The 57,671-nt window shown below is 73.5% G+C and carries 43 protein-coding genes and 3 tRNA genes (1 of these 46 only partly in view); 17 read left to right on the forward strand and 29 right to left on the reverse strand.

All coding sequences use genetic code 11. The annotated features are described in order from the left end of the window. The first annotated feature begins 7 nt into the window (after nucleotides 1-7). Together FZ988_RS06190 and FZ988_RS06195 are read left to right on the forward strand one after the other, a co-directional pair. Nucleotides 8-1,327: a TFIIB-type zinc ribbon-containing protein gene (locus FZ988_RS06190; RefSeq protein WP_246169272.1), complete on the forward strand. Its 1,320-nt coding sequence runs from the start codon at nucleotides 8-10 to the stop codon at nucleotides 1,325-1,327. A gap of 2 nt (nucleotides 1,328-1,329) precedes the next feature. Further along, the gene (locus FZ988_RS06195) at nucleotides 1,330-1,626 is read left to right on the forward strand and encodes a growth/differentiation factor (RefSeq protein WP_149203159.1); all 297 of its coding nucleotides are present in this window, start codon (nucleotides 1,330-1,332) and stop codon (nucleotides 1,624-1,626) included. Nucleotides 1,627-1,679: 53 nt separating this feature from the next. On the opposite strand, the gene FZ988_RS06200 is transcribed toward FZ988_RS06195, so the two are convergent. Further along, nucleotides 1,680-2,099, reverse strand: a complete 420-nt coding sequence (locus FZ988_RS06200) for a hypothetical protein (protein ID WP_149203160.1) — start codon at nucleotides 2,097-2,099, stop codon at nucleotides 1,680-1,682. Between the two features lie 41 nt (nucleotides 2,100-2,140). Between FZ988_RS06200 and FZ988_RS06205 the strand changes: the two genes are divergently transcribed. Further along, complete coding sequence (locus tag FZ988_RS06205; RefSeq protein WP_246169274.1) at nucleotides 2,141-2,419, forward strand: helix-turn-helix transcriptional regulator; 279 nt, start codon at nucleotides 2,141-2,143, stop codon at nucleotides 2,417-2,419. 265 nt (nucleotides 2,420-2,684) lie between these two features. Here the strand turns inward: FZ988_RS06205 and FZ988_RS06210 are convergent. The 5 genes from FZ988_RS06210 to FZ988_RS06230 form a co-directional block, all read right to left on the reverse strand. Next, nucleotides 2,685-2,757 (reverse strand) — tRNA-Arg (locus FZ988_RS06210). A gap of 86 nt (nucleotides 2,758-2,843) precedes the next feature. Next, nucleotides 2,844-3,404: a DUF4304 domain-containing protein gene (locus FZ988_RS06215; protein ID WP_149203162.1), complete on the reverse strand. Its 561-nt coding sequence runs from the start codon at nucleotides 3,402-3,404 to the stop codon at nucleotides 2,844-2,846. Nucleotides 3,405-3,515: 111 nt separating this feature from the next. Next, nucleotides 3,516-3,604, reverse strand: a tRNA-Ser gene (locus tag FZ988_RS06220). Nucleotides 3,605-3,696: 92 nt separating this feature from the next. Then, nucleotides 3,697-4,968 (reverse strand): threonine/serine exporter family protein, encoded by a 1,272-nt coding sequence (locus FZ988_RS06225; protein WP_149203163.1) that lies wholly within the window; start codon nucleotides 4,966-4,968, stop codon nucleotides 3,697-3,699. A 153-nt stretch (nucleotides 4,969-5,121) separates the two neighbouring features. Beyond that, entirely contained in the window at nucleotides 5,122-11,283 is a 6,162-nt protein-coding gene (locus tag FZ988_RS06230) for a GH92 family glycosyl hydrolase (protein ID WP_149203164.1), read from the reverse strand. 388 nt (nucleotides 11,284-11,671) lie between these two features. On the opposite strand from FZ988_RS06230, the gene FZ988_RS06235 reads away from it, so the two are divergent. Then, the gene (locus FZ988_RS06235; RefSeq protein WP_149203165.1) at nucleotides 11,672-12,715 is read left to right on the forward strand and encodes a LacI family DNA-binding transcriptional regulator; all 1,044 of its coding nucleotides are present in this window, start codon (nucleotides 11,672-11,674) and stop codon (nucleotides 12,713-12,715) included. An 88-nt stretch (nucleotides 12,716-12,803) separates the two neighbouring features. On the opposite strand, the gene FZ988_RS06240 is transcribed toward FZ988_RS06235, so the two are convergent. Beyond that, nucleotides 12,804-14,276 (reverse strand): glutamate synthase subunit beta, encoded by a 1,473-nt coding sequence (locus tag FZ988_RS06240; protein ID WP_149203166.1) that lies wholly within the window; start codon nucleotides 14,274-14,276, stop codon nucleotides 12,804-12,806. Nucleotides 14,277-14,490: 214 nt separating this feature from the next. On the opposite strand from FZ988_RS06240, the gene FZ988_RS18460 reads away from it, so the two are divergent. Further along, nucleotides 14,491-14,661 carry a hypothetical protein gene (locus FZ988_RS18460; RefSeq protein ID WP_188078999.1) on the forward strand — a complete coding sequence of 57 codons (171 nt, stop codon included), beginning with the start codon at nucleotides 14,491-14,493 and terminating at the stop codon, nucleotides 14,659-14,661. 160 nt (nucleotides 14,662-14,821) lie between these two features. Here FZ988_RS18460 and FZ988_RS06245 read toward each other — a convergent pair whose 3' ends face one another. Beyond that, nucleotides 14,822-16,471, reverse strand: a complete 1,650-nt coding sequence (locus tag FZ988_RS06245) for a glycosyl hydrolase family 18 protein (RefSeq protein WP_149203167.1) — start codon at nucleotides 16,469-16,471, stop codon at nucleotides 14,822-14,824. A gap of 394 nt (nucleotides 16,472-16,865) precedes the next feature. Between FZ988_RS06245 and FZ988_RS06250 the strand changes: the two genes are divergently transcribed. Further along, nucleotides 16,866-18,407: a molybdopterin-dependent oxidoreductase gene (locus FZ988_RS06250; protein WP_188079000.1), complete on the forward strand. Its 1,542-nt coding sequence runs from the start codon at nucleotides 16,866-16,868 to the stop codon at nucleotides 18,405-18,407. A gap of 42 nt (nucleotides 18,408-18,449) precedes the next feature. On the opposite strand, the gene FZ988_RS18935 is transcribed toward FZ988_RS06250, so the two are convergent. Then, nucleotides 18,450-20,825, reverse strand: coding sequence for a helix-turn-helix transcriptional regulator (locus tag FZ988_RS18935; protein WP_149203168.1), 2,376 nt, complete (start codon nucleotides 20,823-20,825; stop codon nucleotides 18,450-18,452). A 241-nt stretch (nucleotides 20,826-21,066) separates the two neighbouring features. Between FZ988_RS18935 and FZ988_RS06260 the strand changes: the two genes are divergently transcribed. From FZ988_RS06260 to FZ988_RS06275, 4 genes are all read left to right on the forward strand, one after another. Further along, nucleotides 21,067-21,531 (forward strand): hypothetical protein, encoded by a 465-nt coding sequence (locus FZ988_RS06260; RefSeq protein ID WP_149203169.1) that lies wholly within the window; start codon nucleotides 21,067-21,069, stop codon nucleotides 21,529-21,531. Between the two features lie 55 nt (nucleotides 21,532-21,586). Then, nucleotides 21,587-21,994: a hypothetical protein gene (locus FZ988_RS06265; protein WP_149203170.1), complete on the forward strand. Its 408-nt coding sequence runs from the start codon at nucleotides 21,587-21,589 to the stop codon at nucleotides 21,992-21,994. A gap of 97 nt (nucleotides 21,995-22,091) precedes the next feature. Beyond that, a complete protein-coding gene (locus tag FZ988_RS06270) occupies nucleotides 22,092-23,375 on the forward strand; it encodes a sensor domain-containing phosphodiesterase (protein WP_149203171.1) in 1,284 nt (427 codons plus the stop codon). 215 nt (nucleotides 23,376-23,590) lie between these two features. Then, the gene (locus tag FZ988_RS06275; protein ID WP_149203172.1) at nucleotides 23,591-23,806 is read left to right on the forward strand and encodes a hypothetical protein; all 216 of its coding nucleotides are present in this window, start codon (nucleotides 23,591-23,593) and stop codon (nucleotides 23,804-23,806) included. Between the two features lie 96 nt (nucleotides 23,807-23,902). On the opposite strand, the gene FZ988_RS06280 is transcribed toward FZ988_RS06275, so the two are convergent. The 6 genes from FZ988_RS06280 to FZ988_RS06305 all read right to left on the reverse strand — a co-directional run bounded on the left by FZ988_RS06280 (nucleotide 23,903) and on the right by FZ988_RS06305 (nucleotide 30,916). Beyond that, nucleotides 23,903-23,992: transfer RNA gene (locus tag FZ988_RS06280), tRNA-Ser, on the reverse strand. A 66-nt stretch (nucleotides 23,993-24,058) separates the two neighbouring features. Further along, nucleotides 24,059-24,469, reverse strand: a complete 411-nt coding sequence (locus FZ988_RS06285; RefSeq protein WP_149203173.1) for a PIN domain-containing protein — start codon at nucleotides 24,467-24,469, stop codon at nucleotides 24,059-24,061. 113 nt (nucleotides 24,470-24,582) lie between these two features. Further along, nucleotides 24,583-25,197 (reverse strand): GTP-binding protein, encoded by a 615-nt coding sequence (locus FZ988_RS06290; protein ID WP_149203174.1) that lies wholly within the window; start codon nucleotides 25,195-25,197, stop codon nucleotides 24,583-24,585. After that, nucleotides 25,178-25,588: a DUF742 domain-containing protein gene (locus FZ988_RS06295; RefSeq protein WP_149203598.1), complete on the reverse strand. Its 411-nt coding sequence runs from the start codon at nucleotides 25,586-25,588 to the stop codon at nucleotides 25,178-25,180. Before FZ988_RS06295 ends, FZ988_RS06290 begins: the two co-directional genes overlap by 20 nt. 26 nt (nucleotides 25,589-25,614) lie before the next feature. Then, entirely contained in the window at nucleotides 25,615-26,064 is a 450-nt protein-coding gene (locus tag FZ988_RS06300) for a roadblock/LC7 domain-containing protein (protein ID WP_149203175.1), read from the reverse strand. Between the two features lie 49 nt (nucleotides 26,065-26,113). Continuing rightward, the gene (locus FZ988_RS06305; protein ID WP_188079001.1) at nucleotides 26,114-30,916 is read right to left on the reverse strand and encodes a sensor histidine kinase; all 4,803 of its coding nucleotides are present in this window, start codon (nucleotides 30,914-30,916) and stop codon (nucleotides 26,114-26,116) included. 189 nt (nucleotides 30,917-31,105) lie between these two features. Here FZ988_RS06305 and FZ988_RS06310 point away from each other — a divergent pair, with 189 nt between their 5' ends. Beyond that, nucleotides 31,106-32,080, forward strand: coding sequence for an NAD(P)H-quinone oxidoreductase (locus tag FZ988_RS06310; protein WP_149203177.1), 975 nt, complete (start codon nucleotides 31,106-31,108; stop codon nucleotides 32,078-32,080). A gap of 131 nt (nucleotides 32,081-32,211) precedes the next feature. Here the strand turns inward: FZ988_RS06310 and FZ988_RS06315 are convergent, their stop codons facing one another. After that, nucleotides 32,212-33,453, reverse strand: coding sequence for an AGE family epimerase/isomerase (locus FZ988_RS06315; protein ID WP_149203178.1), 1,242 nt, complete (start codon nucleotides 33,451-33,453; stop codon nucleotides 32,212-32,214). Nucleotides 33,454-33,588: 135 nt separating this feature from the next. Between FZ988_RS06315 and FZ988_RS06320 the strand changes: the two genes are divergently transcribed. After that, entirely contained in the window at nucleotides 33,589-34,158 is a 570-nt protein-coding gene (locus FZ988_RS06320; RefSeq protein WP_149203179.1) for a bacterial proteasome activator family protein, read from the forward strand. A gap of 55 nt (nucleotides 34,159-34,213) precedes the next feature. Here FZ988_RS06320 and FZ988_RS06325 read toward each other — a convergent pair whose 3' ends face one another. The 7 genes from FZ988_RS06325 to serS all read right to left on the reverse strand — a co-directional run bounded on the left by FZ988_RS06325 (nucleotide 34,214) and on the right by serS (nucleotide 42,251). Beyond that, nucleotides 34,214-35,125 (reverse strand): EamA family transporter, encoded by a 912-nt coding sequence (locus FZ988_RS06325; protein WP_425457955.1) that lies wholly within the window; start codon nucleotides 35,123-35,125, stop codon nucleotides 34,214-34,216. A gap of 158 nt (nucleotides 35,126-35,283) precedes the next feature. Continuing rightward, nucleotides 35,284-36,237, reverse strand: a complete 954-nt coding sequence (locus FZ988_RS06330) for a carbohydrate ABC transporter permease (RefSeq protein WP_149203180.1) — start codon at nucleotides 36,235-36,237, stop codon at nucleotides 35,284-35,286. After that, nucleotides 36,234-37,172, reverse strand: coding sequence for a carbohydrate ABC transporter permease (locus FZ988_RS06335; protein ID WP_149203600.1), 939 nt, complete (start codon nucleotides 37,170-37,172; stop codon nucleotides 36,234-36,236). Before FZ988_RS06335 ends, FZ988_RS06330 begins: the two co-directional genes overlap by 4 nt. Nucleotides 37,173-37,470: 298 nt before the next feature. Continuing rightward, entirely contained in the window at nucleotides 37,471-38,841 is a 1,371-nt protein-coding gene (locus FZ988_RS06340; RefSeq protein ID WP_188079002.1) for an ABC transporter substrate-binding protein, read from the reverse strand. Nucleotides 38,842-38,991: 150 nt separating this feature from the next. Further along, nucleotides 38,992-40,032: a LacI family DNA-binding transcriptional regulator gene (locus FZ988_RS06345; protein WP_149203182.1), complete on the reverse strand. Its 1,041-nt coding sequence runs from the start codon at nucleotides 40,030-40,032 to the stop codon at nucleotides 38,992-38,994. 138 nt (nucleotides 40,033-40,170) lie between these two features. Continuing rightward, the gene (locus FZ988_RS06350; protein WP_149203183.1) at nucleotides 40,171-40,968 is read right to left on the reverse strand and encodes an HAD family hydrolase; all 798 of its coding nucleotides are present in this window, start codon (nucleotides 40,966-40,968) and stop codon (nucleotides 40,171-40,173) included. Next, nucleotides 40,965-42,251, reverse strand: a complete 1,287-nt coding sequence (gene serS / locus FZ988_RS06355) for a serine--tRNA ligase (RefSeq protein ID WP_149203184.1) — start codon at nucleotides 42,249-42,251, stop codon at nucleotides 40,965-40,967. Before serS ends, FZ988_RS06350 begins: the two co-directional genes overlap by 4 nt. A 60-nt stretch (nucleotides 42,252-42,311) precedes the next feature. On the opposite strand from serS, the gene FZ988_RS06360 reads away from it, so the two are divergent. Beyond that, complete coding sequence (locus tag FZ988_RS06360; RefSeq protein WP_149203185.1) at nucleotides 42,312-43,493, forward strand: diacylglycerol/lipid kinase family protein; 1,182 nt, start codon at nucleotides 42,312-42,314, stop codon at nucleotides 43,491-43,493. Between the two features lie 18 nt (nucleotides 43,494-43,511). Here the strand turns inward: FZ988_RS06360 and pheA are convergent, their stop codons facing one another. After that, nucleotides 43,512-44,498, reverse strand: a complete 987-nt coding sequence (gene pheA / locus FZ988_RS06365; protein WP_149203186.1) for a prephenate dehydratase — start codon at nucleotides 44,496-44,498, stop codon at nucleotides 43,512-43,514. A 100-nt stretch (nucleotides 44,499-44,598) separates the two neighbouring features. Between pheA and FZ988_RS06370 the strand changes: the two genes are divergently transcribed. Further along, on the forward strand, nucleotides 44,599-47,079 hold the full coding sequence (locus tag FZ988_RS06370; protein WP_149203187.1) for a hypothetical protein: 2,481 nt from the start codon (nucleotides 44,599-44,601) through the stop codon (nucleotides 47,077-47,079). A 1-nt stretch (nucleotide 47,080) separates the two neighbouring features. Here FZ988_RS06370 and FZ988_RS06375 read toward each other — a convergent pair whose 3' ends face one another. From FZ988_RS06375 to FZ988_RS06385, 3 genes are all read right to left on the reverse strand, one after another. Continuing rightward, complete coding sequence (locus FZ988_RS06375; RefSeq protein WP_149203188.1) at nucleotides 47,081-48,325, reverse strand: ATP-binding protein; 1,245 nt, start codon at nucleotides 48,323-48,325, stop codon at nucleotides 47,081-47,083. A gap of 102 nt (nucleotides 48,326-48,427) precedes the next feature. Beyond that, nucleotides 48,428-49,234 (reverse strand): glycosyltransferase family 2 protein, encoded by an 807-nt coding sequence (locus tag FZ988_RS06380; protein WP_149203189.1) that lies wholly within the window; start codon nucleotides 49,232-49,234, stop codon nucleotides 48,428-48,430. Between the two features lie 147 nt (nucleotides 49,235-49,381). Further along, nucleotides 49,382-50,221: a DUF5926 family protein gene (locus FZ988_RS06385; protein ID WP_149203190.1), complete on the reverse strand. Its 840-nt coding sequence runs from the start codon at nucleotides 50,219-50,221 to the stop codon at nucleotides 49,382-49,384. A 73-nt stretch (nucleotides 50,222-50,294) separates the two neighbouring features. On the opposite strand from FZ988_RS06385, the gene pgm reads away from it, so the two are divergent. Further along, nucleotides 50,295-51,998, forward strand: coding sequence for a phosphoglucomutase (alpha-D-glucose-1,6-bisphosphate-dependent) (gene pgm, locus FZ988_RS06390; RefSeq protein ID WP_149203191.1), 1,704 nt, complete (start codon nucleotides 50,295-50,297; stop codon nucleotides 51,996-51,998). Nucleotides 51,999-52,088: 90 nt separating this feature from the next. On the opposite strand, the gene FZ988_RS06395 is transcribed toward pgm, so the two are convergent. Next, nucleotides 52,089-54,842: a bifunctional diguanylate cyclase/phosphodiesterase gene (locus FZ988_RS06395; protein WP_149203192.1), complete on the reverse strand. Its 2,754-nt coding sequence runs from the start codon at nucleotides 54,840-54,842 to the stop codon at nucleotides 52,089-52,091. Nucleotides 54,843-55,070: 228 nt separating this feature from the next. Between FZ988_RS06395 and FZ988_RS06400 the strand changes: the two genes are divergently transcribed. Further along, nucleotides 55,071-56,318, forward strand: coding sequence for an MFS transporter (locus FZ988_RS06400; protein ID WP_149203193.1), 1,248 nt, complete (start codon nucleotides 55,071-55,073; stop codon nucleotides 56,316-56,318). After that, a complete protein-coding gene (locus FZ988_RS06405) occupies nucleotides 56,315-57,358 on the forward strand; it encodes a phosphotransferase family protein (protein WP_149203194.1) in 1,044 nt (347 codons plus the stop codon). The genes FZ988_RS06400 and FZ988_RS06405 overlap by 4 nt, the downstream gene beginning before the upstream one ends. Before the next feature lie 38 nt (nucleotides 57,359-57,396). On the opposite strand, the gene FZ988_RS06410 is transcribed toward FZ988_RS06405, so the two are convergent. Beyond that, nucleotides 57,397-57,671, reverse strand: the 3' end of a protein-coding gene (locus FZ988_RS06410) for an EAL domain-containing protein (RefSeq protein WP_149203195.1). 2,002 nt of this gene lie beyond the right edge of the window; only the last 275 of its 2,277 coding nucleotides appear in the window; its start codon lies beyond the right edge, outside the window — the gene reads right to left on this strand; its stop codon occupies nucleotides 57,397-57,399.

Here is a 57,671-nt window from a genome sequence, read left to right on the forward strand (position 1 = left end):
CGCGACGATGAGCACCCCGTACCCGCCTGGTCCCAGCACGCCTCCACCGCCTCCGCCACCGCCCGTCGCCCCGGCGGTGCCCGCGGCATCCGCGACGGCGCCGCCCCCTCCACCACCGTCGGCGCCGCCCGCGCCCCCGGCTGCTCCGGCATCCGGAGCTGAGCCGCTGATCGTCCGGACCGACGCCGACGCCAAGGACGGGCTGGTCAAGTGCCTGCGGTGCGGGGCGACGGAGATCTCCCTGAACCCGGCGAACGGGCACCTGACCTGCCACTTCTGCCGGTTCGAGTGGCAGGGCCAGGCCGGCCTGGCGAGCCTCGGGCTCGACGGGGACATCGGCCAGCTGACGGGCATCGTCATGGGCTCCGGCTCGGTCGACATCGTGCCGTCCACGGACGAGGTCCTGACGTTCAAGTGCACGGCCTGTGGGGCTGAGGTGGTCATCGACACCGCGCACGGCACCCAGGCGCGCTGCCACTGGTGCCGCAACAAGCTGTCGATGAACCAGCAGGTGCCCAACGGTGCGGTGCCCGACGTCGTGCTGCCGTTCTCGCTCCCCAAGGCGGCGGCAGTCGCGAAGATCAGCGAGTTCGTCAACAAGCGGCAGTTCTTCGCGCACCCCACGTTCAAGGCCGAGTTCAACCCCGAGAACGTCATGGGCGTGTACCTGCCGTACATGGTGGTCGACGTCAACGCCCACGTGACGCTCACGGGGCAGGGTGAGCACGAGACCCGCTCCTACACCGTCAAGGACGGCGACAAGGAGCGGACCGTCTTCGACGTCGACGTGTACGACGTCGCACGGGACTTCGACCTCCACGTCGACGACCTCACCGTGGAGTCCTCGAGCGAGCGCCTCAGCCGCACGTCGGACAGTTCGAACAACATCATCAACGCGATCATGCCGTTCGACGTCGAGAACGCCGTCCGGTACGACTCCAACTACCTGGCCGGCTTCGCGTCGGAGCGCCGGGACAGCAACATCGACCAGCTCACGCCGCTCGCCCTCACGCAGGCCGGGGACATCGCCCGGCACAAGGCGAACGCGACGCTGAAGTTCTACGACCGCGGCGTGCGGTGGGACGACGAGCAGGTGCAGGTCGTCGGGCAGCGGTGGGTCGCGGCGTACCTGCCGGTCTGGCTGTACAGCTACCACCAGACGACGTCGGACGGGAAGAGCTTCCTGCACTACGTGGCGGTCAACGCCAGGACCGGCGAGACGATGGGCAGCGTGCCGATCCACAAGCGCAAGCTGTTCGCCGTGTCCGCGGTCGTCGAGGTGATCGGCGCGATCGTCGGTGCCGTCGTGATGTTCGTAGGAGGCTGATCATGGACCTGAGCATGCTGATCACGGCGGGCCCCGTGATTCTCGCCTCGAGCAGCTCCGACAGCGGGGACTCGGGCTACGTCGGGCTCCTGTTCCTCCTCTCCGGGTTCCTCTTCTACGGCGTCATGTACGCCCGATACCGGAACTCCGGCGAGCGCCACAAGCACGAGCGGGAGACGCGGGCCGAGATCCGCAACCTCAAGACCCGCGACGACTACAACCGCTCCCTCAAGGGCGTGGAGAACGCTTCGATGAGCTCGTCGAACAACCGCCGGGTCAAGGGCGTCAACCACGGCTGACACGGGGCGTCGGGCCGACAGGTGAGCGTCGGCCCGACGTCAGCGTCAGTGCGTCACGGGATGTCCGTATACCTGTCGGCGATGGGCGCCAGGATGTACTCGGCGCGGTCCAGCACCCGTCCGTCGACCGAGTACGGGCCCGCGAGCGCCGCCTCCCGGCTGGGGAGGTAGACGCCCCGCTCGTAGCCCGAGCTGTCGAGCTCTCGGAACGAACCGTGGCGGCTGAGCCCGAAGACCTTCCAGGTCCAGCCGACGACGTGACCGCCCTCAGTCCTTCCGGCGTTGTCCGAGTACCCGGGGAACAGCGAGACCACGTACTTGTCTGCCTGCTCGGCGTAGCCCTCCCAGCCCTCAGCAGCGACGAACCCCGCCTCGGCTGCCGGCACCTGGCCCGGGGTGTCGGTCCCGATCCGCACGGGGGCGTTCTCGGTCCCTTGGTACAGCACGCCGTTCACGACATGCTGCGATGTCACAGCATTGCGACATCGCAGCATGTCGCAATACCGTGACACGCGTGACACGCCCCGCTCAGAACGCCCTGGAGATCGGGGCAGCCCTCCGTGACGCTCGCGCCGCCAAGGGCTGGACCCAGGCCCACCTGGCCGAGGCGGCCGGTGTCTCACGCCAGCTGGTCGTCGGCGTCGAGCGCGGCAAGCGCCCTGGGACCGAGCTCTCCCGCGTCCTGTCCATCGCCCGCGCCCTGGGCCTCGGCGTCGCCCTCACACCCCTGCCCGCCGGCGACCGAACGCCCATGGACGCCGCACTCGACGCCATCATCGGCGGCGACGAGTGACTCCCGCCCCCAGCGACACGCTCGTCGTCCTTGACGCCACGGGCGGCCAGTGGCCGGCGGGGCGGCGCGACGAGCCGGAGGCCTTCCTCACCGGAGAGGACTGACTGCGAGCGTTGTCAGCCCCGGCAAGGTCCCTGTGCAGGTCTGTCAGCCCCGCGCGAAGAGCGCGGGGCCGGACGGTTGCCGCGCAGTGCAGGTCAAGTCAGCCGCATCAATGAGGAAGGCCCCTCACCTGCGTCTCCGCTGGTGAGGGGCCTTCGATCTGTGCGCCCGGAGGGATTCGAACCCCCAACCTTCTGATCCGTAGTCAGATGCTCTATCCGTTGAGCTACGGGCGCGTGACCACGTTGGGCCGCGCACGAGAATACATGGTCGACGGCCTCGATTCCCAATCGGTACTCCCGGGGCCGTCTGGAGCGGGCCGCTACCAGCCGTGGCGGGCCGCGTAGACGTTGAGGGTGCAGTACGCGGAGGGGCAGGCCACGCGCGGCCGCTCGGCCCCGTCAGGCCCGGGATCACGCGGGAGGACGGGCACAGGGGGCGGCACCTCTCCCCGCACACGCGCGGTCAGCTGCGGCAGCGCGACGTCGCGCACGAGGGTGATCAGCTCGTCGGCCACCGGGTCCGCGTCGTCGGGCCCCTGGACCAGGAACCAGTGGTCGTGCGGGGGCTCTGCGAGGAAGCCCAGTCGCTCGTGCCACGCGCTCGGCACGACGAGCCGGCTCGCGGTCGGGCGTTCGGGGAGCCACGCCGCCGCCGCCCGGGCCGCCTGCCACGCCTGCCCGCCCTCGTGGAAGGCGACCTCGACGGTGAACACCGACTCGCCGGGCACCATGGCCTGGGAGCGGACCACGGACAGTAGCGCGTGGTGCCCGCCGTCGTCGACGAGCCGGAAGTGCTGGCCCGACCCGCGGAGTCCCAGCTCGCGCAGGGCCGGTGCGACGCGCGTCCGGAGCAGTTGCGTGGTGACGTCACTCGCGCTCACGGGCGGAGTCTGGCACGGCACGGCCCCGAGCAGCACGAGACCCCGCCCAGGGCGTGCCCGGTGCGGGGTTCGGATCACTCGTTCGGAGGCGCCTTGCGACCCTCTGACCAGCGGAGACGGTGGGATTTGAACCCACGGAAGGGTTACCCCTTCACGACCTTAGCAGGGTCGCGCACTAGACCTGGCTATGCGACGTCTCCAGTGCACCGCAGAGCGATGCAGTGCGGGCCAGGTTACCTGGCGGGCCTACCGACGAGCAAAAGGCCGGGCGCGCCGTAGGCCGTGACCCGCGTCAGCGCTCGTACGCCCAGGTGCGGTCGGTGAGCATCCGGGCCACCGCTAGGCCGATCGCGATCGAGATCACGACGAAGATCGCCTGGATCCCCGAGGTGACTGCGACCTCGGCGTCGCCGTTGTTGAGCCCGACGACGGCCCGGTAGACAGCCGCCCCAGGGACCATGATCACCACGGCGGGTACCGACACGGTGATGCGTGGCACGGACAGGCGCGGCGCGACCCACGCGGCCATGAGCCCGACGACGAGCGTCGCGATCATCGTCGCCGCCTGCATCGCGACGCCGAGGCCCGCGAGCTCGAGGCGCAGCACGTTCGCGACCATGCCGATCGCCGCGGCCCCCAGGGCCATGCGGAACGGCGAGTTGAACATCAGGGCGAACCCGAGGACGCCGAGGGCGCTCGCCACGAGGCGCAGGGTGACCAGCAGCGCGTGCGGGATGTCTGCCGCGGGCGCAGGGTCCGCGCTCAGGCCCGTCACCCAGGAGACGGCCCACACGGCGATCGCCGCCGAGATGAGGATGATCATCGCGTAGACGGTCCGGGCGACGCCCGCGGAGAAGTCGAGCTTGGCGAGGTCCAGGGCACCCGTGACGAGCGCGAACCCGGGCACCAGGAACAGGACGGCCGAGATGTACCCGGCCTCGTGGCTCGCCCCCGCACCACCCGCGAGCGCGTCGAGCGCGAGGACGAAACCCAGGTAGGCGAGGCACGCGACGGCGGCAGCGATCATCGTCACGCCGAACTGGTTGAACTTGCGGTGCAGGAAGAAGCGCCTGACGTACTGGCCCAGGCCCGCGGCGATGAACACGCCCACGACCTCGATCACGCCGCCGTTGTTGAGGAATGCGAACGCGCCGCACGCGACGGCCGCGAAGAGCGCGTTGGCCAGCGCCGGGTAGAGCGGCGGCAGGGCCTCGATGCGGTCGAGCTCGCGGTTGACCTCGTCGACCGTTGCGCCAGGCTGGAGACCGTTCGCGACGGCGGTGAGCTCGCCCAGGCGGTGCGCGTTGACCCCGATGGACCGCACCTCGGCGACCTCGGTCCGGAAGATCGCGCCGCGGTGGGACGTTGCGGTGATCTCCGTGAGCGTCACGTGCGCCTCGTGCCGGTCCAGGCCGAACGCGCGCGCCACCTGCTGCATCGCCGTCTTGACGCGGTAGCTGCCGGTGCCGGACGAGAGCATCGCCTTGCCCATGCGGAGCACCGCGCCGGACTGGCGGATGAGCTCGACGGGCTCGAGCGCGTCCTCCTCGTGCGTGGTCGACATGGGAACCATGATGGCGGGCCCGGCCCGCCGGGACGTGGGACGTTCCACGGTTCGGCGCGCACGACGACGCAGGCCGCGGGTCGCGTGGGGGACGCGACCCGCGGCCTGCGGGTCTTCACCGGGTGACTGACACCCGGCCGGGTGGTGAGGCGGTCAGTCCTGCGGACCGAGGTCGTCGAGCGTGACCGACCCGTCCGAGCCGCCCATCTGACCGATCGGTCGGCGCCGGATCCGCACGCCGATCATCACGCCGCCGGCTGCGAGCAGCGCGAGCATCGTGACCAGGACGGTCGCGATGTCCGCCGACCCCGTCCACGGCAGCCGCGCGGCCAGGCCTGCGCCCGACCCGCCTCCCGCCGTCGCGGGCCCGCCGGCCGCCGCACCCACGGTCACCGAGACACCCATCGAGATGCCCGACCGGTCGCCGGTGACGACCACCGTGTGCTCCCCCGCCGGGGTGTCGGCCGGGATGGTGACGTCGAGGACGAACGCCCCCGAGGCGTCGACCCGGGCGCTCCCGAGGGTCACGGGCTCCGAGTGGAGCACCGCGGTGACGGTCTCGCCCGGCATGAACCCGCTGCCCGTGAGGTGCAGCGCCCCGCCGGCCGTGACCTTGGCCGAGGACACCCGGACCACGGGGTCGGAGCCCTGCGCGGCACGGACCACCACGACGACCGGTGCCGACGTCGACGGCTGGTGCGCCGTGAGGTCGGACGGGCTGAACTCCGCCGTGTAGCTGTGCTCACCGGCCGGCCCGCCGGGGAACGAGGCTGTGAAGGACCCCGAGCCACCCGTCGCCGGCGCGGTCGCGACGACCCGGCCACCGTCGAGGAACCGCACCTCGCCGGTCGCTGCCGCGGGCGAGAGCCGTGCGGTCAGCGTGACCATCTGCCCGACGACGACGCTGCCCGAGCTCGCGGTGAGCGTGAGCGTGGTCGCCGCGGGGCCGGTCACCGGGGCCTGGACGCGCACCGTGGTGCTCGCCGGGGTCGCGGACACCGCGCCGAGCGCCGACAGCGGGTACGTCCCGCTCGCCGAACCCGCGGGCACGGTGACCTGGGCGGACACCTCACCCTGCGCGGACGCCACGGCGCTGACCTGGACCTGCGGGGTCGACGCGAGCGTGAAGACCACGGTCTCCCCGGCCGCGAAGCCCTGCCCGGTCACCGTGACGTCAGCCCCGGGTGCGACGGCGTCGCCGCTGACCGCGATGGTGGGCGTGTAGACCGCGGGCGGCGTCTGGACCACGATCTGGAGCTGCGTCGTCGCGGACGTCGCTCCGTCGTCCACGGTCACGGTCACGGTGTACGTGCCGACGGCCGTGTACGTGTGGTGCCCGCGAACAGCGCCGGAGGTCAGGGTGACCTCGTCGACGACCGTCCCGTCGCCCCAGCTCACGACGGCTGTCGCGGAGTCGAGCCCGATGCCGCCCGTCGCGACCGCGAGCTCGGCGTCGAACGCCGTGCCCACGACCTGGGTGCCCACCGCGGACGCGGTGACGGCGAGCGGGCTGCTGCCCGTCCGGGTGCCGTCCGACGCGATCGCGAACAGGTGCATGCGCCCGTCACGCAGCGCCCCGGCCTCGACCGGGAGCGTCAGGCTCACGGCCTGCTTGGTGACGCCGTCGCCGTCCTTGGGCAGGTCGAACGGCGCCGTCGCGTAGACGGCGGTGTTCTTGATGCTGCCCTCCGCGCCAACTCCCGAGAGGCGGCCGGCCGAGAGGCCGACGACCACGTTGCCGTACGAGGGGTTCCCGGACGCACCGACCCAGTCGCCGAACTGCAGCGGGACCGTCCCGGTGGAGCCGTCGGCGTAGGTGAGCGTGCCGGTCAGGTCCTTGCCCGACTCGGTGCCCGTGCCGATGAACGCGATCTGCTCGGCACCCGTGCCGAGGTCGAGCCGGATCACCTGACCGGCACCCGTGGCGTTGTCCGGGTCGCCGGGGGCGACGTCGGGCAGCGTGTAGGTGAGGTCCGTACCGGGGATGGTGGCCGTGGCGCCCTGGACGAACCCGGTGGCCGCGAGCTTGGCCCGGTCGTAGCCGTACCCCTGACCGTCGCAGCTCGCCGGGGTCGTGCCCAGGTCGCCGATGCAGGTGTTGTCGAACGCGCCCACGAGGGTCGCGTCACGGGTCACCCGGATGGTGATCGTCGCCGTGCGGACGGCCGGCTGGCCGACCTCGGACGCCGTCACGAGCGCGTCGTACGTGCCGGGCCGCGTGAAGACGTGCGGTGCGGTGACCGCCCACCCGCCGAGCCCGTTGGGCGCAAGCGTCGCCGGCTGCGGGCCGTCGCCGTCCCGGAAGTCGACGGTCACGGCGTAGTCGGTCGCGGCCGCCCCGCCCCCGACGACTGTCGCGAGCGTCGTGTCGAGCTCGACGTCGACCTTGGTGTCGATCGGACCCGTGGCCGCGGTGAGCGACAGGTCGCTCGCCGCCGCAGCCGTCGCGAAGAGCTCGACCTCCGCGAGGTCGAGTGCGGCCCCCTGCGCGGCCGAGAGGCTCAGCCGGTAGCTGGTGTACGCCTTCGGCTGGGCCGAGATCGCGAACGGACGCGTCTGGGTGCTCCACCGGAACGCCTCGGACGTGCGGGTGTCGACCGGCGCCCACGCCTGCCCGTCGAGGGATCCCTCGAGCGTCCAGGCCGCGGGCGCCGTGCCGGTGCCACCGGCGTTGGTCAGCGTGTACTGGTCGACGACCACGGGTCCGCTCGCAGACGTCCACACGAGCTCGGTGGTGCCGTCGGCCACGTGGACCGTCGAGCGCGAGTTGTCGTCGCTCAGCGCGCCGACGGCGGTGCCGTCGGTCGCCGTGAGCGTGCCGTAGCCGGCCTTGGTCGCGTCGACGAGGGTCTGCGGGACGTCGAGCTGCTCGCCCAGGTCCTTGTCGCCCCACGTCGAGGGCGTGTCGCTCATCGAGAAGGCGAGCGTGCCGCCGTCGCGCAGCAGGTCGCCGTCGACGAGGGTGTCCGTCACGGGCGTCCCGTCGATGCTCACGCCGTCGACGTACACCTTGCCGGACGAGGCCCCCGGGGCGGTGACGAGCAGGTCGCCGCTGGGCAGGTGGACCGTCGCCTTGTCGAAGACGGGCGAGCCGATCGTGTAGTCGCCGGAGCCGACCTCGAGCGGGTACAGGCCCAGGGCCGAGAACACGTACCAGGACGACATCTCGCCGTTGTCCTCGTCGCCGAGGTACCCCTGGCCGATGTCGCTGCCCGCGAAGAGGCGCTGGGTGATCTCACGGACCAGCTCCTGCGTCTTCGAGGCGTCGCCCGCCGCCGCGTACACGTACGGGATGTGGTGGGCGACCTGGTTGCTCATGCCGAGCATCCCGAGCCGGACGTCACGAGCCTCGTACGCCTCGTGGATGCCCGAGTGGCTCGCCGTCTCCGGCGTCGCGAAGAACTTGTCGAGGTCGGCGAGCAGCCCCGAGCGTCCGCCGTAGAGCGCGGCCAGCCCGTCGACGTCGTAGGGGGCGTGGAAGCCGAAGGTCCAGCCGCTCGCCTCCGTGTACGCGCCGCCCCACGCGGTCTTGTCGAAGCTCGCGTCACCGTTGAAGGTGCCGTCCGCGTTGCGGGACGTGAAGATCTGCGCCTCGGAGTTGAACATGTTGACGTAGTTCTTAGACCGGGCCTGGAAGTACCTGGCCTCCTCCTCGAGCTGCGCCACGCGGTCCGCGGGCGTCGCCGGGTCGACCGCGAGCGCGGCCGCCATCTCGCCGATGCCGAAGTCGTTGATGAACCCCTCGAGGCCCCACGAGGCGCTCTGGTGGGTGCTCTCCTGCGTGTAGCCGAGGAAGATCGACGTGTCGAGGCCCTTGCGCCCGACGGCCTCGGACGTGGGCAGCACCGTCGCGTTCTTCAGGGCTGCGTCGTACGCGTCGAGCGCGACGTCGGTGCTCAGCGCACCCGCGAGGTAGGCCTCGGCGAACGACGCGTCCGAGCTGGTCCCGGTCATGAGGTCCGCGTAGCCCGGGGAGGACCAGCGCGCGACCCAGCCGCCGTCGCGGTACTGCTGCACGAACCCGTCGACGAGCTCCTGCGCGACGTCCGGGTACAGCAGCGAGTAGAGCGGCCACACGGTGCGGTACGTGTCCCAGAACCCGTTGTTGACGTAGACCTTGCCGGCCACGACCTTCGCGTTCGTCGTCGTCGCGGTCGCCGCACCCGTCTTGGGCGCGACGGGGCTCGCGTACCGGTAGTCCGGGTCCGCGGCCGTGCCCGTGTTCTCGAACTGCGAGTTCGGGTAGAGGTTCAGGCGGTACAGGTTCGAGTACAGCGTGGTGCGCTCGACGTCGGTCGCACCCTCGACCTCGATGACGCCCAGGCGGTCGTTCCACGCGTCCTGCGCGGCCTGCTGCACGTCGTCGAACGTCCGGCCGGTCGCCTCGAGGTCGAGGTTCGCCTTCGCCTGGTCCAGCGAGATGAACGACGTCGCGATGCGCAGCTCGACGTCCTTGTCGCTCGACACGTCGAACGCGGCGAACCGCGCCGAGGCGGCCCGGTCGCCCGTGGCCGCGCCGGTCGTCGTCGGACGGGCGTCGAACACGCCGTAGACGAACATGCGGCTGCGGCCCGCGGACAGCCCGCTGCCGTTGTCGACCCAGCCCGTCAGGACGCCCTCGGCGTCGACGGCCAGGCCGGAGTCCCCGGCGACCTCGTCGACGAGCACGGACCCGACGGTCGCGGCCGTCGGGAACTCGAACCGGTAGACGCCCGCGTGGTCCGTCGGCGTGACCGCGGTGGTGATCCCGTTCTCGAACGCGACCTCGTACAGGTCCGGCCGCGCCGTCTCGTTCGCGTGCGTGAACGCCAGCTCACGGTCCGTCAGCGTGGACGTGGGGGTCGCCGAGAGGGACGGCAGCACGGCCAGCTGGTTGCGGTCGCCCATCCACGGGCTCGGCTCGTGCGAGATGCCGATGCCCTCGAGCTCGGGGAGGTTCTGGCTGCTGTTCTGCCGGCTGTACTCGTACAGCGTCCCCTCGGACCCACCGTTGGTCATGGGGACGAAGAAGTTGAAGCCGTTCGGCACGGCCGTCGCGGGGATGTTGTTGCCCCGGGAGTAGGAGGTCGAGGAGTTGGTCCCGCGCCGCGTGTCGACGTGGCTCACCAGGCCGGCGGCCGTGTCACGGACCGGCGCGGCGTCGATGCGCACGTCGTCGACCCACCCGGAGAACGCGGTGGACCCGCTGCCGTCGGGGTTGGAGTAGGACAGGAGCACCTGGTCCACGGTCCGGTCCGCGAGGCCCGGGAGGCCGCCGACGTCGACCGTCACGGAGTTCCACTGGTTCGGGACGAGGACGTCCGACTCGCCCTGCGCCCGCGCCGTGGCGCCGTAGCCGTAGGCGTCGGTCGGGTCGTGCGCGGACAGCAGGCTCCCGTCGTCGAGCAGCAGGTCGACCGCGACGTACGTCGCCGGGTAGCTGAGGTCGCTGTCGAGGACGGGGAAGACCGTGTAGGAGAGCTGGGTGTCCGCCGCGACGTCCACGTCGACGTCGAACAGCGCGTTGGTCGCCGTCGCCTCACCGGCCGCGAGGTGCGCGCCCGCGTACTGCAGCGCCTTGCTCCCTGTGAAGCCCATGCCGGTCTTCGCGGTGGGCGAGCTGATGGGGCCGTTGCCGACGGCAGTCACGATCGGCGCCAGCGGGACCTGCCCGTCCGACTCCCCGAGGAGCTCCCAGTCGGCGAGCTGGATGATGTTGCCGCTGCCGTTGTTGGCGCTGATGTTGAGCCGGTAGTGGGCGTACGCGGCGGGCGTGCCGGGCACGGTGTACGTCTTGGTGACGCCACGGTTCTCGACGGTGCCGGCCTTCCACGCCTGGTCCGTCCGGGTGTCCAGCACGGTCCAGGTCAGGCCGTCGTCGGAGCCCTCGAGCGTGAAGTTCTTGGGGTCCCGCGACGGGTCGTCGTTCGCGGACGTCAGCGTGTACGTCTGCACGGCGACGGGTGCGTCGAGCGAGTACTGCGCCCAGCCTGTCGTCGCGAACACGAGCCACTTGGTGGACTTGTTGCCGTCGGTGAGGAACGTGACGACCTCACCGGGCGCGTTCTGGCCCGACGCCGTGACGCCGGTGAGCTGCGGCAGCAGGCTCCCCGGGGTGTACCGCTTGCCGACCACGTTGACCGGGGCGGTGAACGAGGTGCTGGCCGCGGGCTGGTCCTGGCCGCTCTCGAACGAGGACGTGAACGAGGCGACGGGCGCGGCCGAGGCCGGCGTCGCGGTGAGCATCGTGGCGACGGTCGCGGCGGCCGCGAGGGCCGCGGTCGCCCCGCGACGCGCATGACGTGCGCGCCGCGGTGGCTGGGACAGAGCTGACATCGGGGTCCTCTCGTGGGGTGCTGCCGGGGGCGTGGTGCGCAGGCGCCGACGCTGACGGGCCTGGTCGTGCTGCGGTGCAGGGGGTCGAGCGGTCCGGTGCGCCCAGCGGGGCGGGGCTCAGCGGGTCGGGTTCAGCAGGTGGGGCTCAGCGGGTCGGGCTCAGCGGGCGGGCTCAGCCGTGGGGGTGCGGGGGCGTGCGGTGGCCCGCTCGGGGGTACTGCCGTCCGCGTCCTCGCAGACTCACGTGGTCATCTCCTCGTCGAGACCCATAACGGCACGGATGCCGCATGACAGCGTTGTCATCGCGTGACTCTAGCAGGTCCTGACGGGGCGTAAAGGGCATACGCCCCAAGGCCCGGACGGCCCCGCCATCGGCCACAATCGGTCCATGAACCCGCGCGCGGACGGCCCCGCACCCGCTCCTCGCAGGACCACGCTCGTGCAGGTCGCGCAGCTCGCCGGGGTGAGCCTCAAGACGGCGTCGCGCGCGCTCGGCGGTGAGCCGCACATCCGCCCAGCGACGCGCGACCAGGTCCTCGCGGCCGCACGCGAGCTCGGCTACCGGCGCAACACCGCGGCGAGCCTCCTCGCCCGCGGGCACCACTCCGACTCCTTCGGGCTCATCACGGGCGACCTGACCAACCCGTTCTACAGCGCCCTCGCGCAGGGCCTCGAGGACGAGATCCGCACCGAGGGGCTGCACCTGACGGTCGCCAACTCACGCGAGTCGCCCGAGCTCGAGCGCTCCGTCGCGCAGAGCCTCGCCGACTGGCAGACCAAGGCCGTCGTCGTCGCCTCCGCCATGCCGGACCACAGCAGCTACGCCGCGCTCCAGGAGCACGGCATCCCCGTGGTCTTCGTCGACCGCGCCGCCCAGCAGATCGAGGCCGACTCCGTCGTGTTCGACAACGCGGGCGGCGGCGAGACCGCGGCCCGGCACCTGCTCGCCGGCGGGCACCGGCGGATCGCCTTCATCGGCGACTACACGTGGCTGCCCACCTACCAGGAGCGGCTCGCCGGGATGGCGGGCGCCATGGACGCCGCAGGGATCGAGGGCTGGCGACGCTGGGTGCGCGCCGGCGCCCACGACGTGCCGTCCGCGCGCGCCGCGACCGCCGAGCTGCTCGACGGTGACGACCCGCCGACCGCGTTCTTCGCGGGCAACAACCGGGCCGCGCTCGGGGTCATCGAGGAGCTCGTCGGCCGGTCGGTGGACGGCGGGGCGCCGGCCGTCGTCGGGTTCGACGACTTCGAGGGCGCGCGCGCGCTCGGCGTCACCGTCATCGCGAACGACCCCCAGGAGATGGGCCGACGCGCGGGACGCCTCGCCCTCGACCGGCTCGCCGACCGGGACCTGCCCGTCCAGACGGTCACCCTGCCGACGACGCTCGTGACCCGGGGCTCGGGCGAACGCCCGCCACCGCGCGACTGATCGCCGGGCGGCGCCGCGACCGGCGCCGGACGGCGTCGGACTGCCTCCGCACGCCGGTCCGGCCTGCGACCGCGGGGCTTGGACGCTCCTACGCGCGCAGCGCCACCGATGTCGCGGTCACCGGCACCGGGAGCTCGCTGCCACCGGTGAGGTACGCGTCGACGGCCGCCGCGGCCGCGCGCCCCTCGGCGATGGCCCAGACGATGAGCGACTGCCCGCGGCCCGCGTCGCCGGCGACGAAGACGCCCGGCACGCCCGTGGCGAACTCCTCGTCGCGCACCACCGTGCCGCGACCCGTGAGCGACACCCCGAGCTGGTCGAGGAGCTGCCCCTGCTCCGGGCCCGTGAAGCCCATCGCGAGCAGCACGAGCTGGGCGGGCAGCTCCCGCTCGGTCCCCGGGATCGGCGTCGGGCGGCCGTCGACGAGCTCGATGTCGACGAGGCTGAGCGCCCGGACGGCGCCGTCGTCGTCGCCCTTGAGCTCCTGGGTGCTGACCGCGTAGACGCGCTCGCCGCCCTCCTCGTGGGCGCTCGCGACGCGGTACAGGATCGGGTACGTCGGCCACGGCTGGTCGTCCGGGCGCTCCTGCGGGGGACGCGGGAGGATCTCGAGCTGCGTGATCGAGCGGGCACCCTGGCGCACGGCCGTGCCCACGCAGTCCGCGCCCGTGTCACCGCCGCCGATGACGACGACGTCCTTGCCCGTCGCGAGCACCTGGCCCTCGACGGTGTCGCCCACCGCGACCCGGTTCGCGGGCGGCAGGTACTCCATGGCCTGCAGGATCCCGGTGAGCTCACGCCCGGGCACGGGGAGGTCGCGCGGCGTCGTCGAGCCCACGGCCAGCAGGATCGCGTCGTAGCGCTCGCGCAGCTCCTGGCCCGTCACGTCGCGGCCCACGTCGACGCCCGCGCGGAACCGGGTGCCCTCGGCCTCCATCTGCTCCAGCCGACGGTCGATGAACTGCTTCTCCATCTTGAACTCGGGGATCCCGTACCGCAGCAGGCCGCCCACCCGGTCGGCACGCTCGTACACCGCGACCGTGTGCCCCGCGCGCGTGAGCTGCTGCGCCGCCGCGAGGCCCGCAGGCCCGGAGCCGACGACGGCGACCGTCTTGCCCGTGAGCCACTCGGGCACCTGCGGGACGACGAGGCCGCGGTCGAACGCCTCCTCGACGATCGACACCTCGATGTTCTTGATCGTGATCGGCGGCTGGTTGATGCCCAGCACGCACGACGTCTCGCAGGGCGCCGGGCACAGCCGGCCCGTGAACTCGGGGAAGTTGTTCGTCGCGTGGAGCCGGTCCGACGCCTCGGCCCACTGCTCGCGCCAGACGAGCGTGTTCCAGTCCGGCACCAGGTTGCCGAGCGGGCAGCCCTGGTGGCAGAAGGGGATGCCGCAGTCCATGCAACGGCTGGCCTGACGGCCCAGGACCGCGAGGTCCTCGGGGTTGCCGGCGCGGTGCTCGTGCACCTCACGCCAGTCCAGGATGCGCACCGGCACGGGACGGTTGCTCGGGAGCTCGCGCTCGCGCGTCTTCAGGAATCCTCGCGGGTCGGCCACGGGGGCACCTCCAGGGGCGGGCCCGGCAGCGGGCGCGTCGGAACGGGGTCCACCCCGGCCGGCACCGGTTCGCGGCGGGCAGGGCACGGACGACGCCGTGGCGGACCGCGCCGGGGTCAGCGCCGGGCACGCACACGTACCGTCGGAGCGTACGTGGCGCCGAGGGGTGCCCGTGGCCCGAACGTCCCTTCGTGGACAGGCTGGAGGCGGTGGCGTGGCGATCCACGAGGGGGACCTGGTCACCGTGCGCGGACACCCCGGCGTCTGGCGCGTGCTCCGGGTGCGCCGGGGGACGGCACGCCTGGGGGCCGTCGCCGGCACGGACGGCGTCACGGGGACGACCGTCGCGGTCGGGCTGCTCGAGCCGTGGGACCAGGAGGACTGAGGGGCGGACGCGCGCACTGGCCGTGCGGTGCGCGGGCCGGGCGGTGCGTGGGCCGGGCAGGCCAAGGGGGCCGGGCAGGCCGAGGGGGCCGGGCAGGCCGAGGGGGCCGGACGTCGCCGTCCGACCCCCTCGGGCAGTGCTGCGCCTCACTCGGCGCCCGTCACTCCAGGCCGCGCCCGATCGCGCGGATCAGCTCGCCGTCGGGGGTGTCACCGGACAGCTCCCAGAAGAACGCGCCGGCCAGCCCCTGGTCCTGGGCGTAGGACATCTTGCCCGCGATCGTCTGCGGGGTGTCGTAGCTCCACCACTGCCCACCGCAGTAGGCGTAGGCCGTGCCGCCGACCGTGCCGGTCGCCGGGCAGCGGGCCTTGAGGACCTCGTAGTCCTCGATGCCCTGCTCGTACGTGCCCGGTGCCGGTCCCGACGCCGTGCCGCCCGGCGCCGCCTGCGTGACACCGTTCCAGCCGCGGCCATAGAAGCCGATGCCGAGGAGCAGCTTGCTCGACGGGACGCCCAGGCTGCGGAGCTTCGCGATCGCCGTCGACGAGTCGAAGCCCTGCGTCGGGATGCCCGGGTAGGACGTCAGCGCCGAGTGGGGCGCCGTCGGGCCGTTGGGCGCAAAGGCACCGAAGAAGTCGTACGTCATCGGCATGTAGAAGTCGACGTACTGCGCCGCACCGGCGTAGTTGGCCGCCTCGATCTTGCCGCCGCTGGTGCCGTCGGCCGTGATGGCCGCCGTGACGAGCGCGTCCTGGCCGAACTCGCTGCGCAGCGCGCTCATCAGGTTCGGGAACGCCTCGCGACCGCTCGCGTCGCACGACAGGCCGCACGCGTTCGGGTACTCCCAGTCGATGTCGATGCCGTCGAAGACGTCGGCCCAGCGCGGGTCCTCGACCAGGTCGTGGCACGACTTGGCGAAGGCCGCCGGGTTCTGCGCGGCCTGCGTGAAGCCACCCGACCAGGTCCAGCCGCCGAACGACCAGATCACCTTGAGGTCGGGGTGCAGCGCCTTGAGCTCGCGCAGCTGGTTGAAGTTGCCGCGCAGCGGCTGGTCCCACGTGTCGGCGACGCCGTCGACGCTCTGTGCCGCGGTGAACGCCTTGTCGTAGTCCGCGTACGAGTCGCCGATGGCGCACTGGCCGTTCCGGACGTCGCCGAACGCGTACATGATGTGCGTCAGCTCGTCTGCCGAGCCCGAGGTCTCGATGTCCTTGACCTGGTAGTTGCGGGCGTAGGTGCCCCACTGGGCGAAGTAGCCGATCACGTACTCACCGGGCTCCGACGGGTCCGGGTCGGGATCCGGGTCAGGGTCGGGGTCCGGATCCGGGTCCGGGTCGGGGTCCGGGTCGACGGCGCACGCACCGACGTCGGCCCACACGCCCGAGCCGCCCGCGCTGGGCGCCTCGCCCTGCGTCCACCAGCGCGCCTGCCACTCGCGCCCCTGGTAGGAGACGCGGGCCCCACCGGTGTAGACGGCCGACGCCGCCCACGCGACCGCGGTGCACTCGCCCGGCTGCGGGTCCGGGTCGGGACTGGTCGAGCACGAGCCGAGGTCGGCCCAGACGCCCGAGCCGCCCGTGCTCGGCTCCTCGCCCTGGGTCCACCACCGCGCGTTCCACAGGTGGTCACCGTGGGTCACCTGGGTGCCGCCCGTGTACACCGCGCCCGCGGACCACGCGGGCGCCGAGCACGTGACGGCGGCGGCGACGGGTGGCCCTGCCGGGGCTGGGGCGCCGGTGGCGCTGGTGGCCGAGACGACCATCAACGCTCCGAGCGCTGCGGCCGCGACGGCCGCACGCAATCGCTTCATCTGGGTTTCTCCTCCTCGTCGGACGGAACGCCGTGCGGCTCGCACCCACGCCTCGCCCCCTGGGGCGGACCGGCACCGTCACCGCGCGACGCGCGTCACGATAGGGAGCGCGGGGTGCCCCTGTACCTGAGGGATCCCTCGTAGCGCCGGCCCCGGAGGGCGCCTCGCGTGCGGCGGCACGGCATCGACCTACGGGGAACCTCCTAGGTCCGCTGGTCCTCCCGCCGTGCCCCATACCCGGCGCGCGACCTCGGCCGCCGAAGGGTGAGGAGCGTCGACATGGCGCCACCGCGGCTCGCAAGATCCCCGCCCGTGCCCGTGTCGTGGTCCAGGATGGTCGTGATCCCCGGCGACGACCGGGTAAAACTCGGTGGACGAGACAGGGGAGCATGTCGTGCTCGGTGTGGTGAACGACGCCGGTCAGGGCGCCGTGGTGCTGGGGTTTCCGTGGTGGCTCCAGGTCACCCACTTCGTGAACTTCCTGTTCCTCGGCCTGCTGATCCGGTCAGGGTGGGAGGTGCTCGCGTCGCACCCGCGCCTGTACTGGCGTAACGACTGCGGCCCGGGCACGGAGTGGCTCAAGTTCACCAGGGACGAGGTGCCCAGCGAGATCGGGGCCTTCACGGCTCGCGACGACCAACGCAGCCTGCACCCGATGGTCTCCCTGCCGGGTCGCGGGAAGATCGGCATCGGGCGGGCGTGGCACGGGCTCGTCACTGGCCTGTGGATCCTCAACGGCCTGGTCTACGTCGTGCTGCTCTTCGCCACCGGCCAGTGGCGGCGCATCGTGCCGACGTCGTGGGATGTCTTCGGGCAGGCGTGGGAGTCGGCGAAGATCTACGCGACGTTCGCCGTGCCCTCCCTCGAGCACTTCAACCCATACGACGGGCTGCAGAAGCTCGGCTACTTCGCCGTGATCTTCATCCTCGCGCCGCTCATGATCGCCACGGGCGCGGCCATGTCACCCGCGATCGCGGGCCGGTTCCCCTGGTACCCGCGGCTCTTCGGCGGACGGCAGGCCGCCCGGTCGATCCACTTCCTCGGCATGGCCGCGTTCCTCGGGTTCACGCTCATGCACGTGACGCTCGTCCTCCTCGTGCATCCCGAGCACAACCTCGTGCACATGATGATGGGTGAGACGGAGTTCCGCCGGGCCCTGGTCGCCCAGGCGATCATCCGCGTGATCCTCGGGGTGACGGTCGTCGTCATGCTGTGGATCCTCGCGTCCTACTGGTCCCTCGCTGACCTGCGCCGGTCCCAGCGGCTGCTCTACCGTCTCCAGCGGCCGTTCAAGCGGCTGCTCCCGCGGGCGACCCGGCAGCGGACCGCCTACACCGAGGCGGACATCTCGCCCTTCCACTGGGTCAACACCCGCCCGCCGGACGCGAACCAGTCCCCGGACTGGCTCGCTCTGCGCGAGCGCGGGTTCGCCGACTATCGCCTGGAGGTGGGTGGCCTCGTCGCCGCTCCCGCGACGTTCTCGGTCGAGGAGCTCAAGGCTCTCGCCGAGCAGGACCAGATCACCCTGCACACGTGCATGCAGGGGTGGACGGGCATCGCGAAGTGGTCCGGCATCCCCCTCCGGGCACTCCTCGCTCAGGTGGAGCCGTTGGCGGGCGCCGAGTTCGTGATGATCGAGTCCTTCGGCACGGCGCAGCACATGGCGGACGGGCGGCCCGTCGAGCCCTACTACACGGTCCTGCCCAAGGCGGTCGCGATGGAGGACGAGACCATCCTGGCGTGGGGCATGAACGGCGCGCCCCTGCCCGAGATGTACGGGGCGCCCCTGCGCCTGCGCGTCGAGTCCATGCACGGCTACAAGATGGTCAAGTGGGTCCGGTCGGTCTCGTGGATCCGCGACTACGCCGACGTCGGCGACGGCATGGGCGGGACGCGCGAGGACTCGGGGTACCAGGACATCGACGCCCGGATCTGACTGCGGGTGACCGCTGTCGGAGGCGATGTGGGTCTCCTCTTGTCAGACGACGCGCTCTGACCTCAGCACCAGGAGCGCGAGCTCGGTGCGGGACGCGACACCGAGCTTGCGGAAGATGCTCGTGAGGTGGACCTCCACCGTGCGCTCCGAGAGACCGAGGTGACGCGCCGCGAGCCGGTTCGACGTGCCGTCGGCGACGACGAGCGCGACCTCCGCCTCCCGCTCGGTCAGCGCATCGGCCCAGGTCGACTCGGCCTCGGCCGGAGCACGTCGGGCGCGCGCCGACACCGGCGCTCCTGCCACGCGCAGCGCACCCGGATGGGGCTGTGCACGCTCCCGGAGCCGCCGGGCGAGCCGTGCGACCGCACCGGCACCGGCCCCGTCGAGGAGGCCCTCGGCGGCGCGCAGGTGCTCGATCCCCTCCTCGTCGCGCCCTGCGCGCGCGAACGCCCGCCCGACGACGAGCCGCGTGAGTCCCTGCTCGATCGGGCTGCCGGAAGGCTCGGCGGCGACCCGTTCCTCGGTGACGGCGGCGAGGTTGCCCTTGGCGACGGCGAGCCTGCCAGCGGCGCCCGGCGCGAGTGCCGCAGCGAGGTCCTCGGCGCACGGGACCTGCATGCCGGCGGTGGCCACGGGTGCCACGTGCGGCGCCGGAGTGCCCGCGGACGAGGCACCGCGCGTCGGCGACGTCGTCGGCGCCACCGGACGGCGAGCGGAGCGGTGGAGCGGTGAGCCGGCAAGAAGCCGGACCTCCGCAGGGCGGAGCGTCGGGAGCGGAAGGGCACCCGGGCACGTCCGCTGCGCGCACAGGTCGAGCAGGGCTGCCGCTGCTGGCGCCTCGCCCTCGAGCAGCAGCGCGAGTGCCCGGTCCGTCAGGATGCCGGTGCGCACGGCCGGGCTCTGGGGCAGCGGGACGAGGCGTTCGAGTGCCTCGGCGAGGACGCCGCGCTCACCACGTGCAAGCACCGAGGCGCGACCGGCGACGACGCCTGCCGCCCCGTGGAGGCACAGACCGACCGGGAGTCGCAGCGACGCCCGGGTGATCGCCCCGAGCGCGCCGTCGAGGTTCCCGGCCCACATCTCGACGAACGCCTCGACCAGGCGGACGTGCGCCTCGACGAGAGGCGTCATCGCGCGCTCGCGGTCTCCTTGGGCGTCCGGCGCGCACTCGTGCGGCGCCCATGCCCGGTCGCCGGGGAGCGGTGCGAGCTCGGCGAGGACGGAGACGACGGCGCAGCGGGCCGCGTCGAGGTGGCCGTCGGCCGCGAGCGCGACGGCCCGAAGCACCCCGACCATGGCGCCGTGCACCGGGTCGCCGTCGTCCGGGGTCGCCGGCAGGATCGCCGGCAGGCGTCCCTCGAGGACCGCGACCGTGGCATTGGCAAGGGCCCGCGTCCCCGGTGCCACGAGGTCGTGATCCGCGTGGCCCGCCTCGCTGAGCGCCTCGCTGCCCACCGCTCGGCCGTCGGGCGTGCCTGGTGCCATGCCCTCACCCGCCCGGTCCACCTCGCCGCGCGCCGCGTGCAGCACCCGGACGACGAGGCGAGACCAGGGCGACCCGTCCCGGTCGACGATCTCCTGCGCCACCTGGCCGGTCAGGTGGCTCATGGCCACCAGCAGGGCGACGCGCAGGCCGTCCGCCTCGCCGGGCTCGCACGTGCGCAGCGCCTCACGGAGCAGGTCCGCGGCGTCCGACACGTGGCCCGCGTGCAGGGCGGCCCGGCCCGCCACGGCGACCGCGCGCGCCCGGTCGTCGCCCTCGGCGTGGCTCATGGCCTCGTGCGCCACACGCTGCGCCCACACGGCGTCGCCTCTGGCCAGCATCCGCTCGGCGAGTGCGACGAGCGGAGGCGCGACGTCGGGCGCTCCCGCGAGGCAGGCGAGGGCGCGGTGCCACGTGGCGACGTCGCCGTTCCCGTCGTGCGCGTGGACCGCCGCGAGGCTGCGGTGGGCCGCGGTGCGCTCGGCGACGCTGGCGTCGTCGTGCACGACCGAACGGATCCGGGGGTCACGGATGCGGGCGTGCCCCGCGACAAGGTCGAGGTGGTCGACGGCGGGACCCGCCAGGAGCTCGTCGAGGGTCGTCGCCGCCCCGCGCAGCAGCACGTCCGTCCGGTCCACGACGGACACCGCCGCCACGAGGAGAACACGGCGCGCGTCGTCGGGCATCGAGGCGAGGACCGGCGCGACGCGTCGGCGAAGGGCGGGGACGGCCGGCAACGGGTCCGGCAGCAACGCCAGCCCGGCCAGCTGCTCCTCGCTCAGGAGCCGGGCGGTCTCCGTGACGGCGGCGGGGTCGCCGCCGAGCGAGGTGACGAGGAGCTCGGCGACGTGCGGGGCAAGAGGTGGGAGCTGGTGGTCCGCGAGGAGCGACAGCGCCCCGAGGGCGTCCAGGCTCGCGCCTGCACCGTCGTGCATGACCACAGCCCAGACCCCCTCGTCGGCCGTGCCGTACCGGCGGGCGGGCGACCGCGCCCCACCCTTGCACGGTCGACAGTAGCGAGGCCGGAAGGTCCGGTGAAGGGACCCAGTGACACGAGTCAATGATCAGACGACTGCCCTGGGGCACTGACGAGCGCTGGTCGGAACGAGCCCGTTGCGGCGACCATGGCCGCTAGGGTGCGGTGGTCGAGGTCGGGGTCGGCGACGAGGGGGGCTCGTGGCGAGGGTGTCGTCGAGCGCGACCGATCCGATCGCGCTCGGCGCGAGCATCCTCTACGCGACCGGCGCGGGGGTCGCCGTCGCGTGCGTGACAGCGGGCCTGACCACCCGGACCTGGCTGCTCGCGGCAGGTGCGTTCGTGATGCTCGTCGTCTTTGCCGCGCAGGTGCACGGGTGGACGCAGGCTGCGCGGTGCCGCATCACCGTCGACGAAGGTGCCGTGCTGCGGGCGGGTCCGCTCGGGTGGCGCGTCGCGCGCACCGACGTCGAGCACTGGGAGACGGTCGAGGCGCTGGGCCGGACGTACCTGGCGGTGGTGCCGCGTGCACACCCCCCGCGGACCGCGATGTCTCGTGCCCTGCTCGGGTCGTCGATGCCGAAGGGGTCGGTGGTGGGGCCGCTCGCCGCGCGCTCCGTCGAGGCGGTCCGCGAGGCTCTCGTCGTCCCCGGTCGGTGCAGCTAGCCCGCGCCGAGCGCCGGCTCGGCGCTGGTGCACATGTGGAGGGGGTGGTGGCACCGTGAAGCTCCTCGTGATGTCGCCGATCGGGGCGACGCTCGTCGACGGACCGACGCTCGTGGCCGCGGCGGTGGAGCAGTTTGGGGCGAAGGCGCGCGCGCAGCCCTCGCCACCGGGCTGGGAGACCGACGTCAGCATCCATGTGACGCTCGAACGCGACAGCCTCGGGTTGTTCCACTTCGCCGACAACAGACTGGGCAGCTTCGAGTCCGGCAGCCTGCCCCTGCGAGAAGCAGTCGCCTGGTACCGCTCGCTGCTCCCGGCCGACTTCCCCAGACTCATCGCCTGCGACCAGGGGTGGAACGGGCACGTCGACCTCCACCACGGGATCACCGCTCAGGAGATCGCCGACCGCTGGGTCGACCACGCCGTCGAGGGGTGGGACGCGGGCGACCCAGACCTCGGATGACCTCGACCATGCCGACCGGCACGAGTGCTCGCGGCCGGGCCGCGCCTCCGCGCACCGCATCGCTCACGAGCGGAGGGGGCCGGCCGATGAGCACGCCGTGCGCACCCCCGATGTCGTGCCCGCATCGCACGAGGACGTCGACGCCGACGTCGACCCCGACGCCCCGCTCGGCGCGCTCCTGCGGGGCGGCGGGCTCCACTGCGTGTACCAGGCGGTCGTCGACCTCGACACCGGGGCGACCCTCGCCCACGAGGCGTTGCTCCGCGGGCCGGCAGGCACCGCGTGGGCGTCACCGTTGGTCCTGCTCGAGGCCGCGCGGGCGAGCGGCCGGCTGGTCGACGTCGAGCGGGCATCCCTGCGCGGCTCGGTCGCCGACGCGTCGAGGGGTGCGCGGGAACGGCCTACGACCCTGTTCGTCAACGTCGAACCCTCCACGCTGACCGCGCATGTCGACGTGATCCTCGAGGAGGTCGGCCGGCGGGCGCCGAACGTGCAGGTGGTCGTCGAGATCACCGAGCGCGCGCTGGCCAACGACCTCGCGGGCGTCCTCGCCGCGACGGAGCGCCTACGCATGGCCGGGTGCGCGATCGCCCTGGACGACGTCGGCGTCGCGCCCGAGTCCCTCGCTCTGATCCCCCTGCTCAGGCCCGAGGTCGTCAAGCTCGACCTCGGCCTGCTCCGCACGGTCAGCGACGTCGCGACCCTGACCGTCGCCGGCGCGGTGGGCGCCTACGCCGAGGAGTCCGGCGCCGAGGTGGTCGCCGAGGGCGTCGAGACCGCCGCCGACCTGGGGCGGGCGCGGGTGCTCGGTGCCACGCTCGGCCAGGGCTGGTTCTGGGGCCGGGGCGAGCGCGACATCCGACCCACGACGTCCCGTCCCGAGCGGTTCGCGGCGAAGCCTCTCGACACGTCGCCGCACACGAGTCCGTACCTGCTGTGCGAGGCAGCCCGAGGCGTGCGACGTGCGCCGAAGCGTCTGCTCCTGCCGTTGTCCCTGACCCTCGAGACCATGGCGCTGCAGCAGAGGGTCCCGCCCGTCCTGCTCGCCGGGTTCGAGCATGCGCGGTTCTTCACCCCCGCCACCACCCGCCGGTTCACGGAGTACGCCGCCCGGCTACCGTTCGTCGGCGCGCTCGGGGTGGACATGCCGGCGGAGCCGGCGCCCGGGGTGCGGGGCGCGGCGCTGTCGCCACAGGACCCGCTCGCGACGGAGTGGACGGTGGTCGTGCTCGGCGCGCACACCGCGGCCGCCCTCGTCGCGCGCGAGCTCGCCGGGAGCAACCCCGACGGCGACCGCGAGTTCGACTTCGTCGTCACCTACGACCGGGCCCTCGTCGGCGCGGCCGCGCACGCGCTCGTCGCACGCCTCGCCCTGTCGTAGCGGCTTCCCGGCGTCGAACGCTCACGCACCGCCGCCGGGCGTGCGACGGCATGGGCAGCTCGCCGCAGAACGCTGCCGCAGCACGGACCTGCGCAACCCGGAGCACCAGCGCGTCACGTGGAGCGCGCGCCGCCGCGCTCGGTCTCCTGGGTACCGTAGGCGACACCACCTTCATGCTCGGTCTCGAGACACGTCCTACTCGATGGAGTGAGCCGATGAGCAACGACGGCCTCAGGATCCTCGTCGTCCTCGACGCACTGGTGATCGTCGGCTATGCGATCGTCGCCTGGGGCGCGGAGGTGTCGCCGCTCGCGCTCACGATCGCAGTCGTGGCGGCCATGGTCACCCAGATCGCGGTCGTCATCCGACCTGGACGGGCTGCGCCCGCGCCGCCACCACCTCCGGCGGGAGGCACCACCGACGTGGCGTGATGCGCTGAGCGCCGGGTCGACCGCGAGCCACAGCGCGGGGAACGCCATCGCTGAGGTCGGATCGGCCGAGGACGTGCGGGTCGCGCCGTGAACGGGCGGAGGGCAAGGGATTCGAACCCTTGAGTACGGGGTTACCGCACTAACGGTTTTCAAGACCGTCGCTTTCGGCCGCTCAGCCAGCCCTCCCCGCGCCGTCGGGCCTCACGGCCGGCGGCGCGCACCCATTGTGCCAGCGACGCGAGGTCGCCAGGATCAGGCCTCCCACCAGCCGTCCGGCCGGCCCGGCGAGATCACGGCCAGGCCGTAGATGATCGCGACGCGGGCGAGCAGGGGGTCGTACGTGGCGACGCGGCCGACGTCGGGGTGCGCCTCGGCGATGCCCAGGTGGATCGCCGCGAACGGGGACAGGACGGTCGAGGCCATCGCCGCGGACTTCAGGGACTGGTCGAAGAAGCGGACCACCGTGATCTGCTCGGCGATCGCATGCGCCTTCTCGCGGGCCAGGGCGTCCAGCCCGTCCGCCGCACGGCGCAGCTCGGTCAGGCCCAGGGGCGAGGTCACCAGCTCGGCCGAGTGCTCGCTCGACCAGCGCAACCAGGACGCCGACTCGACGCCCGTCATCAACGACCGGCTCAGCGCCGAGCCGTCGGCGTAGGTCAGCATTGCGGTCCGTCCTGCTCTGGCGCCCGTCGGTGTGCTCCGAGCCTAGCCACGAGCCGATCGGGGACCGACCACGACGACGGCGCGGGGCCTGGCCCACGCGCCGTCGTCGGGCGTCATCCGCGCAGCCGCTCCATGGCGAGCTGCACCAGAGCGATGAGCGTCTGCTTCGTGGCGGCACGCGAGCGCGCGTCCGTGTACATGAGCGGGACGTGCGGCGGGACCGACAGCGCCTCACGGACGTCGTCGAGCTGGTGCCGCGCGACGCCGTCGAAGCAGTTGACCGCGACGACGAACGGGATGCCCCGGCTCTCGAAGTAGTCGACCGCCGGGAAGCACTGGTCGAGCCGCTCGGTGTCGACCAGCACGACGGCGCCGATGGCACCGCGGACCAGGTCGTCCCACATGAACAGGAAGCGGTCCTGCCCGGGAGTGCCGAACAGGTACAGCCACAGGGAGCCCGGCAGCGCGATGCGGCCGAAGTCCATGGCGACCGTGGTCGTCGTCTTGCGGTCGGTCACGCCACCGGCGTCGTCGACGCCGACGGAGTGCTCGGTCATCGCCGCTTCGGTGTTGAGCGGCTCGATGTCGGAGATCGAGCCGATGAAGGTCGTCTTGCCGACGGCGAAGCCACCGGCCACGACGATCTTGACGACAGTGGGCGCAACACCCCCGCCGACGGCAGGAGTGCTGCGGTCGGTCACAGCGGTATCAGAGGGCTGAAATGCCATTGAGAACACTCTCCAGCACGCTCAGGGACAGGGCGGGGGACTGGCCGGTGTGGACACTGACCGGCGTTGACGTGTGGACGCGGATGAACCCGGACTCGGACAGGTCCGTGACCAGGACGCGCACCACGCCGAGCGGGAGCCGCAGCAGCGCGGACAGCTCGGCGACGGACACGAACGTGTGGGCGGCGTGCTGCAGGATCGCACGCTTCTCGGGCGGCAGGCCGTGGCTGCTGACCGCACCAGGAAGGACCTCGACGAGGGCCTCGAGGGGCAGGTCCGAGTTCGCCGCACGGACGCGACCACCGGTGACCGCGTACGGGCGCACGGTACGTGCCTCGTACTCGCCGTGGTCGTCAGCCGGGTCGGAGTGCCGACCCGGCGTCCCGAACATCTCCTCGATGTTGGACATGGGTGCAGTCACCCGACCGTCGCGCGAACCGCACCGTCGACCGGCAGGTGCCCGCGCATCTCGGTCACGAGCTGCGGGGTGAGAGTGGTCTCCGTGCGGGAGACCAGCATCGCCATCTCGTAGCCGATGAGGCCGACGTCGCACGTCGCCTCGGCCACGACCGCGAGGACCGAGCCGTTGGAGACGCTCATGAGGAAGACGAACAGCTCGTCCATCTCGATGATGGCCTGACGGACGTCGCCCGCGTGGAGCTGACGCGCAGCACCCCGGGTGAGGCTCGACATGCCCGCGACGATCGCCGCCATCTGGTCGCCGCTGGTGCGGTCCAGGTTGTCGGACATCGCCATCAGCAGACCGTCTGCCGACACGACGAGCGTGTGCTTGGTGCCGGGCACCGTCTTGACGAAGTTGTCCAGAAGCCAGCCGAAGTTGGCTGCCTCTGAGCTGAGTGCTGTCACTTGTCCTCCTCGAGGTTGCCGGCCTGGCGGCGGCTGGGTGTGCACGCGGTCACCATGAGGTGCTCCGCTGGGTCAGGTCGGTGTCCGGCGTCGTCACGGGTTCCCCGTGCACGACGTCCGAACCGTCCTCGTCACCGACGCGGTAGGCCGCGTCGGTCGCCTGGTGGTTCTCCCGGCCGGTCGCGTCCGAGGCCTGGCGGCCCCGGCTCGTGCCGGACTGGAAGCTGGAGAGCAGCGAACGCACCTGGTTGGCGTCGCGCTCGGTGCGCTGGCCCGTCGCCGGGGCCTTGATCTCCGGCGCCGCCGGGACGCTGGCCGGGGTGCGGCGGGTGAGCGAGGCCCCTCCGCCGGACACCGCCTTGGGCCGGTACGACGACAGCTGGCTCAGCTCGGCGAGCGCCTGCTGGGCGATGTCCGCCCGCTGCGCCAGCATGTTCGTGACCTCGTCGTCGAACGCCCCGGACATCGGCTGGGGGCTGAACGTCGTCTGCGGCGAGAACGGCTGGTGCGGCGACGGCACGGCGGGTGCCGGGGCGGCCGGTCGCTGCGGTGCGGCGGCCGGCGCTGCCGGTGCCCACCCCGCGGGCGGACCCTGGTGTGCTGCGGGCTCCGGCACGGCCGGGGCGGCGGGTCGCTGGGGCGCACCGTCGTTGCCCGGCCAGAACGGCGCGGGTGCCGCCGCAGCAGGGGGCGCGGCAGGTGCCGGGTCCGACGCCCAGCCGTTGCCGGGCTGCCACGTCGGGACGGCTGCGGGGGCTGCCGCGGCGGGTGCCTCGGGTGCCGGCGCGAACACCGCCGGTCCGGCTGCGGGAGCGGCCGGCGGGTTCGACAGCGCGTGCGCGCCGACGTCCGTGGTCCCCCAGGCCGACTGACGGACCGGAGCGACCGACGGCTGCTCCGCGACGGGCGCGAACACGGCGGGCGCGGCGACCGGCGGGCGCGAGGGTGCCGCCAGGCCGGGTGCCGACGACGGGGCGGGCGCCGGGGCCGGCGCCTCCTTGTCGCGGCGGCGACCGAAGAGACCGCGGCGCTTGGGCTCACGCACCTCGCGGCGCGTCGGTCCGCGGACGAGGTCGGTGAAGCCCGCGCTCTCCGCTTCGTCGCTCACGGCGAGGCCTGCGAGAGGTGCGGGTGCGGCCGCGGGCGGCGCGGCAGGCACCGCGGGGGCCGTCGGCTGGACCTGCGACCACGGGTGGCCGTCGGTCGCCTGCGGCTCGACGGGCGCCGCGACGGGCTGCGCAGCCCAGGCACCTGCGGCCTCGGGCGCCTGCGCCACGGGTGCGGACCAGGTCGCGGCAGGCGCGGCCGGGGCCGACGTCGGCGCCCACGCGGGGGGTGCGGACGGGGCGACGGGTGCGGCCTGCTGGACCGGCTCGGGCGTGGCCCAGGGCTGCGGCTCGGGCGTGGCCCAGGCCTGCGGCTCGGCCGGCGCGACGGGGTGACCGTTGGGGCTCTGCTGCCCGACGGGCGCCCACGGCTGCGCCGGCTCGGTCCACGCGGCGGGCTCGGGTGCGGCAGCGGGCTGGACCGGGGCCCAGGGCTCCTGCACCGGCTGGGCCTGCGCGGCCCACGGCTGGGCCTCGACGGGCTGCTGCGGCGCCCACGGCTGCGGCTCGACCGGCTGCGCCTGCGCCCACGGCTGAGGCTCAGCAGGCTGCTGCGCGGCCCACTGCTCCTGCGCGTACTGCTGCTCCTGCGCGTACTGCTGCTCCTGGGCGTACTGCTGCTCCTGGGCGTACTGCTGCTCGCCGTGCTGCGGGCCCGGCCACGCCTGTGCGGCGGCGTCCGGCGCGACAGGCGTCTCGACGGGCCACGCCTGCTGGGCGGCGGGGAACGGCACGCCCGGCGCGAACGCGGGGTCGCCGTACTCGTCGTCGTCCTCCACGAGGCCGGGGATCACCATGACCTCGGGCTCGGCGGCGACCTCGGCGGGCGCCTGCTCGGCCCACTCGGGAGCGGCCTCGGCGTCGGGCGCCGCGACCTCCTGCTCGGCGGGCGCCGCCGGCGCGTCGGCGGCGTGCGCACCGTGGCTCGGGGCGCTGCGGCCGAAGAACGCGGCGGCACCGGCGGCCGCCGCGGCGAGGCGCTCGGCGGCGTCGAACGGCTCGGGTGTCCCCTCGGGCGCCGCGGCCTCGTGCGCGGGACCGTGGCCGGTGTCGACGTGCACGGACGCCGCGGCGAGCTCGGCGCGCCGCGAGCGGAAGCCCGTGAAGACGGCGGAACGGGCCTGCGGGTCGACCGGGCCGGCGTCCGCGAGCGGTGCGGCGGACGGTGCGGGCGCTGCGGGCTGACGGGCCGGGAGGCCCGCGGCCGGCGCTGCCGCCTGACGCGTCGGCAGAGCCGGTGCGTCCTCGGCGGGCCGGAGCGTCGGGGGTGCGGGTGCCTCGGCGGCGGGTCGGCGCGTCGGCAGGTCGTCCGTCGCGGGCTGGCGTGTCGGCAGGGCCGGTGCGTCGCCGGCCGGCTGGCGGGTCGGGAGGGCGAGCCCTCCGGTCGCGGGCTGACGCGTCGGCAGGGCCGGCGCGGCGGCTGCGGGCGCCTCGGGGGCGCGGCGCGAGACGAGGGGGGCGGACGCCCGGACGACGGGTGGCGTCCAGACCTCGCTGTCGTCGAGGGTCACGCCGGCGAACGCCTCGGCGCGGGGTGCGAGCGGGATCGACGGCGCAGCGGCGGCGTCGTCCTCCTCACGGTGGCTGCGGGGCGCGGGCGCCTCGGCCTCGCCGCCACGGGACCGGCGACGCGGCAGGCCGAGCCCGGTCGTGCCGTCCGTCAGTGCGGTGAGGTCGACGGCCTCGGCCGGGTTCTCGGCGGAGCCGTACGCGCCTGCGGCGACGTCCTGGACGTTCGCGGGCGCCGGAGCGTACGCGGCGTCGTGGACGACCTCGGCGGCCTCCTCCGGGAGCACGAACGTCTCGACGACCGCGGCCGGGCGGGTCGGTGCCGTGAGCGGCAGCGAGCCCGGGTCGACGAAGAGCACGAGGGGCATGCGGATCGTGGCGAGCGTGCCCTTGCCGTCGGGGCCGAGCGAGAGGTGGACGCTCGCGCCGAGGCGCGCGGCGATGCGGCCGACGACGAACATGCCGAGGCGCTGGGCACCGAGCACGTCGGACGCGGACGTCGCACGGATCTTCTCGTTCGCCTCGGCGAGCTCCTCCGGGGTCATCCCGAGGCCCTGGTCGAGGATCGTGATGAGGACGCTCTCCTGGTCGACACCCGTCGAGACCTGCACGGGGGTGCCCGGCTCGGAGAACACCGTCGCGTTCTCGAGCAGCTCGGCCATGAGGTGGGCGGCGGGCAGCGCGGTGTGGCCGAGCATCATCGGGTCGACGGGCAGGTCGAGCTGCACGCGCTCGTAGTGCTCGATCTCGGAGGAGGCGGTGCGGATGACGTCCGAGAGCGGCAGCGTCTCGCGCAGGCGCCGGCCCGTGTCGATGCCCGCGAGCACGAGGAGCGACTCGGCGTTGCGGCGCATCCGGGTCGCGAGGTGGTCGAGGCGGAAGAGGTCGGCCAGGGTCTTCGGGTCTTCCTCGGAGCGCTCGAGCGCGTCGATGAAGGAGAGCTGGCGGTTGAGGAGCACCTGGTCGCGGCGCGCGACGTTGACGAACATCTCCGCGATGGACCCACGCAGGGCGGCCTGCTCCTGGGCGACCTGGATGGTCGTCGCGTTGACCTCGTTGAACGCCGTCGCGAGCTGGCCGATCTCGTCGCGGCTGTCCACGGGGATGTGCGCGAGCGTGAGGTCGGGTCCCTGGCCGGGGATCGCCACCTGGTCGACGAGGCGGGGCAGCTCGTCGCGGACGGTTCCGGCGGCCTCCGTGAGGCGGCGCAGCGGGTTGACGATCTGACGGGCGATGGCGAGGGCCGCGGCGATCGAGAGGGCGACGGCCGCGAGCGCGCCACCGATCGTCACGATGGCGGTGCGCAGCGCGGCGGACGCGACCTGGGAGGCCCGCGCGTTGGCGGCCTGGCGCAGCTCGCCCTGCAGGGGGTCGAAGGCCACGATCTCGGCGTCGGCGGCGATGTTCCAGTCCTCGGCCGCGATGAAGTCGTAGAACTCGGCCTCGCCGGTCTCGATGAGGGTCCGGTAGGAGTCGTAGGACTGCGAGCCGTTGAACGAGGCGCCGAGCGGCGGGACGAGGATGCCCTCGCCGAGGTCGAGCTGGCGGACCGCGGTCGCGGTCTGCTCGTGGACGGTGTCCGAGATCGGGAAGAGACCGGCCAGGTAGAGCACGTCGCTCTCGCTCGGGTCGGTTCCCGAGAGGATCGCGCCACCGAGCGCCTGCTCCTCGCGGTAGTCCTCGATCAGGTTCGTCAGGTCGCTCTGCGCGGAGACGATGGCCGCGAGCCGTCGGTCGTCGAGCGCGTCGGCGACCTTTCCCGGGAAGTCCGCGGCGTCCTCGACGACCCGCGTGTAGTTGTTGATGATCGACTTCACGGGGATGTTCTGGGCGTCGACGCGGGTGCGCACACCCTCGATGCTCGAGACGCTCGCGCGGACCTCGGTGAACGCCTTCGCGACCTGCGGGTCGAGCGCGTCGAGGTTGACCTCGTCCAGGCTGCGGTTGAACGCCGCCGCCGCGTCGTCGACGCCGCGACGGGTCTTCTCGAGCTCGGCGCGCACGTCGAGCGAGCCGTCGTTGCCCGAGTACGGGAGGGCGGCGACGCGCTCCTCCTCGACAGCCGCCGCGAGCTCGCGGGACTCCTGCAGCGCGGTGAGCAGCGTGATGACCGTGCGGCTCGTCTGCACCTCGCGCAGCGCCTCGAGCGAGATGAGCCCGGCGAGCACGAAGAGGACGAGCACAGGCACGGAGAGGGCCGCGAGGACCTTCCCGCGGATGCCCAACCTGCGAAGCATGGATGTCTCCTTCACTGTGCGGCGGTGCACCACCGCACGAGGTGCTGGATGACGGCACGGGACCAGGTGGTCATCTGCCGTCGGGACACCATCGGCGCAGACGAGCCCTGGCATTAGGCCAATGGGGGAATCTCATGGAACGGGCCACACCATATCGGGCATTTTTCACCCGCCTGCAAGACTTCCGTCGTGATTGCCGTGAGCGCGAACATCCCGGGGGGCCCGCAGGCCCTCGTCGCCACCGAGGTCCCGGACCCCGTCGCGGGCCCGGGAGAGGTCCTCGTGGAGGTCGTCGCGGCGGGCGTCAACAACGCCGACGTCCTGCAGCGGGAGGGTCGCTACCCCCCTCCGCCGGGCGCCCCCGCGTGGCCGGGGCTCGAGGTCTCGGGCGTCGTCGCGGACGTCGGTCCGGGCGTGTCGTGGGCCGTCGGCGATCCGGTCGTGGCGCTGCTCGCGGGGGGTGGGTACGCGACGCACGTCGTCGTCCCGGCGGGCCAGGTCCTTCCCCTGCCCGACGGCGTCACGCCCGTCGACGCCGCGGCGCTCCCCGAGGCGGTGTGCACGCTGTGGTCGACGCTCGTGGACGCCGCGGGGCTGCGCGCGGGCGAGTGGGTCCTCGTGCACGGCGGCTCGGGCGGGATCGGCACGGTCGCGATCCAGCTCGCGCGTGCCCTCGGCGCCCGGGTGGTGACGACCGCGGGCGGTCCCGAGCGTGTCGCGCGGTGCCTCGCGCTCGGTGCGGACGTCGCGGTCGACCACCGCTCGCAGGACTTCGTCGCGGCCGCCATGGACGCGACCGACGGCCGCGGGGTCGACGTGGTGCTCGACGTCGTGGGAGCGGCCTACCTCGAGGCGAACCTGCGCGCGCTCGCGACCGGCGGGCGCCTCGCGGTCATCGGCATGCAGAAGGGCCGACGCGCGGAGCTCGACCTCGGGGTGCTCCTGGCGAAGCGCGCGACGGTGCTCGGCACCACGCTGCGGTCCCGGCCCGCTCCCCAGAAGGCGGCGATCGTCGCGAGCGTGCGCGAGCACGTGTGGCCGCTCGTCGCGGACGGCCGGGTGCGCCCCGTGGTGCACGCGCGCCTGCCGCTCACACGCGCCGCGCAGGCCCACGAGCTCATGGCCTCGGGCGAGGTGTTCGGCAAGGTGCTGCTGCTGCCGTGAGCCGCGCCGCCCTCCCCTGCCGGCTGTGCCGGTGGGTGTCGGGCCCTGAGGCCGTGCCGGTGGGTGTCGGGCCGTGCCGGCCCTGAGGCCGTGCCGGTGGGCGTCGGGCCTGCCGGCCCTGCCAGCGGGTGTCAGCCCAGGTTGCCGGCGGCGAGCGACGGCGCCAGCACGGGCGCGAGCGGCAGACGCGGGATCAGGGTCGCCTGCACCGCGTGGTACAGGTCCGCCTTGCCGGCCCACACGGTGCGGGTCACGGTGTTGTCCACCCCGAGCTCGTGCCACCAGGAGCCGCCGACGCGGTCCATGAGGTGCTCGGACGCGTAGTCCCACCACGTCCGGTACCAGGCGTCGAAGCGCGCGTCGCCGGTGACCGCGAAGAGGGCCGCGGCGGCGCCGAGGGCCTCGCACACCACCCAGTGCATGCGCTCGCGCACCACGGGCCGGCCCTCCCAGTCGACCGTGTAGACGAAGCCCGGGGCGCCGTCGACGTCCCAGCCCTCCGCGACGGACGCGTCGAACAGCGCGGTCGCGTCCTCGACCATCCACGCGTCGACGTCGTCGCCGAGGGCGAGGAGCGCCGCACGCACGTGCAGCGTCAGGCGCGCCCACTCGAGCCAGTGGCCGATCGTCGCGCCGTAGGGGCGGAACGGGTGCGCCGGGGCGTCCGCGTTGTAGTCCAGGACGGGCTGCCAGTCCGTGTCGAAGTGCTCGGGGATGCGCCACGCGTTGCCGCGCGCGAGCTGGTGGACGACGCGCTCCGTGATGCGCGCGGCGCGGTCCAGCCACGCGCGGTCGCCCGTCACGTCGGCCGCGGCGAGGTAGGCCTCGACCGTGTGCATGTTCGCGTTGACCCCGCGGTACTCCTCGGACGTCGAGAACGTGCGGTCCCACGACTCGACGACCATGCCCGCCTCGTCGTCCCAGAAGTGCTCGAGGGACACGGCCAGGGCCTCGTCGAGCAGCTCACGCGCACCCGGCCGGCCGGCCGCGGCGGCGCTCGCCGTCGCGAGCACGACGAACGCGTGCGGGTAGGCGCCCTTGAGCTCGGCGTCCGCGCCCTCGGGGCCGTCGGGACCCACGGCCGCGAACCAGCCGCCGTGCCGGGCGTCCTTGAAGCGGCCCGCGAGCGCGGCGAGACCGTGGTCGGCCAGGGCCCCGCAGCCAGGCCGGCCCAGGAGCGAGCCCAGGGCGAAGACGTACGTCATGCGGCACGTGATCCACAGCTCGGTCGGGCGGCCCTCGACGAGCCGGCCGTCGTCGTCGAGCCACCCGAACCCGCCCTCGGGCACGCGCGCGCCCCGGCCGAACGTGAGCAGGCGGTCCGTCTCGCCCTCGAGCCAGCGGTGGTGGGCGGGGGCGTCGAGCCAGGTCATCACGGTGCTCCAAGGACGGAGGGCAGCAGAGCGCGGGGCGGCACGCGGCCGTCGCGGTGTCGGCACACGGTACCGGGCGGTGCGGCGCCGCAGGGAGGACGTGTGCCCCGGGGTCGGCTGCACGACAATGGCTGGATGAGCCCGACGCCGCAGCAGCCCAGCACGCCGGTCCCGCCGCACGACGCCCCCTCGGACGGCCCCGTCGTACCGCCCGACGACCGCCACCCGGGGACCTCCGCGGAGCAGCCCGCGGACGCGACGTTCATCGGCCAGCCCGCCAAGGTCATGCGCATCGGCACCATGGTCAAGCAGCTGCTCGACGAGGTGCGTGGCGCGCCTCTCGACGAGGCCGCCCGCGGCCGGCTCGCCGAGATCCACGACCTGTCGCTGCGCGAGCTCGAGGACGGCCTCTCCCCCGACCTCGTCGCCGAGCTGCGGCGCATCACGCTGCCGTTCAGCGACGAGACCAACCCGACCGAGGGCGAGCTCCGCGTCGCGCAGGCGCAGCTCGTGGGGTGGCTCGAGGGCCTGTTCCACGGCCTGCAGACGGCCCTCGTCGCGCAGCAGATGAGCACACAGGCCCAGCTCGCCCAGATGCGCCGGGCCCTGCCGCCCGGCACGATGCCCGCTCCCGGGCAGCAGCTGCGTGCCGACGGCAGGCCCGACGACGCCGACGACCGGCGGGCGCCCGGCCAGTACCTGTAGGACGCGCGGGGCCGCGCCTCAGGCGGGCCCGCGCGCCTCAGGCCGCGTCGGCGCCTCAGGCCGCATCGGCGGGGTCGCCCGGTCCCGACGGGCCCTGCTCGGCCGGGCCGGGCCGGCGACGCACCGACGTGAGCACGATCGCGCCCGAGACGAGCGCGAGCCCGGCAAGGTCCAGGGCGTGCGGCCACTGCCGGAGCACGACGGCGCCGATGATCGCCGCGGTGGCCGGCAGGAGCGCGAGGAGCACCGCGAAGGTCGCGGCGCTCACGCGGCGCAGGATGCCCTGCTCGAGCCCGTACGGGATCACCGACGACAGGACGGCGACGCCCACCACGGCGAGCGCGAGGGGCCACGAGCTCAGGACGGGTGCGCTCGCGGGCGCGAGGAACGGCGCGTAGACGAGTGCGCCGGAGGCCATCGCGACGGACAGCGACGTCACGCCGTCGCCGCCGAGCGCGACCCGGCGGCCCAGGAGGATGTACCCGGCCCAGCACGCGGCCGCGGCGAGGATGAGCAGCAGCCCCGTGGCGGAGTCGGGCCCGCCCATCTCGAGCGTCACGCCGGCGAGGAGGACGACCCCGGCCGCAGCGAGGCCGATGCCGGCCCGCTCGCGCCAGCCCGAGCCGGTCACCGCGGCGACGGCGACGGGACCGATGAACTCGATCGCGACGGCGGTGCCGAGCGGCAGGTGCTGGATCGCGAGGTAGAACACGACGTTCATGGTCGCGAGCACGGCACCGAAGAGCCCGGCGGCGACGAGCGTGCGGCGCGTCCACGTGACGCGCCAGGGGCGTCGCCACGCGACGAGCACGACCGCGGCGACCACGAGGCGCAGCCACGCGACGGACGCCGCCGGCACCTGCGTGAAGAGCCCGATGGCGAGCGCGGCACCGAGGTACTGCGCGAGGCCGGACGCGACGAACAGCGCGGGTGCGGGCACCCGGTCGAGGGCCCGGTCTGGATGCACGCGCACAGGCTACGGGGCGACGGTGGGCGGGCGGACCTCCGGTGTCCGGCGCCCGGCCCGGCCCGGCGGACGGACGCCGGACGCCGGACGGCCCGGGCTGTCCGCCCGGGCCGTCCGTCGTGCACGTCGCTGCTGCGGGCCTGCGCCCTCGAGCGACCTCAGCCCTTGACCGACCCGGCCAGGAGGCCGCGGACGAAGTAGCGCTGGAGGAAGAGGAACACGAGCACCGGGACGATCATCGAGATGAACGCACCGGCCGTGAGGATCTCCCAGTCGCCGCCACGCGTGCCGGCCATCGACGCGACACGCACCGTGAGCGGTGCGACGTCGGGCGTCGCACCCGTGAACGTCAGCGAGACGAGCAGGTCGTTCCACACCCACAGGAACTGGAAGATCGCGAACGACGCGATCGCGGGCGTGAGCAGCGGGAGCATGATCTGGAAGAAGATCTTCACGTGCCCCGCGCCGTCCACGCGCGCCGCCTCGACGAGGGACTGCGGGATGTCCTTCATGAAGTTGTGCAGCAGGAAGATCGCGAGCGGCAGCGCGAAGATCGTGTGCGAGAGCCACAGGGTCCAGAACGACCCGGCGATGCCCCAGTCGACGTACTGGGACAGGAGCGGGATGAGCGCGATCTGCAGGGGCACGACCTGCAGCGCGAACACCGCGACGAACAGGAAGTTGCGGCCCTTGAAGTCGATCCACGCGAAGCCGTACGCCGCGAGCAGCGCGATCGAGATGGGGATCACGACGGCGGGCAGCGTGATGACGACCGAGTTGATGAAGTAGTCGATGAGGCTCGTCGAGCTGCCGAAGAGCGCCTCCCGGTAGTTCTCGAGCGTGAAGGTCGGCGGCGCGAAGGCCGTCCACCAGCCGCCCCGCCGGATCTCGGAGTCCGGGCGGAACGAGGTCACGAGGAGCCCGAGGCTCGGCATGGTCCACAGGACCGCGAGGATGATCGCGATCAGCGACGCCCACGGCGAGGAGAGCTTGGTGCTCGACAGCGCGGCGCGGCGGCTCAGCCGGGACCTGCCGTCCTTCGGTGGCCCGGCGACGACGCCACCGTCGTCGGTCGCGACGACGCCCTGCGGGGGAAGCGGTGTCGTGGTCATCGGATCTCCTCGGACATCCGCATCTGGCGGACGTTGTAGATGATGATCGGGATCACGAGCACGAACAGGAGGACCGCGAGCGCTGCGCCCAGGCCCTGGTTGTTCTGCCGGAACGCCTGGACGTAGAACTCGTTGGCGACCACGGACGTCTCGTACTGGCCGCCCGTCATCGTCCGCACGATGTCGAAGACCTTGAGCGTGCCCATGGCGATCGTGGTCAGGACCACGACCAGCGCGGGGCGGATGCTCGGAACCGTGATGTAGCGGAACATCTTCATGCCCGTGAGGCCGTCGAGCTTCGCCGCCTCGACGATGTCGTCGGGGATCGCCTTGATCGCGGCCGAGAGCACGGTCATCGCGAACCCGGTCTGGATCCAGATCATGACGACGATGAGGAAGATCGTGTTGATCGGTGGCGTCGCGAGCCTGGTGTCGAGCGGATCGAGACCGAACAGCCCGAGGAACGCGTTCATCAGGCCGATCCGCCCGTTCGCCCCCGTGCGGGAGTCGTAGACGAGGCCCCAGATGATGCCCGCGCCGACCATCGAGATGGCCATGGGCAGGAAGATCAGCGTCTTGGCGATGCGCTCGAACCGGGTGCGGTCCACCACGACCGCGTAGATGAGGCCGACGAGCGTCGAGACGGTCGGGACGAGGAGCACCCACAGCGCCGTGTTCCGCAGGACGGCCTGGAAGGCCGGCGTCGTGAAGGCCGTCGTGTAGTTGTCGAGACCGATGTAGTCGATCCCGGTGCGGTCCTTGAAGGACGCGTTGATCGTGACGAGCGCCGGGTAGACGAGCCCGAAGATGAGCGCGAGCACCGCGGGCCCCACGAACCCGCTGGCCACCAGCCACCCAGGCATGCGTTTGGGCTTGTCGACGAGCCACAGGATGCCGCCCATGACGACGACGAACAGGACGATGGCGATGACCATCAGGGTGAGCTTGTGGCCGGGCTCGGTCGCGTCGAAGAGGAAGTGCCCGATCTCCCCGAACAACCAGCTGGCGTACTGCGAGATGTAGTCCACATCGACCTCCTCGAGTCCGGCGCCGTCGCCAGCGGCGAAGGGTCACCGTGCCATGCCCAACATAGGGCCTGGGTGTGCCGTGACGGCCCGGGACGAGCGGTGCTCGTGCCCGGGCGCGGCAGGGGCCCGCGGTGTGCGCGGGCCCCTGCTGCGACCGTCGTGCTGCGTGCTGTGTCAGACGACCTGGACGGTCAGTCCTGGACGATCACGGCCACGAGGCCTCGATGTCCGCGAGGACCTGCTCGGTCGGCTTGTCGCTCGCGAGCCAGTTGACCATCTCGGTCCAGAACGTGCCTGCACCGACCTCGCCCGGCATCAGGTCGGACGCGTCGAAGCGGATCACGGTCTCGGGGTCACCGAGCACCGATGCGGCCAGCTTGTCGAAGTCGGTCGCGAGGTTCTCGGTGTCGAGGCCGCTGTTCGCGGACACCCAGCCGCCGACCTCGGTGACCTTGGCCTTCTCGTTGGCCCACGTGTCGCTCGAGAGGAACTCCTGGAACGCGGCGACCTCGGGACGGTCCGCGAACGCGGCGACGAACTCGCCACCACCGAGGACCGGCTTGTTGTCGGGCTCGATCGGCGGGAGGTAGAACGCGAAGACGTCGCCGTCCTCACCGATCTGCGTGCCCTCGGGCCACTGGTTCTGGTAGAAGTTCGCGGCGCGGTGCAGGTAGCACTGGCCGTCGAGGATCGGGAAGCCACCGTCGGTCCACGGGGTCGTCGCGATGGAGGCGACGTCGCCGATGCCCGCGTTGACGTAGTCCGGGTTCTTCAGGATGGAGCCGACCGTGTCGAGCGCCTCGACGATCTGCGGGTCGTTGAACGGGATCTCGTGCGCGACCCACTGGTCGTACACGTCGGCACCGGCAGAGCGGAGGACGACGTCCTCGACCCAGTCCGTGGCCGGCCAGCCGGTGGCGTCACCGGACTCGATGCCCGCGCACCAGGGCTTGCCGCCGTCGGCGACGATCTGGTCGGACAGCGCGATCATGTCGTCCCACGTCTCGGGGACCTCGTAGCCCGCCTCGGTGAACATGCTCGGCGAGTACCAGACGAAGGACTTCATGTTGGCGCCGAGCGGAGCGGCGTAGAACTCGCCGTCGACCGTGCCGTACTCCTTCCAGGACTCCGAGAAGAACTCGTCGACGTTGGCCTCGGTGCCGTCGGACGCCGGGACGATCGTGTCGGGGAAGTCCTCCACGATGGTCTGCAGGAGGCCCGGCTGCGGGATGTACGCGATGTCCGGGGCGTTGCCGGCCTGGACGCGGACGAGCAGCTGCGCCTCGAACTCGCGCGAGCCCTCGTACGCGATGTCGGCGCCGGTGCAGCGCTCGAACTCGGCGTAGGACTCCTCCTGGTCGACCGACTCGGGCTCGACGATCGACGTGTAGACCGAGACGGTCGTGCCGGCCAGGTCGCCGTAGGCCTCGTAGGCCTCGCAGTTCTCCTTGGCCTCGCCACCGTCGGCCTCGCCGCCGCCGTCCGCCTCGTCGGCAGGCATACAGGCAGCCAGCGCGAGCGCCAGCCCCAGTCCTCCGGCGATCGCCGCGTAGCGGCGCCTGGTGTTGCTGTGCATCGAGTTCCTCCACATCCTCGTGGGCGTCTCCCCCACAGACCGGTGCACGACGGATGCCGCGCCGGTGCGTTCTCACCCATGCAAGCGCTTACAGCGACTCTCGGCAAGCGCATCCGGCTACATCCGAGCCACAGGCGCGTAACGATTGGGTCACGACGCCGGGGCGAACCCCGGCCGTGCGGCGGTTCGCGGCGGCGGCGCCGTGGAGCTGCGCTCGAGGAGGCGCGTCGGCACCACGGTCTGGTTGGGCGTGGGCACCCCGGCGATCATGTCGAGGACGAGCCGCGCCGCCATCGCTCCCTGGTCGCTCGCTGGCTGCGCCATGGTCGTCAGCCCCACGAGCTCGCCCAGGTCGTGACCGTCGACGCCGATGACCGACACGTCCTGCGGCACCCGCAGGCCGGCGTCGCGCAGCGCGAGGATCGCACCCATCGCCATCTCGTCCGACGCCGCGAAGACGGCTGTCACGTCGGGCGCACGGAGCAGCAGCGCACGCATCGACGCCCGGCCGCCCGCGACGTCGAAGTCCCCGTGCGCCTCGAGCCGCGGGTCGACGCCGATGCCGGCCGCGACGAGCGCGTCCCGCCACCCGGCCGCCCGGTCGACGGGCGGCGACCACAGCGCGACGTCGTCGGCGGCGCCCGTGATGTGCGCGATGCGCCGGTGGCCCAGGCCGATGAGGTGCTCGGTCGCCGCACGGGCCGTCGCCCGGTCGTCGAGGCGCACCGTGACCTGGCCGAACCCGCCCCACCCGATGCACACGAGGGGGTGCCCGAGGCCCAGGAGCGACTCGACCTCCTCCTCGGCGAGCGGGAGGCCGACCACCAGGATGCCGTCGACCCGGCGCCGCAGGACGTCCGCGTCGACGCGCGCCCCGCTCGTGCGGCGACGCCCGTCGAACGTGTAGAGCAGCACGTCGAACCCGTGCGCGCGCAGCGTGCCCTCAGCGCCCTCGATGACGTTGGAGAAGAACCACCGGCTGATCCAGGGGCTGATCAGCCCGATCGTGCGGGTCCGGCCCGACGCGAGGCTCGCGGCCGAAGGCGACGCGACGTAGCCGAGCTGCGCCGCGACCGTGCGCACCCGCTCACGCGTCGTCTTGTTGACGTTGGGCAGGTCGCGCAGCGCTCGGGACACCGTCGCCGTCGAGACGCCGGCGGCGCGGGCCACGTCGTCGATACCTGCCGCCATGGGGCGGATTGTGCTCCTCCGGGGCCGTCGCGGTCCACCGGGCTCATCAGCGCTCCCACGAGTCCCACCAGGTCGCAGGCTCGCCAACGCCTGCGAGGAGCCGTTCTCCCACCGGCTCCCACGCCGTTCCCACGGCGCTCAGGCGAGCAGCGACCGCAGGACCGGGACCGCGCCGGCCTCCTCGATCGGGCCCGTGACCTCGTCGGCGACCGCGCGCACGTGCTCGGGCGCGTGCCCCATCGCGACGCCGCGCGCCGCCCACCGCAGCATGTCGACGTCGTTGCTGCCGTCGCCGATCGCGACGGTCCGTGCGGACGCCACGCCGAGCTCCCCGCGGAGCCGCTCGAGCGCGCTCGCCTTCGTCACGCCCTCCGGTGCGACGTCCATCCACGCCGTCCAGCCGATCGCGTACGTCACGTCCGCGAGGCCCGTGCGTGCGACGAGGTCGTGGAACTCCTCGCTCGTGTGCCCGGGGCTGCGGACCACGAGGCGCGTGACGTGCGCGCCGGCGAGGTCGTCGATGCCGACGATCTCGTGGCGGCCGCCCAGCTCGCCCTCCGGGAACGGCTTGTTCATGCGGAAGCCGACGCCGACCTCCTCGACGGCGAAGTACGCGTCGGGGAACTCGGCGTGCATGAGGCGCAGCGCGGGCCCGGGGTCGAACGTGACGACGTCGGTCACCTCGTACCCGTCGGCCACATCGGGGTCCAGGCGCACCGTGACCGAGCCGTTGGAGCACACCGCCCAGCCGCGGTCGATGCCGAGCTCCTGCGCGACCGGGACGGTCGCGTGCACCGAGCGGCCCGTGGACAGCACCACGTGGTGCCCGGCGTCGCGCAGCGCCTCCACGGCGGGCTGCACGCCGTCGGTCAGGACGCCCGTGTGGGTCAGGAGCGTCCCGTCGATGTCGAGCGCGACGAGCAGGGCACCCGTCACGCGCCCGCGCCCGAGGCCTGCGGCGTCAGGACCTCGAGCCCACCGAGGTAGGGCCGCAGCCCCTCGGGCACGCGCACCGACCCGTCGGCCTGCTGGTGGTTCTCGAGGATCGCGACGATCCACCGCGTGGTCCCCAGCGTCCCGTTGAGCGTCGCGACCGTCCGCGTCTCGCCCTCGACGCGCTCCCGGACGCCCAGCCGGCGTGCCTGGAACGTCGTGCAGTTCGACGTCGAGGTGAGCTCGAGGAACCGCTCCTGGCTCGGCAGCCACGCCTCGCAGTCGAACTTGCGCGCCGCGCTGGAGCCGAGGTCCCCCGCCGCCGTGTCGATGACCCGGTACGGGAGCTCGACCAGCGCGAGCATCTCCTCCTCGAGCGCGAGGAGACGCGCGTGCTCCGCCTGCGCGTCCTCGACCTTCGCGTAGCTGAACATCTCGACCTTGTGGAACTGGTGCACGCGGATGATGCCGCGCGTGTCCTTGCCGTACGAGCCCGCCTCGCGCCGGTAGCACGCCGACCAGCCCGCGTACCGGCGGGGGCCGTCGGCCAGGTCGAGGATCTCGTCCGAGTGGTAGCCCGCGAGCGCGACCTCCGAGGTCCCCACGAGGTACAGGTCGTCGGCCTCGAGCCGGTAGACCTCGTCCGCGTGCGCGCCGAGGAAGCCCGTGCCGCGCATGATCTCGGGCTTGACCAGCGTCGGCGTGATCATCGGCGTGAAGCCCGCGGCCATCGCCTTGTCCATCGCGGCCGTGAGCAGCGCGAGCTCGAGGCGGGCACCGATGCCCGTGAGGTAGTAGAAGCGCGCGCCGGAGACCTTGGCGCCCCGCTCCGTGTCGATCGCCGCGAGCATCTCGCCGAGCTCGAGGTGGTCCCGGGGGCGCAGGCCCTCGGCCGCGAAGTCGCGCGGGGTCCCGATATGGCGCAGCACGACGTAGTCGTCCTCGCCGCCCGCGGGCACGCCGTCGATGACCACGTTGCCGATCCGTGAGACGACCTCGTCGAGCTCGACGGCCGCCGCGTCGGCGTCCGCCTGGAGCGCCTTGACCTGGTCGGCGAGCGTCTTCCCGCGGGTCAGCAGCTCCGCCTTCGCGTCGCCCTTGGCCTGCGCGACCTCCTTGCCGAGCGACTTCTGCTCGGCGCGCAGCCGCTCGTAGTCGGTCAGGGCCGCGCGGCGCCGGGCGTCGAGGTCCAGCACCGCGTCGACCAGGGAGGGGTCGTCGCCCCGCAGCCGCTGGCTCGTGCGGACGACGTCGGGGGTGTCCCGCAGGACGCGCAGGTCGATCACGTGACGAGGGTATCCACTGACCGACGTGTGGACGTCGGTCAGTGCCCGTACGGTGGCGCCATGACTTGGGTCGGCTGGGTGGCCATCGTCGGTGCGCTGCTCGCTGCGGTCGCCGTCCATCTCGCGCTGCAGAACAGGCGCGCCCTGCTCGGGCACGGCATCGCGCTCAAGCCGTCGATCGGCGCGGCAGGGCAGCCGGGTACGGCGTCGGGCGCAGGGTCGGACGCCGCGCACACGCTCGTGGCGTTCGTCGCCAACCCGACCAAGCCCGGTGTGCCCGCGCTCCGCGACGCCGCCGTCCAGGCGTGCGCCGCCCGCTACCTGCCCGAGCCGCTGTGGTTCGACACCACGGAGGACGACCCGGGCATCGGGCAGACGCGCGAGGCCGTGGCGCGGGGCGCGGAGGTGGTCATCGCGATCGGCGGTGACGGCACGGTCCGCGCCGTCGCCGAGGGCCTGGCGGGCACGGGCGCGTCCATGGGCCTCATCCCGCAGGGCACGGGCAACCTCCTTGCACGGAACCTCGACCTGCCCATCAACGACGTCGACGCGCTGCTCCGCATCGCGCTGACCGGTCGCGACCGCAAGATCGACGTCGGCTGGCTCACCGTGGTGCGCGACGAGTCCGACGTCGCCGACGACATCGCGCAGGCCGACCCGCAGGCCGTGGCGCCCGAGAAGACGCCGCCGGGCACCTCGGAGCCCGCACGCGACCACATCTTCCTGGTGATCGCGGGCCTCGGGTTCGACGCCGCGATGGTCGCCGACACCGACGAGGAGCTCAAGGCGCGCGTCGGCTGGATCGCCTACTTCGTGGCGGGCGTCAAGCACCTGCACGCGCGACGCATGCGCCTCGAGCTGTCCTTCGACGGCCGGCCCTGGCGCAGCGTGCGCCTGCGCAGCGTGCTCATCGGCAACTGCGGCCGGCTGCCCGGAGGCATCACGCTGCTGCCCGACGCCGAGCTCGACGACGGCTGGCTCGACATCGGCACGATCGACACGCGCGGCGGCCTCGTCGGCTGGGCCCAGCTGCTCGGCGAGGTCGCCATGCAGCGGTTCGGCGTGATCACGGACCTGCCCAACAAGATCGGGCGCATCGACCACGCACGCGTCCGGACCATGGGGGTGCGCTCGCGCTCACCCGAGCAGGTGCAGGTCGACGGCGACACGATCGGCGAGGCGCTCGAGGTCTCCGCCCGCGTCGACGAGCGCGCGCTCACCGTGCGGGTCGACGGCGCCTGACGGCACCACGCGCCGGCCTCAGTGGCCGGTGCCCTCACGCAGCGTCTCGACCCAAGCCCGCGCCGCGTGGAAGTCGGCGTCGAACGTGCCCGGCCTGACCTCGCCCTGCGGCGCGTCGACGCGCGGGTAGGAGCCGAGGAACCGGACGTGCGGGCACACCCGGTGCAGGCCCATGAGCGCCTCCGCCATCCGCTCGTCCTCGACGTGCCCCTCCGCGTCCATCGAGAACGAGTAGCGGCCCAAGGAGTCCCCGATGGGGCGCGACTCGATGCGCGACAGGTTCACGCCGCGCGCCGAGAACTGCTCGAGCATCTCGAGCAGGGCGCCCGCCTGGTTGCTCGGCAGGTGCACCACGAGCGTCGTCTTGTCCGCGCCGGTGCGCGCCGGGACGGCACCCGGCCGCCCGACGAGGACGAACCGGGTGACCGCGCTCTCGTTGTCCGCGACGTGCTCGGCGAGCGCCTCGAGCCCGTAGTGCTCGAGGGCCGGCGGCGGCACGAGGGCCGCCTCGAACCCCAGGTTCTCGGCGGAGCCGGCGAGGAGGGCGGCGGGCGCGGTGTTCGACGTCGCCGGGACGTGGACCACGCCCGGCAGGTTCCCCGCGAGCCAGCGCCGGCACTGCGCCCAGGCGTGCGGGTGCGCCGAGATCCGCCGGATGTCCTCGATGCGCGTGCCCGGGCGTGCCGCGAGCACGAACCCGACGCGCACGAGCATCTCCCGGAGCAGGACGAGCGGGGTCCCGACGGCGAGCGTGTCGAGCACCGCCGTGACGCCGCCCTCGACCGAGTTCTCGATCGCGACGACGGCGAAGTCCGCGTCGCCCGTGCGGACGGCCTCGATGGCCGAGACGACGTCCGTCTGCGGCAGGTACGTGGCGTCCTCGGGGGCGACGACCTGACGCAGCGCGGCCTCGGTGAACGTCCCGGCGGGGCCCAGGTACGCGTACCGGTCGCCCGCTCGTGGCGTGCCCGCCGCACCGTCCGTGGGAACGACGTCGGCCGTCATGTGCGCTCCTCTCAGGCGGGAGGTGCAGGTCCTGTGGGGATCGCACGGGCCCGCCGCTCGCTCGCCGCCGCCCGAGCGTAGTGCGCCCTAGGCTGGTCGCGTGCCCCGATCCCGCCGTACCGCGCCCCTGCGCACCCTGGTGACGGCGCTCGGCATCGGCGCCCTGCTCGCGGCCTCGGCGACGGCGGCAGGTGCCGGCGCAGGCACGGTCGGGGGCGCGGGGCAGGCGTCCGTGCCCGCGGCCGACGCGTCAGCGACCGACCCCGCCGTCGTGCTCATCGGCGTGACCGGGCTGCGGTGGGACGACGTGCACACGTTGTCGACGCCCGCCCTGTGGGACGTGTCCCGCCGCGCGTCCATCGGGACCGTCGCCGCGCGCAGCATCCGCTCCTCGGCGTGCCCCGCCGACGGGTGGCTCGCGCTGTCCGCCGGGGCTCGGGCTGGCGACCTGCCGGGAGCCGCCTACGGAGAGTGCCGCACCCTGACCAACCCCACGGAGGACGGCCGGGTGCGCGGGTGGGCCGACTTCGTCCAGTCCGCCGAGGAGGAGAGCTACGACCCGGTGCTGGGCCTGCTCGGCTCGACCCTCACCGACGCGGGGGTCGCCGCGACGGCGATCGGCCCGGGCGCCGCCATCGCGCTCGCCGGGCCCGACGGGGTGCTGACGGTCCCCTACGAGGCCCGCTCCGTCGAGCCGTCAGGGGTGCGCCGCTCCGTCGAGCAGGCCCTCGAGACGTCCGACCTCGTCGTCGTCGACGCGGGCTCGGTGCGGGACACCGGGCGCGCGACCGTGGGGCGTGCCGACCCCACGGAACCCGTCCCGACCCCGGACGGCACACCCGGGACGGGCGAGGCGCCCGCGCAGCCGGAGCCGGCACCGACCGGTGAGGAGCCCGCCGGCCCCGAGGTCATCATGGAGCCGACCCGGACCGAGCAGGTCAAGCCCCTCGACGCGCGGATCGGCGCCGTCCTCGAGGCGGTCGAGGACAGCGACCGCGAGGTCACGGTCCTGCTCGTCTCGCTCGCGGACTCGGGGACGCGCGCACGCATGCAGCTCGCGGCGGCGCTCGGCCCCGTGCCCGGCGGCGACGAGGCCTACGGCGCGACGCTCCTGGGTTCCCGCTCGACCCGCCAGCCCGGCATGCTCCAGGCCACCGACGTCACGCCCACGGTGCTCGCCGCGCTCGGCCTCACCGACCAGGCGCCCGCGGGCGCGCTCGTCGGCGCACCCGTGACACCCGTCGGCGGCGCGAGCGACGCCAACGCGCGCCTGACGGCCGTGCTCGACATCGACCAGCACTCGGCCGCGGTCCGGCCCATCACGCCGACGTTCTACACGCTGCTCATCTCGATCAACCTCGTGCTGTACCTCCTGGTCAGCCTGGGGCTCAACGGCCGGTTCCTCACCGCCGTCGGGCGCCTCGCGGGACGGTGGACGCCCGGGCGCCTCGGGCGGTGGGCCAGCACGCTCACCAACCACCCGACCGCCGCGCTGCGCACCCTGCGGGCGGCGGGCGTCGTCGTCGGATCGCTGCCCGTCGCGAGCGTCCTCGCGAACCTCGCGCCCTGGTGGCGCGCCCCCTCACCGGGCTGGGCGATCACCGGGCTGATCGCCGGCTGGATCGCCGTGATCTCGACGCTCGCGCTCGCCCCGCGGTGGCGCCACCCGCTCCTCGCCCCCATGGCTGTCGTGGCCGGAGCGACGGCCCTCGTCATCGCGGTCGACGTCGCCACCGGTGCGACGCTCCAGATCTCCGCGCCGATGGGCGTCCAGCCGGTCGTCGCCGGCCGGTTCTACGGGTTCAACAACACGGCGTTCTCGCTCTTCGCCGCCGCGACCCTCATGACGGCGGTCGCCGTCGCGGACCCCCTCGTGCGTGCCGGACGCCGTCGGCTCGCTGCGGGTCTCGTCGCCCTCATCGGTGTCGTCGCGACGGTGCTCGACGGCATGCCCGGGCTCGGCAGCGACTTCGGTGGGCCGCCCGCGCTCGTCCCGGGCTTCGCGGTGCTCGCGCTCCTCGCCGCCGGGATCCGCCTCTCCTGGGTGCGCCTCGTGGGCGTGCTCGGCGCCGGCGGCCTCGTGGTGACCGGGTTCGCCGTGCTCGACTGGCTGCGGCCGGCCGAGGACCGCACGCACCTCGGCCGCTTCGTCGACACGGTGCTCGACGGGGGCCTGGGTGCCGTCGTCGGCCGCAAGCTCGCGCAGAACCTCGCGAACCTCGGCGGGACGTGGCTGACCCTGCTCGCCCTCGCGGGCATCGCCCTGGTCGCGCTCGTCCTCGCGCGACCCTTGCGCTGGGCGGCGACCGCGTCCGACGGCGGGGCCTTCGCGTGGCTGTCCTCAGGTGCACCCCTGACGAGCCTCGGCTCGGAGGCACCCATGCTGCGGCCCGGCATCGTGGCGCTCTCGGTGACGCTGGGCATCGGCTTCGCGGTCAACGACTCCGGGATCGTCATCCCCGCGCTCGGCATCTCGCTCGCCGTGCCGCTGCTCGTCACCGTGTGCGCGGCATGGCTGCTGCGGCTGCGCGAGACGCTCCAGCCGGACGGTGCCACGGACGCCCGGGCGTCGCGGGCCTGAGTCAGGGGGCGAGGTCAAGGATCGAGACCACGTTCACCCCGTCGGGGCGGCGGTACGACGGGCCCGTGGCTGTGACCACGGCGAGGGCGACCGGCGGCGTCCTCATGGTCTTGGCGATCCGCAGCAGCGCGGCGGAGGCCATGTCCACGACCTCCGGCCGTGCAGAGAGCTTCACCTCGATGCCGAGCCACTGGTCGTCCCGGACCACTACCGCGTCGATCTCGGCGCCCGACCCGTCCTGATACGCGCGAACCGTGGCGCCCGCCGCCTGCGCATGGACCACGAGGTCGCGGAAGACCAGGCTCTCGAACTGCTGACCGAAGGCCTCCGGATCGGCGACCAGAGCCCGCGGCGTCGCCCCGAGCGCGGCGACCGCGAGAGACGGGTCGACCAGGTGCCGCTTCGGGGCCTTGCGGACCTGGGCGCTCGAGCGCAGGTGCTGTCCCCATGCGGGTTGCTCGACGGCGATCCACAGCCTGCACAGGGCGTCCAGGTACGACGCGAGCGTCCGCGGCGCGAGAGTCTCCCCACGACCATTCACATCGGCCTGCAGGGTCTTGTCCGTCACGTACGTGCCGTTGCTGCACGCCAGGGCATAGATCAGCGCAGACACCTTGCGGGGATCGCGTCGGACCCCGTCCACCGTGACGATGTCCGCGCCGGCAATGGTCGCCAGGTAGTCGCGGTTCGCGTTGAGCGCGTCCCCCAGCTCACGGTTGAGGTTCCCGGGCCAGCCACCACGGCACAGAAGCTCGGCGATGTCCGAGATCCCGGCCTCGGACGCGGAGCTCGACGGCTGCTCGCCGTCGAGCAGGCCGGCGAGCGACACCGCACCGGTGCCGTGCCCAGCCTCGTGCAGTGTCATGGGCGACATCCGCACCCTGGCGACACGGCCTGCGCCGGTGTGGCGCGTGACGTCATCGGCAGGGGTCGCCGAGCCGGTGAGGATGAACTGGCCATCAGCCTGGCGCTCGTCGACCTGGTACCGGACCGCGTTCCACACGCCGGGGACGAGCTGCCACTCGTCGATCAGGCGTGGCGTCGCTCCGTCGAGCAGGGTGTTCGGATCAGCCTCGCCGGCCGCACGGATCTGCGGCGAGGCGTCCAGGCGAACGATCGATCCGGCTTGCCGACGCGCGGTCGAGGTCTTGCCGCACGCCTTCGGCCCCTCGATGAGTACAGCGCCGGCGGAGCGGAGGCCGCGCGCGAGCTGGTCGTCGACGAGCCGCGGGCGGTAGTCAGCCATGACACTCCACTGCCGATGTTAGTTGCACTTGGGTGCCAATAATATACGCCATTGAGATGGCCTCCGGCCACAGGGTCGGGGTCACCCGTCCGCACGCGCCGGTCAGCGGGTCGGCGTCGCCTTGCGACCGAGCCGGCCGCGGACACCGCGCGCGACACCACGGACCTTGCGCGCGTTGACCGCGAGGAGCACGTCGCGGTATTGCGCCGCCCGGTGCATCTGCCCGCGCAGGTCGGTGCCCGAGGCGCGGTGCCGCAGGTCGCACGGGACCTCGACGGGCACGAACCCCTTGCTCACGAGGTCGATCGTCATGCCGGTCTCCACGCCCCAGCCGCGCGCGAGTGGCGTCGCCGCCTCGAACGCCTCACGCGTCAGGCACCGCATGCCCGACAGCGGCTGCGTGGGCGTCCACCCGGTCAGCGACTGGATGGACCGCCGCGCGAGCCCGACGACGATGCCGCGCCCGCCCGCGCCCGGCTGCGGCGGCAGGAGCGCGATCGACAGGTCGGCCGAGCCCTCGAGGACGGGGGGCACGAGGGGTGCGGCGTTGACCGCGGACTCCGCGAGGTCGCCGTCGAGGAACAGCAGCAGGCGCGGGGGCCGGTCCTCGGTGTCGCGCATCGCGACGACGGCCGCGCCGGTCTCCATCGCGGCCGCCTTGCCGCGGTTGTGGGAGTGCCGCACGACGACGGCGCCGGCCTCCCGGGCGACGTGCTGCGTCGCGTCCTCGCTCCCGTCGTCGACCACCAGGACGAGGTCGACGTGCGGGATCGCGCGGGCCGCGCGGACCGTCGCGGCGATGCGCCGGGACTCGTCCTTCGCGGGGATCACGACGGCGACGCGCTGCTTCGGCGCGGCACCGGGGCCCTTCGCATCGCCTGGGGTTCGACGTCCGCGAGTGGTGGCCACGGGACCAGCCTAACGACGTTCGGGCGCCCTGCCACAGCCGGGCCAGGAGAAGGTCAAGGGCGGGTCATCCGCGGGGCGACGACGGGCCGCCCGGCCGCCACGGCCGGGACCTGTCCCGGCTCGCCGCCGGCGCCGGGTCGCCCGCGGTCAGCGCAGCGTGAGCTGCCGCGCGACGAGCCCGGCCCGCGCACGGCGCTCGTTCGCGTCGAGGGGCGTGTCCACCGCGAGCGCCGCCTCGAGCCGCTCCCCGAGCACCGCGACGGGCGCCTCGAGGGCGTCGGCCTCGGTCCCGGGTGCGAGGTCCCAGACGGGCACGAGGATCCCGCACGAGCGGAACGCGCCGATGAACTTGCCCAGGTCGCCCTGGTCGCCGAGGCCGGACTCGCGGCGGGCGTGGAGCCGCGCGAGGGCGTCGAGGAACTTCTGCTCGTCGTGCGGGACGGCCCAGCGCAGGTACTCGCGCTCGCCCATGCGGGCCCAGTACGCACCCTCGACGCCGGTGAGGCGGTGGGTGGGCACGATCGTCTCGTTCATGCGCTCGAGCGAGGCCTGGACGTCAGGCGTGAGGTCGACGCCGGCCGCGGTCCAGTAGTCGAAACCCTCGTGGACGGTCACCTCGAAGGGGACCGTGAGGTCGAGCACGTCCTGCAGGCGCGGGCCCGGCTCGGGCAGCGGCGCCGACGTGATGGGTGTGCCGGCGGGCAGCTCGAGCGCCTGGAGCAGGAGCGCCGCGAGGTCGCGCGACGCGTCCCCCGAGCCGGCGTGCTGCTGCAGGGCCAGGAAGATCGCGCCGTCGCCGCGGTGCAGGGCGGGCCACGCCATCGGCAGGACCGTCGTGACGACGACGTCGCGCGAGCCGTGCTCCGCGGTGGTGCGCGCGGTGGCGGTCGCCGCGGGGACGACCTCACGCATCGCGACCCAGTCGGGCTCGCCCGGGAGCCCCTCGAACGGACGCAGCACGAACTCGACAGACGGTCTCCTGGCCATGGGCAGCGAGACTACCGGTACCCGCCGGGCGTCACCCGTGCGGCGGAGCACCACCTGGTGCGAGGATCGGCCCATGCATGAGCGCGCCGGAACCCCCGCCCTGCCCGAGGACCTCATCGACGTGGACGCCGTGCTCGGCGCCTACTACGACATCACGCCCGACGTGAACGACCCGGCCCAGCAGGTCGTCTTCGGCACCTCAGGGCACCGCGGCTCGAGCCTCGACGGCGCGTTCAACGAGGCGCACATCATCGCGATCACGAGCGCGATCATCGAGTACCGGCGCGGCCAGGGCACCGACGGCCCGCTGTTCATCGGGCGTGACACGCACGCGCTGTCGAAGCCCGCGTGGCAGACCGCGCTCGAGGTGCTCGCCGCCGCCGGCGTCGAGGTCCACGTCGACGCCCGCAACGGCTACACGCCGACGCCCGCCGTGTCGCACGCGATCCTGCTGCACAACGGCGCGGGGACGGCCGAGGGGGTCCGGACGGGCGGGTCGGGCACCAGCAGCTCGGGCCTCGCGGACGGCATCGTCGTGACCCCGTCGCACAACCCGCCGCGTGACGGGGGCTTCAAGTACAACCCCCCGCACGGCGGGCCCGCGGATTCGGAGGCGACCGGCTGGATCGCGCGTCGCGCCAACGACCTGCTGCGCAGCGGCCTTGCGGGCGTGCGCCGCGTGAACCTCGACCAGGCCCTGGCGGCGTCGACGACGCGCCGCCACGACTTCATGTCCGCGTACGTCGCGGACCTCCCGAACGTGCTCGACCTCGAGCTGGTCCGGGCCAGCGGCGTGCGCATCGGCGCCGACCCGCTGGGCGGCGCGTCCGTCGACTACTGGGGCGAGATCGCGGAGCGGCACGGCCTGGACCTGACGGTCGTGAACCCGCACGTCGACCCCCGCTGGGCGTTCATGACGCTCGACTGGGACGGCAAGATCCGCATGGACTGCTCGTCGCCGTCGGCCATGGCCTCCCTGGTGCGTGCGATGTCGGTGCGCGACGCCGACGGCGGCACGCCGTTCGACATCGCGACGGGCAACGACGCCGACGCGGACCGGCACGGCATCGTCACGCCCGACGCCGGGCTGATGAACCCCAACCACTACCTCGCGGTCGCCATCAGCTACCTGTACGGCGGCGCCCGGCCGGGCTGGCCCCAGGATGCCGCGATCGGCAAGACGCTCGTGTCCTCCGCGCTCATCGACCGGGTCGCTGCGCGCCTCGACCGTCGTCTCCTCGAGGTCCCCGTGGGCTTCAAGTGGTTCGTCCCCGGCCTGCTCGACGGCTCGGTCGGTTTCGGCGGCGAGGAGTCCGCCGGCGCGTCCTTCCTGCGCCACGACGGCAGCGTCTGGACCACCGACAAGGACGGGATCCTCCTGGCGCTGCTCGGCGCCGAGATCACGGCCCGCACGGGGTCGTCCCCGTCCCAGCTGCACGCGCGGCTGGTCGAGCAGCACGGCGAGTCCTGGTACGCCCGCGTCGACGCCCCGGCGACCCGTGAGCAGAAGGCCGCGCTCGGCTCGCTGCGGCCCGAGCAGGTCACGGCCTTGACGCTCGCGGGCGAGGAGATCACGGCGCGCCTCGTGGAGGCGCCCGGGAACGGTGCGGCCATCGGCGGCCTCAAGGTCACGACGCCGCACGCCTGGTTCGCCGCGCGCCCGTCGGGCACCGAGGACGTCTACAAGGTCTACGCCGAGTCCTTCGTGTCCGCCGAGCACCTCACGCAGGTGCAGCAGGCCGCGCAGGAGCTCGTCACGCAGACGCTCGCCGGCTGACGGCCTGACGGGCCGACGGGCTGCCGTCGCGCGCTCAGGCGAAGGTGACAGCCGTCGGGCACAGGGAGCGACGTCGGGCGCCGCGCGCGCTCAGGCGCGGGCCGACGCGTGCAGGCGCTCCCAGAACTCGGCCTCCGGGACCGGCCGGCACCACAGGTAGCCCTGGCCCGTCGTGCACCCGAGCAGGCGCAGCGCCTGGGCCTGCTCCGCGGTCTCGACGCCCTCGGCGACGAGCGCCAGGCCGAGGGAGTCGCTCAGCCGCACGAGGGTCGTCACCACGGCCTGGCTGCGCACGTCGTCGAGCATCGCCGCGACGAAGCGCCGGTCGATCTTGATCATCGAGATGGGCAGGTCGATCACGCGGGTCAGGGGGCTGTAGCCCGTGCCGTAGTCGTCCGCGGCGAGGCCGATGCCCAGGTCACGCAGCGAGGCGAGGTCGGCGAGCAGGCGGTCGCTCACGGTGTCCAGGTGGGTCTCCGTGAACTCGAGCACGAGCCGGCCGGGTTCGAGGCCCGTCGCCTCGAGCACGGCGCGGACGTCGTCGACGAACCCGGCGACCTCGAGCTGGCGGGCCGAGACGTTGACGTGGATGGCGGGCGCCTCCTGGCCGCGCAGCTCCGGCCACGTCGCCGCGATCTCGCACGAGCGGCGCAGCACCCAGGCGCCGATCTGCGGCATGAGGCCCGACGACTCGGCGACGTCGAGCCACTCGCCGGGCGCGAGGAGGCCCCGCTCCGGGTGCCACCACCGCACGAGCGCCTCGGCGGCGACGGTGCGGCCGTCCCGCAGGTCCGTGACGGGCTGGAGGAACATCTCGAGCTCGCCCCGCTCGACGGCCGTCCGGAGCTCCTGCTCGAGCCGGGCGGAGCGGACGGCGCTGGCCCGGTGCTCGTCGGAGAAGACGACCGCCCGCCGCTTGCCCTCGGCCTTGGCCGCGTACATCGCGGCGTCGGCGTCCCGCAGGAGGTCGTCCGCCGTCGTGCCGTGCGTGCCCCAGGCGATGCCGATCGAGGCGCCGAGCGCGAAGGCCTGGTCGGCGACGACCACGGGCTCGCGGAAGACCCCCAGCACCTCCTCGGCGAGCGCGCGGGCCTCGAGGGTGTCGCCCGCGCGTGGTCGCAGCACCACGAACTCGTCCCCGCCGAGGCGTGCGGCGACGTCGCCCGGTCGCAGCACGGCACGCAGGCGTGACGCGACCTCGACGAGCGCCTCGTCCCCGCTCGTGTGCCCCGCGGAGTCGTTGACGAGCTTGAAGTCGTCCAGGTCGCAGAACAGGAGCGCGACGCCGGGCGCGGCCGGTGGCGGACCACCGTCGCCGCGGTCCTGGCCCTCGTCGTGCGGCCCGTCGTGCGTCCCGCCGACAGGCCCCGGCGTCGGCAGGGCGGCGATCGCGGCGTCGATCCTCTGCTGGAGCAGCACCCGGTTGCCGAGGCCCGTGAGGCTGTCCCGCAGCGCCTGCGCGCGCAGGCGATCCTCGGCCTCGCGGCGGCCCGTGACGTCGACGACCTGCGCGACGAAGAGCCCGTCGCCCGCCTGCGCGGACAGCGGGGACAGCGCCACCTCGACCCAGCGCCGGCCGAGCGCCGACGTGAGGGAGACCTCCCCGTGCCAGCCCGCGAGGTCGCCGTCGACCATCGCGCGGGCCGCCTCGAGGAGCTCCGGCCGGTGCTCCTCGTCGACGGCGTCCGTCCAGGAGGACCCGACGAGCTCGTCGTGCCCGCCGCCCAGGAGGCGCGCAGCGATGTCGTTGAGCTCCACCACGTCGAGGCCACGCTCCTCGCGGCCGCCCGAGCCGGGGTCGCCGGGCCGGGCAGGCTCGGACCGGCGCAGCAGGACCATCCCGAGGAGGGCGTCGCTGAAGCCGCGCCGGAACAGCCGCTCGCTCGCGGCGACCCGCTCCAGCGCGGCCCGGCGCTGACCGACCGAGACCGCGAGCGGCAGCGTGATGACGGCGAGCACCACGACGTACGTCTGGACGAGCGACGCCGCGAGCGTCGACTCGCCCTCGAAGCCGGCGGCGAACGGACCGCCGCCCAGCCGTGTGAGGACGTTGATGAGCAGCGCCGCGAGGAACAGCTGCACGCTCACGGTGCGCACGCTGAGCCGCAGCGCTCCCCACACGAGGAGCGCCGGTGGCAGGAAGCTCAGGGGCAGGGACTGCCCGGGCATGAACACAAGGCCGACGGCGGCGAGCAGGCAGCACCACTGCGCGGTGACCTCGAGCCGTCTCCCGACGTCGGCGCCACGCGGCATGGCCGCCCCCCGCAGGCCCAGCGGCACCAGGACGAGCACCGCCGCGCCGTGGCTCGAGATGACGGTGCGCGCCGTGATCCACGGGTCGCCCGTGGCGGTGAGCAGCGTGGTGAGCCCCGCGCCCAGCCCCATGACGAGCGCACCGACGACCGTCGCGCCGACGAGCAGCGTGACGTCCTCGAGGGACTGCAGCCGGGGCGCGGACCGGCCGCGCCGCAGCAGGTGGGCGACGACCACGGCCTCGCTGGCGTTGGACAGCGACAGCCCTGCGGCGAGCGGCCAGGTGCGCCCGACGACGAGGTTGGCGGCGAGGCTCGCGAGGACGACGGCGCCGACGACGGCCACGCGGCGGTCCCGCGGCGCCCACAGCAGCGCGATGATCGAGAGCCCTGCCGCCGGCCACCACGTCGCGAGGTGGTGGTCCTGCGGTGCGAGCGCCACGGCGAGGAAGGCCAGGCAGAAGAGGGCCACGACGAGCACGAGGAGGCCGGGCACGCTGTAGACGAGACGGGGCCAGGCCCGGCGGCGTCGCCGTGCCCTCGCCCGGTCCGCGGCCGGCGTCCCCGTGCCCTCCGCGATGCTCAGCGCCATGCTGCGCCTCCCTCCGCGCCCCGCTGACGACGCTCGGCCGGCGCACGCGACTGCGGCGATCCTCGCACGGCCCCTCGCGGGTGCGCAGTCCGGCAGGGCCGTGCGGGTGACGCCGCCCCGTGGACCTCACCCGCAGCCCGTCGGTCCGCCGATGACGACGGCCTCGGCGGCCGGGGCGCCGGCCGTCACGACGCCGGGCGTGTCACCGCCTGCTGCGATGATGAGGCCATGCTCCAGCCGTACCGCGAGGTCCTGTCACGCCCCGGTGCGCTCGCGTTCTCCTCCGCAGGCGTCCTCGCACGCCTGCCCATGTCGATGGTCGGCATCGGCATCGTCCTGATGGTCTCCGAGATCTACGGCTCGTACGGCCTCGCGGGGCGGGTCGCTGCCGTCGAGGTCGTGGCGCACGCCATCTGCTCCCCGCTGCTGGCCCGGCTCGTCGACCGCTACGGCCAGGCCCGGATCATGCGCCCTGCGCTCGCGGTCACCGTCCTCGGGCTCGCCGCACTGGTCGCCATCGCGCTGCTGCGCGCGTCGCCCTGGTTCCTCTACGCGGCGGCCGCCGTCTCGGGCGCGAGCATCGGGTCGGTCGGCGCCCTGATCCGCGCCCGGTGGTCCCACCTGCTGCGGGACCCACGGGACGTCCACACGGCCTACTCGCTCGAGTCGGCCCTCGACGAGCTCGTCTTCATCATCGGACCCGTCCTCGCGACGCTCCTCGCGACCGGGGTCCAGCCCGTGGCGGGCCTCGTCGTGCCCCTCGTCGCCGTCGTCGTCGGCGGCCTCCTGCTCTACGGGCAGCGCGCGACCGAGCCGCCACCCGTGCAGCGCAACCCGGACGTGCGCCACACGCACGTGATGCGCTCGGGCGGCATGATCGTGCTCGCCGTCGTCTTCATCGCCATGGGCTCGATCTTCGGCGCGACGGACGTCGCGACGGTCGCGTTCGCGGAGGAGGAGGGCAGCAAGGGCTCGGCGGGCGTGATCCTCGCCGTGTTCGCGGCCGGGTCCATGATCTCGGGCCTCATCTACGGCGCCCACCACTGGGCGAGCCCCCTGTGGCGCCGCTTCGCGATCGGGATGGTCGCGCTCGCCCTCGGCGTGAGCCTGTTCTTCTTCGTCACGAGCCTGCCGGTGCTGGCCGCCGTCATGTTCGTCGCGGGGTTCGCCATCGCACCGACCCTCGTCAACGGCAACGGCCTGGTGCAGGAGCTCGTCCCGCGGGCGCAGCTGACGGAGGGCCTCACCTGGGTCGGCACCTCGCTGGGCATCGGCGTCTCGGTGGGGTCCTCGGTCGCCGGCGCGCTCATCGACAGGAGCGGGTCGCACAGCGGGTTCGTCGTGGTCGTCGTGAGCGCAGGCTTCGCGGTGCTCGCGGTCCTGGCCTCCCTGCGGACCCTGCGCGCGGGCCCCAGGGAGTCCGGGACGGTCCTGCTCCGCGAGCCGACCACCGACCCCATGGGCGACCCCGCGTGACGCCCTCGACCCGGCGCCCGCTCACGCGGACCGAGCTGAGCGCCGTGCTGGCGCCCCTGGGCGGCGTCGTCGCCGACCGGGTCCTCACTGGCGGCCTGTTCGCGTCCGTCCAGGCGGCCGAGCTGACGGACGGCCGCACCGTCGTCGTGAAGACCGGGACGCCCGACGACGCCGCGACCCAGTGCCTGCTCACGTACGAGCGGGACCTGCTGCGCGGCGAGGCGTTCATGCTCGGCCACGCCGGCCGCGCACCAGGCGTCCCGTCCCCCGCCGTCCTGCTCCTGGACCTCGACCGGGCCGTCGTTGACGTCGACGTGCTGGTCGTCGAGCACCTCCCCGGCGTCGCGTGGGAAGGCGTGCGTGCGGAGCTCGACCCGAGCGTCGACGCGCGGCTCGGGCAGGGCGTCGGCCGCGTGCTCGCCGCCCTCCACGCCGTGCCGCTCGCCGACGACGGCGCCGTCGGCCCCGCACGCTTCGGCTACCCCGCCGACGGCTTCGCCCTCGGGGCCGGGACGTGGCCCGAGGCCGTCGCACTCCTTGTCGACGCCGTGCTGCGCGACGCCGACCGCTGGGGCGTCGACGTCCAGGCCGGCGCCGTGCTCCGCGCAGTCGGGCGCGCCGGCGAGGCGCTCGCCGAGGTCGTCGCGCCGCGCCTGGTCCACATGGACATGTGGCCGGGCAACGTGCTCGTCGACGCCGCCCGGGGCACGGTGACCGGGGTGGTCGACTTCGAACGCGGCCTGTTCGCGGACCCGCTCATGGACCTCGTGGGGGCCGAACCCCTCAACGTCGGTGCGCCGTCACCGACCCTGCTCGCCGGGTACCGCTCCGGCGGCGGCACGCTCCCGCTCGACCCGGCCGCGGGCACGGTCAGCGGCCTCACGGCGGCCGCCGACGTCCGCCTCGCCCTCTACCGCCTCTACCTCAACCTGATCATGACGGTCGAGACGGTTCCCCGGGCGTACGACGGCGCCTGGGTCGGCCCGTACCTCACCTCGCTCGCGCAGGGCCGCGCCACGCTCCTCGCACACCTCGGCTGAGCCGGCGACCCGCCGGGCAACCCCCGGACGCGGCAACCTCAGCGGTGACCCGCGAGACCGAGCTCCCGGTCCTCGTCGGAGCTGCCGTGGTCCCTGCCGAGCCGCGCCACGGCCCCCCGGGGCGCGCTGCCCGCCGCGAGCGCGCGAGCCGACCCGCGGTCGGGCCCGTCCCGGCGCGAGTCGGCCGCCAGCAGCTGGGCGACCTCGCCGTGCGACAACGGCTGGCCGAGCAGGAAGCCCTGCCCGTCGTCGCACGCCATCTCGATGAGCTCACGCAGCTGCGCCGGCGTCTCGATGCCCTCGCCGACGACGC

Source organism: Actinotalea subterranea (assembly GCF_008364845.1).
Classification (GTDB): Bacteria; Actinomycetota; Actinomycetes; order Actinomycetales; family Cellulomonadaceae; genus Actinotalea; species Actinotalea subterranea.

Bases quoted from the DNA above. Each gene is read 5' to 3' on its own strand.
- pgm (WP_149203191.1), top strand. From the start codon at position 50,295: ATGCATGAGCGCGCCGGAACCCCCGCCCTGCCCGAGGACCTCATCGAC.
- FZ988_RS06360 (WP_149203185.1), top strand. From the start codon at position 42,312: ATGACTTGGGTCGGCTGGGTGGCCATCGTCGGTGCGCTGCTCGCTGCG.
- FZ988_RS06195 (WP_149203159.1), top strand. From the start codon at position 1,330: ATGGACCTGAGCATGCTGATCACGGCGGGCCCCGTGATTCTCGCCTCG.
- FZ988_RS06330 (WP_149203180.1), bottom strand. From the start codon at position 36,237: ATGACCACGACACCGCTTCCCCCGCAGGGCGTCGTCGCGACCGACGAC.
- FZ988_RS06305 (WP_188079001.1), bottom strand. From the start codon at position 30,916: ATGCTTCGCAGGTTGGGCATCCGCGGGAAGGTCCTCGCGGCCCTCTCC.
- FZ988_RS18935 (WP_149203168.1), bottom strand. From the start codon at position 20,825: ATGCACGACGGTGCAGGCGCGAGCCTGGACGCCCTCGGGGCGCTGTCG.
- FZ988_RS06235 (WP_149203165.1), top strand. From the start codon at position 11,672: ATGAACCCGCGCGCGGACGGCCCCGCACCCGCTCCTCGCAGGACCACG.
- FZ988_RS06295 (WP_149203598.1), bottom strand. From the start codon at position 25,588: ATGTTCGGGACGCCGGGTCGGCACTCCGACCCGGCTGACGACCACGGC.
- FZ988_RS06245 (WP_149203167.1), bottom strand. From the start codon at position 16,471: ATGAAGCGATTGCGTGCGGCCGTCGCGGCCGCAGCGCTCGGAGCGTTG.
- FZ988_RS06315 (WP_149203178.1), bottom strand. From the start codon at position 33,453: ATGACCTGGCTCGACGCCCCCGCCCACCACCGCTGGCTCGAGGGCGAG.
- FZ988_RS06400 (WP_149203193.1), top strand. From the start codon at position 55,071: ATGCTCCAGCCGTACCGCGAGGTCCTGTCACGCCCCGGTGCGCTCGCG.
- FZ988_RS06285 (WP_149203173.1), bottom strand. From the start codon at position 24,469: ATGCTGACCTACGCCGACGGCTCGGCGCTGAGCCGGTCGTTGATGACG.
- pheA (WP_149203186.1), bottom strand. From the start codon at position 44,498: ATGACGGCCGACGTCGTTCCCACGGACGGTGCGGCGGGCACGCCACGA.
- FZ988_RS06190 (WP_246169272.1), top strand. From the start codon at position 8: ATGAGCACCCCGTACCCGCCTGGTCCCAGCACGCCTCCACCGCCTCCG.
- FZ988_RS06225 (WP_149203163.1), bottom strand. From the start codon at position 4,968: ATGTCGACCACGCACGAGGAGGACGCGCTCGAGCCCGTCGAGCTCATC.
- FZ988_RS06320 (WP_149203179.1), top strand. From the start codon at position 33,589: ATGAGCCCGACGCCGCAGCAGCCCAGCACGCCGGTCCCGCCGCACGAC.
- FZ988_RS06230 (WP_149203164.1), bottom strand. From the start codon at position 11,283: ATGTCAGCTCTGTCCCAGCCACCGCGGCGCGCACGTCATGCGCGTCGC.
- FZ988_RS06335 (WP_149203600.1), bottom strand. From the start codon at position 37,172: ATGGTCATCGCCATCGTCCTGTTCGTCGTCGTCATGGGCGGCATCCTG.
- FZ988_RS06275 (WP_149203172.1), top strand. From the start codon at position 23,591: ATGAGCAACGACGGCCTCAGGATCCTCGTCGTCCTCGACGCACTGGTG.
- FZ988_RS06375 (WP_149203188.1), bottom strand. From the start codon at position 48,325: ATGGCTGACTACCGCCCGCGGCTCGTCGACGACCAGCTCGCGCGCGGC.
- FZ988_RS06395 (WP_149203192.1), bottom strand. From the start codon at position 54,842: ATGGCGCTGAGCATCGCGGAGGGCACGGGGACGCCGGCCGCGGACCGG.
- FZ988_RS06340 (WP_188079002.1), bottom strand. From the start codon at position 38,841: ATGCACAGCAACACCAGGCGCCGCTACGCGGCGATCGCCGGAGGACTG.
- FZ988_RS06385 (WP_149203190.1), bottom strand. From the start codon at position 50,221: ATGGCCAGGAGACCGTCTGTCGAGTTCGTGCTGCGTCCGTTCGAGGGG.
- FZ988_RS06345 (WP_149203182.1), bottom strand. From the start codon at position 40,032: ATGGCGGCAGGTATCGACGACGTGGCCCGCGCCGCCGGCGTCTCGACG.
- FZ988_RS06290 (WP_149203174.1), bottom strand. From the start codon at position 25,197: ATGGCATTTCAGCCCTCTGATACCGCTGTGACCGACCGCAGCACTCCT.